Source organism: Algoriphagus sp. 4150 (assembly GCF_031457395.1).
In the GTDB taxonomy this organism is placed as follows: Bacteria; Bacteroidota; Bacteroidia; order Cytophagales; family Cyclobacteriaceae; genus Algoriphagus.
Window position 1 is genome coordinate 1 of sequence record NZ_JAVDWS010000025.1, and the last position, 57017, is coordinate 57017.

Below are 57017 nucleotides of genomic sequence, written 5' to 3' on the forward strand. Positions count from 1 at the left end.
ACAGAGAAGTTAAGCCCTGCAGCGCCGATGGTACTGGGGTTACACCCGGGAGAGTAGGTCGCCGCCTCATTTATTCAGACCCGTTGGTTAATTCCACCGGGTCTTTTTGCGTTTTGTGGGATAGAACAATTTTGAACAAGTAGTCGCTTGGAAGTTTTGATTTCAGGAACACTTACTTTTGACATAGTATTTTTGATTCTATTTTTCATTTTTGGAATATTATTGCAGCTTTGCATCAAATTAAATTTGAATGTCCGTTCTATTTAAAAGTCTCTGTATTATCCATCCTAATGGGGTAGAGGAATTACAGGATTATGTTTTTGAAAAAGGAGAGCTTACACCTATAACTTCTAGCAGCACTCTACAGTATGATAGGGAAATCGATGCTACAGGCTGGCGTATCTCGCCTGGGTGGGTTGATCTCCGATGCGGGATGGGAGAGCCTGGACTTGAGTACAAGGAATCTATAGAAAGCCTTGCTGAATCTTTAGTTGTGAGTGGTTTTTCGACTGCTGTCATACTTCCAAATACCGATCCTGTCATTCAGTCCAAAGGAGACGTTGATTTTGTGCTGAACCGGGCAAAAAAATATTCTCCGGAATTTTTGATCCAAGGAGCTGTGACCAAGGATATCGGAGGAGAAAACTTTACTGAAATTCTTGACATGCATCATCAATCAGGAGTTTCTGTCTTTGGAGAAGGAACGAAAACTTTAGCAAATGGTGATCGATACTTGAAGGTACTTCAGTATCTCCAGAAGTTTGATGGAGTGCTTTTCGATCATGCTTATGATCCATTGTTAGCGATCTTCGGACATATGCATGAAGGGGAGAATTCTACAATGCTCGGGGTGAAAGGCATGCCAAACCTTGCTGAGGATATTGCTATCCAGAGAAACCTTGAAATTATTCGCTATACAGGAGGACGGGTTCATTTTCAAACTATTAACACGGCTAAGGGGGTTAGGCTTATAAGGGATGCGAAAGCAGAAGGGCTAAAGGTAACTGCTGATGTTTCCATCTATCAATTATTGTTTACTGATTCGGATTTGATGGATTTTGATGCAAACCTTAAGGTATTGCCACCATTCAGGGGAAATACTGACAGGATGGCTCTGATCGAAGGAATCAAAGATGGTACAATAGACGCACTGGTCAGTAACCATCAGCCTGAAGATAGAGATTCGAAATTTATGGAATTTGACCTTGCTAATTTTGGAATGGTAGGTTTACAAACATTCCTTCCTGCACTTGTACTATTGGAGAAAGAATTGGGATGGGATCTTTTATTGGATAAAATAACTACAGGTCCCAAAGCAGTACTGCCTCATAAACTTACTGACTCATGGACCATTTTTGACCCTGAAGCCGAATGGACTTATGATGAGAAATCAAACAAATCACTTTCATCCAATTCACCTTGGTTTGGGAAAAGTCTAAAAGGAAAGGTGAAATACGTGATTCAAAAAGGTCAGCTAATAGAAGTGGATGTATAAGTACTTTAGTTCATCATACAGGTTTGGAGGTTTTGCGGGTGCTTTGAGTATCCTTGCTTTTATCACATTGTCATTCCTGTATCCGGATCCTACCAACTTAACACTGATTTTTGGCTATATTATTACTCCTATTGCCATATTTTTGGCTATTAAGTTCTTCAAAGAGTATAGTAATGACGGCTATTTGTCTTTTGCGGAGGGCATGTCTGTGGGTTTTGTGGCGTATATGTTGGAAGCAACTATTTCCTTGGGAGGGATATGGATAGTACTGTTAATACACCCGAATCTATTTGATCAGGTGAAAGACTCAAAGCTTGCAGTATTGGAAAGTAGCAAGGAATCCATAATCACTCAGGTAGGTGAAAGTTCATTTGATTTGACCTTGGAAAGCATTAGAAATATGGTGCCGTTTGATATAGCTTTAAATGATGCGCTGTGGAAAATCATTCCCGGACTGTTTTTTACTATTATTATATCTATTATTTTAAGGAAAAATCCTAACTAACGAACTTATGGAAGTACAACAATCTCCTTTTCAAGCAGCAATTAAACCAGGATTGACAATTGGTTTGGTGTCATTGGCTATTATCTTTTTGGCTTATTTTGTAAATTCTTCTTTACTGGCATCGGGCTGGTTTGGCTTCGTGTCTTTGGTTATTTCAGCGGCATTAGTCATCTATTTTGGTTCCCAATATCGAAATGAACAGGGGGGCTTTATGACATTTGGTACAGCCTTTAATTTTAGTTTTATTTCTTTGGTTATCTCCGCCTTGATTGGGACTATCGGTATGATCCTTCTTTTGCTAGTAGTGGATCCTTCACTTCCACAAGTACTTGCGGATATAACTTTCCAAACTGCTTTGGATACAATGGAGAAATTTGGAGCTTCTGCAGATTCCTTACCTCCTGAGCAGTTAGAAGAAATGCGAAAAGCGACCTTGGATAGTTATACTATTATAGGACAATTGAAAGGTTTAGGCTTTATATTGATTTTTTATGCAATAGTTGCCTTAATTTTGGGAGCAATCCTAAAGAAAAGAGACAAGTCTCTCGATTATTAAATTATGCCTCAGATTTCAGTTGTAGTTCCTGTATATAACGAGGAAGAGTCACTGCCTGAATTAACTCTATGGATTAGCCGTGTCATGCATGATCACGGCTTTTCTTATGAATTGATTTTTATAAATGACGGCAGTACAGATGATTCTTGGGGGATCATTTATTCACTTTCCCATAGATATAATGAAGTGAAGGGAATTAACTTCACCAGAAACTACGGCAAATCAGCTGCGCTGGATGCGGGGTTTAAGAAAGCATGTGGCGATGTAGTGATTACCATGGATGCTGATCTGCAAGATAGCCCGAACGAGATCCCGGGTCTTTATGTGTTGATTATGGAGGGGAAGTTTGATGTGGTGTCTGGCTGGAAGAAGGAGCGCCATGACCCACTGGGAAAAACTATTCCTTCCCGGTTTTTTAATGGAGTGACCAGATGGATCTCCGGAATCAAACTCCATGATTTCAATTGTGGATTGAAGGCATACCGTCTTAAGGTTGTCAAGAATATTCAGATCTATGGAGAAATGCATAGATACATTCCATTACTTGCCAAGTGGAATGGATTTAGCAAAATTGGAGAAAAAGTGGTGCAACATCAGTCCAGAAAATACGGATATTCCAAGTTTGGGATAGAACGTTTTTTAAATGGTTTTCTGGATTTGATTTCTGTCTCTTTTGTGCATCGATATAAAAAGAAGCCCATGCATTTTTTTGGTTTCCTGGGTAGTTTTTCTTTTCTGGCAGGATTTATAATTACCTGTTGGTTGATCTTTGAAAAAGTCTATGGATTAAGCAAAGGGTATAAAGTCAGGGAAATAACCGACCAACCCCTATTCTTTTTAGCATTAGTTGCTTTGATTATAGGAGTCCAGCTCTTTGTGACAGGATTCATTGCGGAGTTGATGACTTCCAATCAATCCAAGGAAACGGAATATAAAATTGACGAGGAGATAAACTTCGACTTTTGATGAAGTTCTCGGTAATCATACCGGTCTACAATCGTCCCGAAGAGTTACGCGAATTAGTACTTAGTCTTACAGAGCAGACTTTCGCGGATTTTGAGGTAATCGTGATTGAGGATGGCTCCACGCAGGATTCGAAAAATGTTGTCAATGATTTTGATACAAAGCTGAGTATCCATTATCTGGCTCAGTCCAATACAGGGCAAGGATTTGCCAGAAACAATGGGATGAAAATTGCCTCCGGTGATTTTTTTGTTATTCTTGACTCTGATGTGATTTTGCCCTCCGATTATTTAGAAAAGCTTTCGAATGCCATTCAGGATAGAGGTCTTGATGCTTTTGGAGGGCCGGATGCTGCGAAGGATGATTTTTCAGCTTTGCAAAAAGCAATGGATTTTGCAATGACATCGGGCTGGACCACGGGGGGGATACGTGGTAAAATGAAAAACCCTTCCAAGTATCAAGCCCGTGGATTCAATATGGGAGTTTCCCGAAAAGTCTTTGAAGAGATCGGAGGATTTGCAGATCCAAATCGGGGAGAAGATATAGAGTGGAGTATAAGGATAAAGAAGTCCGGATTCAAACTGGAGCTGGTACAGGAAGCTTATGTATATCATAAGCGCAAAAACACGCTCATATCATTTGCCAATCAGGCTTTTTCATTTGGTCGAAATCGGGTGAATGTTTCTAGATTTCAACCCGGAGCTATTGCCCTTGTTCACTGGTTACCGACGGCATTTTTGCTGTTTAGTCTTTCTATTCCCCTTTTCTATTTTGTATATAAACCGTTCTTCTATCTCAATTTATACATATTCCTAATTTGGAGCGTCGGCGTGATCCTTTCATCCACCTTTCATAATCGCTCTGTAAAAGTAGGTCTATTGAGTTATGTGACTTCAATTTTGCAACTCTGGTCTTATGGGCTTGGGCTGCCTTATGAGCTCTGGAATAAGTTAGTAAAAGGTTAGTTCCCTTTTCTACATACAAAAATAACTTCTTCCGGGGGAAGAGCATTTTGCGTTATCAGTTCGGGAGAGATCTCTTTTACAAACAAATTTTCCTCAATTTGAAGTCCTGATTTCCTAAGGCGTTCTGCATAGTCTTTTCCAAACTTCCGCACATGATCTCTCTGTCCAAATATACGCTCCCGCTCTGCAGGATCAGTTATGCTTTTATCTTCTAAGGTGCTATCGATAGGATAGACCGGTGATTGTAATATGCCCCATCCACTGGGCTTCAAAACACGGTTGAACTCAGCACAAGCTTTTAAATCATCTTCTACATGTTCTAGCACATGATTGCAAAAGACTACATCGAAGCTGTTGTCGGGAAATGGAATATCGTGAACATCCATTTTGACTTTAGCCAGTGGGGATTCTATATCGGCGGTGATATAATCTAAGTTTCCCAGACCTGCAAACCTCCCGATAAAACAATGCTCCGGAGCTACATGGAGCACCCGGAGTGGAGCTGAGAAAAAGTTCGTTTTTTCTTTAAGGTAAAGCCACATCAGCCGATGACGCTCAAGAGATAAGCAGTTTGGACAAAGTGCATTCGCTCTTGCAATCCGTCCATAGGGCAGGAATTTTTTATAACTGTGCTCACAGACCGGACAGGTGACAGCATTACCTGAATTCATCTTCGCAAAAACTTGCATGACTAAAGGACTTACCCGCTGCAATAATGGTCTAGGGACGTATCGTATAACGAAACTGATAATGGACTTCATGATGGACTTTGATCAGGCCGCAAGTTACGCAAAGGGTCAAAAGGAGCGTAACATAAATGAAGGTTTTGCCTTTTTAGATTTTTTAGGATTTCAAATGCAATAAGTCCCTTGTTTGTGGAGAATCAATCAGTATTTTAGTTGATGTGAATAGATAGCTTTTTTTCAATTTAAGAAAATGCCCGTATGAAAATTGACAGATTACTTTTTATCAAGTGCTTATTTATATTATTTGCTCTTGGTGCAGATTTCAATTTAGCCAAAGCCCAGGATACCCAGACGTTCACCCTAAAGGACCTGGTACAGCATGCAAAGGATAATTCTCCCGAGGCCCTTCGGGCGAAAAACAGAAGAGAAAACAACTATTGGCAGTACAGACTATTCAAATCAAATTATAATCCACAATTAAGACTGACAGGAACAATTCCACAGTATTCTCAGGAATTTAACAATGTAACGCAGCCCGATGGTTCTATAGTGCCTATTCAGGTGAATCAAAACGTGATGGATTTGGGATTGGGATTGGAACAGGTAATTGGTGTTACTGGTGGAACTGTTTCTGTCAACACATCTACCAATCGATTTGATAATTTTCTTTCGAATCCGGGTGAACCTCAGACCAGATATTCGGGAGTACCTGTAAATGTGGCCTTGCAACAGCCTATTTTTGCATATAACCGATTTAAATGGGATAAAAGAATAGAGCCGCTGTTGTATGAAGAAAGTAAGCGTGAATATGTTGAAGAGATGGAGAAGGTGTCTATATATGTTACCGGGTTGTATTTTGAGTATTTAATCGCTCAGGTGAATTCTGAAATTGCAGCTACCAATCTCAAGAATACAAATGATATTTTCGCCATCGAAAAACGAAGAAACGCGATGGGAGTGACGCCGGAGGATGAACTTTTGCAAATAGAACTGCAGGTATTAAATGCACAGCAGGCTATGGCAGAGGCGCAACTATCTCTAGAAAGCGCAGCATTTACGATGAATTCATTCATTGGATTGAATCAATCTTCCAAGTTGAACCTTATCTCCCCTGAGAATATCCCGATTTTTGAGGTGGATGTTGATCGGGCAATTGAGCTTGCTTTCCAAAACAGAGCTGAAGCGATTGGTTATGATAGGCAAAGAACACAGGCTGCCTCAGAGGTTGCGATGGCTAGAGGACAGCGTTTTCAGGTATTGCTTAATGCTAGGTATGGATACAATAATGCCGCTTTTAATTTCCCTGATATCTATCAGAACCCAAATACTCAGGCTTTGGTGAGTGTAGGGCTTTCGGTTCCTATTTTGGATTGGGGAAGGAACAAGGCAAGAATGTCTATGGCAATGGCCAACCAGGAGTTGGTGGAAAATACTGTTGCACAAGAGTTGATTAATTTCGAACAACAGATATTTACCAAAGTGAAAAACTTCATGATGATAAAGGAACGGTTGAACGTAACCAGAGTGTCAGATGATGTAGCCCAACGACGTTATGAAATTGCCCTAAAAAGATATCAAACAGGTAATGTGTCTATTACAAACCTAAATATTGCCCAAAATGAAAAAGACTCCAATAAAAGAGACTTTTACACTTCCTTGCGGGATTTTTGGGTGGCCTATTATGAGTTGAGAGCACTCACTTTATATGATTTTGAGAATGAAGAGCTACTCTATGTGCCTGAGAAAGATTGAATTCGGGATAGTGTCAATTCGGACACTTTCTCAAAAAAAGATCAGGAATTTGCGTTGATGTAATCTTCTAATTTTTTCATTTTTTTCTCCAGTTTTCCTATTGACTTTGACTGCTTCTCCATAGACTTGGTGATTTTCTGTACGTCATTGGGGGAGAGTTTGCCTGCGGAATTCTTCTTTTCAAAATTAGTTCTAAGATCTTGACGTTTTTTAATCGCTTTTTCGTGTTGTACTTTGTGTTTTTCAAGGCTTGCAATTGACTTTTCTACCTTTTCTTTGGTTTTAGCATCCACTGCGGTAGTGCTTATTTCCTGCGCTATAGCGTTAGCTGAAGACAGGTAGGTTAACCCGCCTAGTAGAAAGAGTATACAGATCAGTTTTTTCATGATTTCGATAATTTGGTCAACTATTATATAATATACGTTTGCCAATAAATATACACAAGATTTGTCTAGTTCTATGTTTCTTCTTAATCAGAATCATGGGTGCCTCCTTTTGGTAATCTTCCCGCTTTTTTAAGCGATTCTCTGATGATCCATTCTAGTTGGCCATTGGTACTACGGAACTCGTCTGCGGCCCATTTTTCGAGCGCTTTCATCATATTCTCGTCCAACCGTAGTGCAAATGCTTTCTTCTTTGGCATTATTACTGATTTAATGTTCCTACATTGAGTACAGGGCTCGCGCTTTTGTCAGAGCAGAGTACTACCATTAGATTAGAAACCATTACTGCTTTTTTCTCATTGTCAAAATCTACAATTTCCTTGAGTTTAAGATCTGCCAATGCCATTTCTACCATTCCCACAGCCCCTTCCACTATTTTTTGTCTGGCAGCTACTATTGCGGTGGCCTGTTGCCTTTGGAGCATGGCAGAGGCGATTTCTGAGGAATAGGCGAGATGGGATATTCTGGCTTCAATCACCTTGATTCCGGCATGATGGAGTCGCTCACTGATTTCTTTTTCCAAGGAATGATTAACTTCTTCGACTCCGGATCTCAGGGTGATTTCCGCTTCTTCTGCCTCAAAATTATCATAGGGATAGAGTCCGGCCATCTTTCTAATAGCTGCATCAGATTGTAAATGGACAAAGTTTTCATAGTCGTTTACATCAAACGTAGCTTTGAAAGTGTCCTCTACTTGCCACACAACTATGGTTCCAATCATTACAGGATTGCCGATCTTGTCATTAACTTTTACCGGTTTGTTTTCGAAATTTCGTACCCGCAGTGATATTTTCTTTTTTGTCATGAACGGAATCACCCAATAGAAGCCATTGGCTTTTACACTCCCTTTATATTCACCAAAAAGGAGAAGAACCATAGATTTGTTTGGTTCCACTATGAAAAATCCCGGGAAAGTTGCCGCGGCCAAAATACTAATGAAAATCAGCCCTTGATGACTGCTAAGTAGGAGGGCAAAAATAAATAGGACAATAATGAGTAAGATCATTGCGTATCCTGAAACGGGTTTAGTTATTTTTTCCATGTTAATATGATGTTAAAATGATATCATATTGAATTACGGTAAAAGTAAAATAGAGTTCAGTTTTATGAAAAAAAAATGCTCCGAGGGTGGTCGGAGCATCAGATTAAGATTGGTCAGGTTATCCACTTGTTTACCGCCAAAGAGACTAAAGCATTATAGGATTTAGAAAACACTAGCGCCGAGGCTACTTCGGCCAGTCCGCTGTGGCGGATCTTCTGTCATCGGTCTTCCTGCCGTTATACCTAAGGAAATGAGGCTACTGGCATCATTGCGGATAATTATATTATTTTTTCTTAAAGAGTGAATCGACAAATTCTTTTCGATTGAAAATTTGCAGGTCGGTCATCTTTTCTCCGACTCCGATGTACTTCACCGGGATTTTGAATTGATCAGAGATTCCTATTACTACACCGCCTTTGGCAGTTCCATCAAGTTTGGTGATGGCAAGAGAAGTGATTTCTGTGACTTTTGTAAATTCCTTAGCTTGAATAAAGGCATTTTGTCCTGTAGAACCGTCCAATACAAGTAGAATCTCGTGAGGTGCGTCAGGGATAAATTTTTGCATCACCCGTTTGATTTTCCCCAGCTCGTTCATCAGATTGACTTTAGTATGAAGTCGTCCTGCAGTATCGATGATTACCACATCGGCATTAGAATCTACTCCTTGCTTTACTGCATCAAATGCCACAGAAGCAGGATCTGTATTCATTCCATGAGAAACCACGGGCACACCTACGCGCTCACCCCATAGAATCAACTGGTCTACGGCTGCGGCTCTAAATGTATCGGCGGCGCCTAAAATCACAGATTTGCCTGCTGAATGGAATAGATTGGCAAGTTTTCCGATAGTGGTAGTTTTGCCCACACCGTTCACGCCTACTACCATGATTACATAAGGTTTTTTGCCTTCCGGAAGATCAAAATCCAGTAGATCTTGAGAATTGTTCTCCTTGAGAAGATTTTCGATTTCTTCTTTAAGAATAATGTCAAGCTCGGTGGTGTTGACGTATTTATCTCTAGCGACCCGCTCTTCAATCCTTCTGATGACTTTGATGGTGGTATCTACACCCACATCCGAAGTGATTAGAATTTCTTCCAATTCATCCAAAACCTCGTCGTCCACTTTGGACTTGCCTACTACAGCTTTACTGAGTTTTGTGAAAATGTTTTCGCTTGATTTCTGAAGGCCTTGATCGAGACTTTCTTTCTTGTCTTTTGAAAAGAAACCAAAGATTCCCATACTTGTGCGTTTTAAAAGTGGAATATAACGAAAAAGTCCCTGCTGACCGATGGACAGAGGGACTAAAATGCCTTATGTTGCGATTTGCAACTTATTTTTTCAAGGTATCCTGTACCAACGGGGAAGGAACCATTTCTTCTCTGAAGGTATAAGCGCCGGTCTTCTCAGATCTTACCGCTTTGATTACTTTGGCGTAAGACACGCCACCTTCTTTTTTAAGGGTTGCTACTACTTTCTTAGCCATGGTCTTGTCGTTTTAACGGAATTGCTTCCGAGCTAGATTACTTAATTTCTTTATGAACAGTTACTTTCTTCATGATTGGGTTGAATTTCTTCAATTCCAATCTTTCAGTAGTGTTTTTTCTATTCTTGGTAGTGATATATCTTGAAGTACCTGGCAGACCGGAAGCTTTGTGCTCCGTGCATTCCATAATCACTTGTACTCTATTGCCTTTCTTAGCCATCTTTGTATTGATTTAAGGGTAGTGACCTTGATTATCTGATTACAATCATCCCGTTATCCTGAGCTTCTTTCAAAACCGCAGTGATACCTTTCTTATTGATAGTCTTCAATGCCTTAGTACAAACTTTCAAAGTGATCCATGCATCTTCTTCTGGAACGTAGAACGTCTTCTTGTGAAGATTTGGGGAGAATCTACGCTTAGTTTTGTTGTTTGCATGGGAGACGTTGTTACCTACTCGAGGTCTTTTTCCGGTAATGTCACAAACTTTTGCCATGGTAATGTATAGTAAATTGTATCCGTTTCTGTAATGAGTCTGCAAATATCGGAACTTTTCGGGGATTTGCAACAATGCGTTTCAAAAATATTTCCTTTTACCTCAGGCTTTTGGATAGGGGCAGTGTTTGCAGCCACTTCCACAGCAATAGCCCCGTTTTAGGTGGTATTTTTTGGTGAAAACCATCAGTCCCTGAGCATTGAAATAAAAGTCTTCCGCACTTAATGCTGGGGTTGGGAGGGGCTTCTTGGGATCTTTCATGGTTAGGGTAAAGGCAATTGCTATATTTGGCCTTGGATGACTCCTTATTAGTATAGTACACAAAATTACGAAAAACATGCAGACTATTAGTTCAAGCAAACAAGCAATAGCCTTAGAAGATAAGTACGGTGCCCATAATTATCATCCATTGCCGGTCGTGCTGGCTAAGGGGGAGGGTGTTTTTCTGTGGGATGTGGAAGGAAAGCGTTATTATGACTTTTTGTCTGCCTACTCAGCGGTTAATCAGGGGCATTGTCATCCCCGAATCAAGGATGTGCTTATTGAGCAAGCCGGCACCCTTACTCTTACATCCCGCGCATTTTACAATGATGTGCTGGGTCCATTCGAGAAGTACATCTCCGATTATTTTGGTTTTGATAAAGTGCTTCCCATGAATACCGGAGCCGAGGCAGTGGAGACAGCTATTAAAATAGCAAGAAAATGGGGATATGAAAAAAAAGGTATAAATGAGAATAAGGCTAAGATTGTCGTGGCAGAAAATAACTTCCATGGTAGAACGACGACAATCATCTCTTTTTCCAACGATGAAAATGCACGAAAGAATTTCGGACCTTATACTGCTGGGTTTGTAAAGATACCTTACGATGATATTTATGCGCTTAAAGCAGTTTTGGATGATCCGGATGTGGTTGCATTTTTGGTGGAGCCTATTCAGGGCGAGGCGGGCGTGTATGTGCCGGGAGAAAATTATCTAAAGGAGGCAAAAGCTGCGTGTGAAGCCAAAAATGTTCTTTTTATCGCTGATGAGATTCAGACGGGAATAGCCCGCACGGGAAAATTGCTTGCAGTAGACCATGAAAACGTTAGACCTGATATCCTGATTTTGGGGAAAGCTGTTTCAGGTGGGTTTTATCCTGTTTCTCTTGTGTTGGCTGACGACGCCGTGATGAATGTCATCAAGCCGGGACAGCATGGGTCTACTTTTGGAGGGAACCCACTGGGTGCACGGATCGCAATGACGGCTCTGGAAGTGGTGAAAGATGAAAAACTGGCCGAAAATGCCGAGAAGCTAGGCAATGTATTTCGGTTGAGAATGCAGAAACTGGTTGAGAAATCAGATCTAGTGAAGTTAGTCAGAGGCAAAGGTCTTCTCAATGCCGTAGTGATCAATGACTCGGAAGAAAGTAGCACTGCCTGGGATATTTGTATTGCTTTGAAAGACAATGGCTTGTTGGCCAAGCCCACCCACGGTAATATTATCCGATTTGCTCCGCCATTGGTGATGACTGAAGAACAGATTCATGAGTGCTGTGATATAATCGAATCTACTATATTGAACTTTAAAGGGTAAGATATTCTTGGTTTAAAGATTGATTGACTTAATGACTTTCGATTTGCCCCTCCTGTGTTTTTGAGATAGGGAAGGGGTTTTTTAGTGTCATATGCTTAGTTTTGCAACTTTAAATTAAACTGAACCAACACATGTTAAAAGCCGTCATTTTTGATATGGATGGGGTGATTTGCCATACCAATCCATTTCATTCCATTGCTTTCCAGCGATTTTTCGCAAAGCGGAATCTTAATCCCACCGAGGCTGAGTATGCCGAGCACATGTATGGGAAAAATAATGGATATATCCTGAGCCATTTTCTGGGGAGGAAAATTGAAGGGGAGGAGCTTCTTGAGTTGGAATTTGAAAAGGAAAGCCTTTTTCGTGAAATCTACCAAGAGCAAGTGGTCCCAATTTCCGGATTCTTGGACTTTTTTTATGCACTGAAGCAAGCAGGTTTAAAAACCGGCGTAGCAACTTCTGCTCCTTTCGCCAATTTGGAACTCATTGCGGGCAAACTGAATCTATTTCCCCATCTAGAATCGGCTTTAGCCAGTGAGCAAGTAGCCAAACATAAGCCTGATCCTGAAGTATATTTGAAAACTGCTGCCAATCTTTCTCTGGATCCAAGCCAATGTGTGGTTTTTGAGGATTCCTTTTCAGGGGTATCCGCAGCGAAGAATGCAAAGATGAAAGTCGTTGGGGTGCTTTCTTCCCATACTGTCGAAGAACTTCCTCCTTGTGATTTATATATAGAGAATTATGAAAATTTAGAAGTAGAGAACCTACTGTCTCTGCTAGAATAGGCTAAATCTGCTTAATACTAATTTCAAGATTTTTTAACATTCAAAAATCGCGTAACATTAGCTTAATGTACTAATGTGCCTCAACGGCTATTGTTACGCACTTTTAGATGGATTTATTGCTAATTTTTTAATTGGAAAATTAGTTTAAATAACTGATAAATAACTTTGGAGTCACTTTGAGTAAATGTTGATGTTCGACCTTTGTCGTGCTGTACAATTACTAATTTAAAAAATCTTCCTGTATGCGAATCCACTTCGCTGCAGCAGTTGTCGTTTTGACAATGATCTCACTAAGTGCTTTTGCAAGGGGCGCTGAAGGGGATTCGCTGCTGACTAAAACATCTGAGCCATCAACTCGGGCTGAATGGTATGACCGTATCCAATTGAGAGGTTATGCCCAAATGAGATACAATGGTCTTTTTGAGTCCAATCCAAATTTGGGATGCTCTCAATGCGACAAGTCTTGGGGTACCGGAGGTTTTTTCCTTCGGCGGATCCGAATGATATTCTCCGGTCAAATCCATGAGCGTGTGTATATGTACATACAGCCTGATTTTGCTTCCGGAGGTCAAAATTTTGCACAAATCCGTGACGCTTATTTCGATCTGGGGATAGATGCGAAGCAAGAATTTAGGTTGAGGATTGGGCAGTCAAAAGTTCCTTTTGGATTTGAAAACCTGCAATCAAGTCAAAACCGTATTCCTTTGGATAGAAATGACGGATTGAACTCGGCTGTATTGAATGAGCGGGATCTTGGAGTGTTCTTGTATTATGCGCCCACAGAGATTCGGGAGAGATTTAGCTATCTGGTTTCTTCAGGACTGAAGGGTTCGGGGGATTATGGGGTGTTTGGTGTGGGGATTTACAACGGACAAACAGCGAATCTGCCAGAGCAGAATAGAAATTTCCATGCGGTCACACGAGTTAGTTATCCCATGAAATTGACTTCAGACCAGTTTGTCGAAGCATCCTTGCAGGGATATGCGGGAAAGTTTGTGATCAATCGAAATCCACTGACAGATTTTGATCAAATTGAGTTTCCTGAGTTTAGATTCGGGCCGACTTTGGTCATTTATCCTCAGCCATTCGGGCTACAGGCAGAGTTTAATTGGGGGAGAGGTCCGCAATATAACCCTGAGACAAATGATGTAGAAGAAGCTCCGCTAAAAGGAGGATATGTGCTGGCGTCCTATATGAAAAAAACGGGCATGGGGGCAATTATTCCATTTACGAGATACCATTTTTATTCAGGGGGAAAAAAGTTTGAGCTGGATGCCACCCGACATAGGGTAAATGAACTTGAGATTGGGATTGAATGGCAATTTCACAAAGCACTGGAACTGGTGACTATGTATACGATTTCGGATCGGTCTGCTCGGAATTCACTTGATCCATTAAATAGAGAGCGGGGTAGTTTACTTAGGATTCAAGCTCAGGTGAATTTCTGATCTTACTAAATCAGTGAGGAGACGATTGGCTATGGAGGTGTTTTTTGTTTTTTAACTTAAAGGATAAAATCCCTATGGTTAACTTTGGGGACGCTGAACACATTAAAAATCATGCAAAGAAGACCACGAAGAAACCGCAAATCTGAATCAGTTAGAAACTTGGTAGAAGAAACCAGTCTGTCTGTGAAGGACCTGATTTTTCCGCTTTTCTTGATCGATGGATCAAACCGGAAAATTGAAGTCAAGTCTATGCCGGGGATTTTCAGATTTTCCCAAGACCTTCTTCTTAAAGAAATAGAAGAATGCCTTAAGCTCGGTATTACCGCGTTTGATGTTTTTCCCGCTTACCCGGAGTCCCTCAAAGATCCGATAGCTTCCGAAAGCTATAATCCGGAAACTTTTTACCTGAAGGCTCTCCGTGAAATCAAAAAACAATTTCCGGAAGTTTGTCTTATGTCTGATGTTGCCATGGATCCTTACAGCAGCGATGGTCATGATGGATTGGTGAAGGATGGGAAAGTCCTGAATGATGAGACTCTGGAGATTTTGGCCCGAATGTCTCTTGCGCAAGCGGACGCCGGTGTCGATATCATTGGTCCTTCGGATATGATGGATGGAAGAGTGGGGTATATCCGGGATCTATTGGATGAAAATGGGTTTACAGACACTTCTATTATGTCATACACTGCCAAATACGCCAGTGCGTTCTATGGTCCTTTTCGGGATGCGCTGGATTCTGCTCCTAAATTCGGTGATAAAAAGACCTATCAGATGAATCCTGCAAATTCGCAAGAGGCATTAATCGAAGGCGACTTAGATACAGAAGAAGGGGCGGATTTTCTAATGGTGAAGCCTGCGCTCTCGTATTTGGATATTATTAGGCTTCTCAAAGAAAACTTCCCGTTGCCGATAGCGGCTTACAATGTGTCCGGCGAGTACAGTATGGTGAAGGCTTCAGCGGAAAGAGGCTGGATTGACAACGACCGGGCCATGCTTGAGATCTTGCTGAGTATTAAACGTGCCGGAGCGAAGGTGATACTTACATATTTCGCCAAAGAATATGCAAGTTTGGCTAGATAGTACAATGTGCTTTTGTATATGAGTTAAAAACCAGCTTAGGCTGGTTTTTTTTATGTTTGTAGGTTATATAATAGACCGTTTTGATATTATTTGATGGTAATTTTTAAGGTAATGGTGAAAAAAATATCCATTTATTGAAAATTTATATTTTTCGTAAATACTGTATGTTTGAATAAAAACCTGTTTTTTCTACTTTTTACAAATAATATTCTAATTTCATGGTATTTTTTTTAGCAATGTTCTGAATAGCACCTTTGGTAATCGGTTTCGTAAAATTTTATAGACATTAACCAAATAATATTTTTTTGTTTATGTGGTTTACAAAAGAGCCACTTTTTCAATAATTTTTGAAAAAAATGCAAAAAAAGGATTTAAAATGATCTCAAAAATGACTTTTATATGCATTAATTGTAAAAATGGATTTGTTTTTTTGGAAATAATATAATTACATTCGGCTGTAGATTAATCTTCTAAACCTATTGTAAATTCTGAAAATTGTTCTTTTAACTATATCTAACCTATGAAGTATTTCGCAACACTGTTGGCCCAAGATGTGGCCGCAACAATGGACTTGTCTGCTGAGATTTCACAAAATCTTCTCACGACAAACAACGTCTGGATGATGCTTTCGACAGCTTTAGTGTTTATCATGCACTTAGGCTTTGCGGGAGTAGAGGCAGGATTTGGCCAGGCCAAAAACACTGTAAACATCCTATTCAAAAATACGATCACCCCTATCATCGGCATTTTGTCCTATGCCTTTGTAGGATTCTATCTGATGTATCCGGGATTTGAAACTCCGGGATGGTTTGGGTTTGATGCATCTGGCTGGAGTATGTTTTGGTTCTCCCCCGCAGATGCGGACGTGACTGTCGACTATGCTGAAGGAGGCTATACCTACTGGACAGATTTCTTGTTCCAGGCTATGTTTGCCGCTACAGCTGCCACAATTGTTTCGGGTGCGATTGCGGAACGTGTGAAGCTGTGGGCTTACCTTGTTTTTACCCTAATCTATGTAGGGGTAGTGTATCCGTTAATCGGAAGCTGGAAGTGGGGAGGAGGAGCATTGGATGCGATGGGCTTCTATGACTTTGCAGGAAGCACGTTGGTCCACTCCGTAGGTGGCTGGGGAGCACTTGCAGGAGTGATATTAGTCGGTCCCAGAATCGGTAAATATGTTGACGGAAAGACTGTAGACAAGCCTGGCGCAAGTGTCCCTCTGGCAGTAATCGGTGTCTTCTTACTTTGGTTGGGCTGGTTCGGATTTAATGGCGGTTCGGTGCTGTCTGCAGATCCTGCATTGGTTTCATTCGTGCTGGTTACTACCTGTCTGGCTGCCTGTGCCGGTGGGATAGGAGGATTCCTTGCGGGTAACTTGGTGTTCAAGCGTTTGGATCTTGGGATGGTACTTAACGGCATACTTGCAGGTCTTGTCGGTATTACCGCCGGTGCTGATGTGATCAATCCTTTGGCTGCAGTATTTGTCGGTTTTGTAGCCGGGATATTGGTAGTGTATTCAGCGGTGTTGTTGGATAGGTTTAAGCTTGATGATGTGGTCGGCGCAGTTTCCGTCCATCTGACATGTGGTATTTGGGGTACATTGGCAGTGGGTATTTTTTCGACCAACCCTGAGCATTCTTTCCTCATTCAGTTGACTGGTGTGGCTATCTGTGGGGTTGTTGCTTTCTCTGCTGCTTTCCTAATATTCTTTGTCCTGAAAAAGACTGTTGGCATTCGTGTATCTGAAGAGCATGAGCGTAGCGGCTTGGATTCACATGAGCATGGAATCCGAGGCTATACCATTGTGTACGACGAATAGTCTAAAAATAACATTTCCTGCCCAGGGAAAGCGCTTTTTCTTGGGCGGGCTTTATTTGATCAATCCTATTTTAAACCATTACCAATTTGTAACATGAAAAAAATTCAACTATCCATAGTTGCGCTGCTGCTTTCAGTGTCTTCCATCAGCTTTGCGCAGGAGGTTATCATTGTCGAAGAAGAGAGTGAATCTTCTAAATTAACTTTCTCAGGTTCTGTAGATGCTTATTTCAGAACGAACTTTAATGGCCCTAACAAGGGCGAAGATTTTCAGGCTCCTGCAACATCCTTTGCTAATCTGCCTGGTTTTTCTTTAGGCATGGCCAATATTATTGCGACTTACCAAGGAGAGAAAGTAGGGGCGGTAGCTGATTTGGTTTTTGGACCTAGAGGTGAGCAGGCTGTTTTTGGTTCTCCGATGTTTGCCGGTGGAATGGCCGGGAGTTCTCAGATTGTCAATCAGCTTTACGTGTACTGGAATGTGTCCGACGTAGTGACCTTGACAATGGGTAATTTCAATACTTTCCTTGGTTATGAGGTGATTTCTCCTACAGCTAATTTCAACTACTCTACTTCATATATGTTCTCCAATGGACCATTCTCCCATACCGGTTTGAAAGCAGATTTTGCGCTTTCTGACAAATGGTCACTAATGGCTGCCGTGATGAACCCTACGGATATGACGGAATTTAATCTTCTTGGAACTTATACATATGGAGCTCAATTGGGATATTCTACCGATGCGGGAAGTGCTTATTTGAACGTTGTGTATGGAGATCAGGACGGCAAACTCGATGACAATGGAACTTTGGTGCCGAATCAGGCTTCCATGGGAAGCACATTCCAAGTTGATTTGACTGCTGGGTTCAATCTTAGTGAGAAATTTTACTTGGGATTAAACACTACCTATAATACTACTTCTGCCGGTGAGTTCTATACAGGTTCGGCGGTGCAGGATGCCGATGGGGATGGTGCCGGGTTTTATGGTGTAGCGGCGTATTTGCAAGCTGCTACTTCTGATAAATTTTCTATCGGTCTTCGTGGAGAATACTTCAGCGTGTTTAACGGAGGTTTGGAAGATGTTGTCGGTCTCAATACTAGTGGAGACGGCAGTGTTTTTGCTACCACACTATCAGGAAATCTAAGGGTAAGCAAGAATCTGACACTTATTCCTGAGTTGAGATTGGACTCCATGAGTAATGACTTCTTTAAGAATAATGATTTGAACGATTCAAAGAGCTTAGCGTCATTTATGTTGGCGGCTGTATTTGCTTTCTAAGGATATAATCAGGGTCTATTGTTAATATTAAAAGCCGGGATGGATTTCGTCCCGGTTTTTTTGTTTTTATTAGTTTATGGTTTAAAGTAGGTTGATTCTCAATCTAGCTATTCCGAAAATGCTGTTGTAAATTGTATTATAAGTTTATTTTAAAACGGTATAAAATAAGTTTATAATTAATTTGGAAAATATAATTTTATCATTTGTCAAAAAACATTGAATTAATACTGATTTAGCGTAACCTTTTCCTATTTCCTAAGTATAGATAAGTAAGTGTAACTTAAACTATATGTGTTATGAAGAGATCGGTATTATTACTTGCAATTATGATGGTATCGGCAGTGGGATTTTCACAATCTACCTTGAAAGGTCCAAAAGCTAAGAATGCAACTGTCGAAGAAAGGACAGCAAATGCATCACCATTGAAGTTTTATTCTGAACCTATTGATTCCAAAGGGCCTGAAGCAAAGAACCTTAAAGTTTGGGAGAAAACAGATTCCGGTAAAACCATCATCTATGTTCGAAAAGAACAGGATCGGCCAAAAGGACCAAAGGCTAAAAACAAAAAAGTTTGGAAAAATTAAATTGTCCTTCCATTAAAATAATTCAATAAGTTGTTAAAGATAAAGCCCAGAATCATTTCTGGGCTTTTTTTTTAGAGATCCTGCTCTCTTTCAAGCATTAAAACTGCCGCTTGAGAAACTATATAGTACTTTTCTCCTTCATAGATCACTTCATGTGCGCCGGAAAGTAGGAATATAGCCAAATCTCCTTCTTTGGCTTGAAGAGGAACATATTTTACCTTTTCTTCGCTATCCATCCATGGCTCATGATCATCTGTAGCTACCGGGATAGGGTATCCAGGACCAGCTTTGATGATGTAGCCTTGCTGTACTTTTTCTTTCTCCTGTACCCCGGGTGGGAGATACAGGCCTGAACCCGTCTTTTCATTGGGTTTCTTCAATCGGATCAATACCCGATCTCCCACTACAATCAATTTCTTAAGTTTATTCTCTGCTGTCAATTGCATGGCTTATGGTTTCTAAGGATCAAATTATAAGAGCCAAGATTCTTTATCATGGGCTCTGTAACTAAAAAGGCACCTGCTTTTACACAGATGCCATCTTAGTTGGTCTAGCTTAAGGAGCTATTATTTTTTCTCTTCTTCGCTTACTTCTTCGTAATCTACATCAGAGACTCCGTCTCCGGCATCAGCAGAACCTGCGCCGGCATTCGGATCAGTGCCCGCAGCACCTGCACCTTCAGCACCTGCCGCATTGTACATTTCTGTAGAAGCAGCTTCCCAAGCTTTGTTCAATCCTTCCATTGCAGATTCAATTCCTTCAATGTTTTGAGATTGATGAGCAGTTTTAAGAGTATCAAGTGCTCCTGAGATTGCAGTTTTGTTGCCTTCGGAAAGCTTGTCTCCATATTCTTTCAACTGCTTCTCAGTTTGGAATACTAAACTGTCAGCCTGGTTCAATTTGTCAATTTTCTCTTTTTCAGCTTTATCAGTTGCCGCATTTGCTTCAGCCTCGGATTTCATTCTGTCGATCTCTTCCTGAGAAAGCCCTGAAGAAGCTTCGATTTTGATTTTCTGCTCTTTGCCTGTTCCTTTATCTTTTGCAGACACATTTAGGATACCGTTGGCATCGATGTCGAAAGTCACTTCGATCTGAGGAACACCTCTCTGTGCAGGTGGGATATCAGAAAGCTGGAATCTGCCAATTGTTCTGTTATCCTTGGCCATAGCACGCTCTCCCTGAAGTACATGAATATCCACAGCAGGCTGATTATCGGCAGCGGTTGAGAATGTTTCCGACTTTTTGGTAGGGATAGTGGTGTTAGATTCGATCAGTTTGGTGAATACACCGCCCATAGTTTCGATACCCAGAGAAAGTGGAGTCACATCCAAAAGAAGAACGTCTTTCACTTCACCTGTCAACACACCGCCTTGAATGGCAGCTCCGATAGCTACTACCTCATCAGGATTTACTCCTTTAGAAGGCTTTTTACCGAAGAATTTCTCAACTTCTTCCTGAATTTTAGGGATTCTGGTAGAACCGCCTACCAAGATTACTTCGTCAATATCGGAAGGGCTCATTCCGGCATCTGCCAATGCTTTTTTGCAAGGCTCCATAGAGCGTCTTACCAAATCTTCGGAAAGTTGCTCAAACTTCGCACGGCTCAAAGTTCTCACCAAGTGCTTAGGGCCTGTTTGAGTTGCTGTGATATAAGGCAGGTTGATTTCAGTAGATGCAGAGCTGGAAAGCTCAATTTTAGCTTTTTCGGCAGCCTCTTTCAATCTCTGAAGTGCCATTGGATCTTGTCTAAGATCGATTTGCTCTTCGGATTTGAACTCTTCTGCCAGCCAGTTCATGATCACTTGATCAAAGTCATCACCACCTAAGTGAACATCACCGTTGGTAGATTTCACTTCAAATACGCCATCACCAAGTTCCAAAACCGAGATGTCAAATGTACCACCGCCAAGGTCATACACAGCAATCTTCATGTCCTGATGCTTTTTGTCCATACCATACGCCAAAGCCGCTGCAGTTGGTTCGTTGATGATACGCTTCACTTCAAGACCTGCGATCTGACCGGCTTCTTTGGTGGCCTGGCGCTCGGAATCGTTGAAATAAGCAGGGACTGTGATAACTGCTTCGGTCACTGTTTGACCTAAGAAGTCTTCCGCAGTACTCTTCATTTTCTGAAGAATCATGGCAGATAGCTCTTGAGGAGTATAAGAACGGTCACCGATCTTTACAGTAACGGTGTCGTTAGATCCTTTCTCTACTTTATATGAGGCGTGTTTTTTCTCTTCAGAAATTTCAGAGAACTTTTTGCCCATGAATCTTTTAACCGAAGAGATGGTGTTGGCAGGGTTGGTGATAGCCTGACGTTTGGCAGGGTCTCCCACTTTACGCTCACCGTTCCCGTTGTCAAGGAAAGCCACAATTGAAGGTGTGGTTCTTCTTCCCTCACTGTTTTGAATGACTACAGGTTCATTACCTTCCATCACTGCTACGCAGGAGTTGGTGGTTCCTAAGTCAATGCCTATGATTTTTCCCATGAGTATATGTTTTTAAGTTATTTCAAATTGATATATCTCCCGTTCTTCAATGGATGTGCCATCTGGGAATTCACAGCGTTTTGTGTCACATTGGCAGAAAAGTTGACACGTGCAGGTGAAGAAAAATACTGAATTGTCATTTATCTGTTCATTCTGAATATCCAAGCTGACAGTTTTTTAGAAAAAACAGTTCGTGTTTGCAACCAATTTGCCTGCGCTTGCATCTACTAGTTATAATGAAATCATTTTTTAGGGGAAATATGAACGAACGATGCCGCTGGTGCCTTGTGATTTTGCTGGGGATGGGGATACTTACTGCCAATAGAGAATTGGAAATAGTATCTTCGATATGGACTTATTTGAAGGAATTTGCATCTTCTTTTTAATTTTTCCTCGTCTGAAGGAAGCATTTTCTAGTATAGAGACTTATTTTTAGAGCATGTCAAGACCATTAGTAATCCAAGACCTATATGTGTATCCGATTAAATCTCTTGCCGGAATACGGCTCTCCGAAGCTAAGGTTGAGGAAAGGGGATTTCAACTGGACCGCCGGTGGATGCTGGTAGATGAGTCCGGTAAATTTATCTCACAGCGTACTTTTCCGTTGATGGTGTTGCTGCAAGTAAAAATAGGAGAGGATTCACTCACCGTATATCACCAATCCAATCCGGATGAATTGATTCGTATTCCCTATGACTACGAAGGGGAGGAGAACTTATCAGTGAAAGTTTGGGATGATGAGATGAGGGCTAGCTTGGTCGATAAGGAATTTGACAATTGGTTTAGCAGCATGCTTGGCATGAAGGTTCGTCTGGTAAAAATGCCCGATACCACAGAGCGAAAAGTAGACCCGAAATATGCTGTAAATGGTGAATCGGTAAGTTTTGCGGATGGCATGCCCTACTTGCTAATCGGTCAAGAATCACTGGCAGATCTTAATTCCCGATTGGACTCACCCGTATCAATGAATCGCTTTCGACCAAATATTGTCTTTTCGGGTGGGGACTCCTTCGTGGAGGATTCTCTGAAGAAAATACAAATAGGCGAAGTGGACTTTCAGGTAATAAAACCATGCTCTCGCTGTGTGATGGTAACAGTGGAACAGGAGACAGGTGCCAAAGGTGCGGAACCGTTGAAGACTCTGGCTACCTATAGAAAAGTTGGCAACAAAATTCTTTTCGGGCAAAATATGGTTGCCTTGTCAACAGGAGTAATCAGGGTTGGAGACGAGCTTAGGCCTCAATAAGATTAATAGTATTCATGAATTATTTTTATTTGGCCTATTTAAACTCTTTCACGGTTTCAATAAAGACTTTGACCATCTCAGGATTAATATCCGGGTAAACACCATGCCCGAGATTGGCAATGTGTCTCGTGCCCCGGAATTGCTCCATCATTTTTATAGTCGCTTCACGTACTTGGTCGGCAGTACCATAAAGTGCGGCAGGATCTAGATTTCCCTGCAATGTTTTATCTGACCCGATCAATTTTCTTGATTCGGCAATTCCCATATTCCAGTCCAAACCTATCGTTTCGCAATTCAATTTGCCCATCTCTTCTCTGGCAAAAAATGCACCTTTGGCAAAAACAGTTTTGGGAACTGAGGTAATGGCGTCACAGATCTGGGCGATATACGGCAAAGAAAATTCCGAATATTGCTTAGGCCCCAAGATTCCCGCCCAACTGTCAAAGAGCTGCACCAATTGTGCTCCTGCTTCGATCTGGGCTTTCAGGTAATTGATCGTGCTATCAGTGATCATCCGGAGCAATTTGTGAGAAAATGCCGGTTGAGTATAAAGCATCTCTCTGGCCGTAGAGAATGTTTTGCTGCCATGTCCTTCCACCATGTAGGAGAAGATAGTCCACGGCGCACCCGCAAAACCGATTAATGGTACACGGCCATTCAAAGCTGTTTTGGTGATGGAAATGGCGTCCGTCACGTATCGAAGCTCTGAGCCATCGGAGATATGTAGTTTTTTAAGATCAGCCTCAGATCGTACCGTATTTGGGAATAGCGGACCTCTTTTTTCTACCATTTCATAAGGCAAACCCATCGCTTCCGGTATCACCAAAATGTCTGAAAAAATAATAGCAGCATCTACTCCCAATAAATCCACTGGCTGTATGGTCACTTCGGCAGCAAGTTCGGGAGTTTGGGCAAGCTCAATGAATCCGCTGACGCTTTCTCTTACTTTTCTGTATTCAGGCAAAATTCTTCCTGCCTGGCGCATCAGCCAAACCGGTGTTCGTTCTGTAGATTCGCCTTTGGCGGCTCGAAGTAAAAGGTCGTTTTTCAAATGCATAGGACAAAGATAAGCGCCAATTTATTTTTGGCAGGAAAAATAAGTACATAAAAAAGCCGAACCCATGTAAGACATCGATCCGGCTTGTGGTAATCAGTTGGTTTAGGGTAATGTTTTAAAGGACTATTTCTATTTTATCCGTTTGAAATCTTCATCGGTTAATCCAAGAAGTTGAGTTACCGCATTATAGTCAGTTAAATCAATTCTGGCATTTGCGGAAGCGAAATCACCGGGCACAACAACTATACGGAATAGTTGATTTTCTGTAAAGGAGGCGTCAAGTGAATCAAAGTCTACGTCACCATCTAAGAACAGTCTGAAATCACTGCTGGTGAAATCGTAATTATATACTAAAATAGCTCCTCCTTGAAAATATGTTGTCTGAGGCATTGCTCTCCAGATAGGAGTTGCCCCATCCGCTTCCCACATTATAAAAGCAAGTACTACATCACTTCCTATGATCGGGGGCTCAAAAAAACTAGTATTGCTATAATCATCATCAGCAGTAAAATCCACTTCTATTTCAAAAACTTCTGATACGATATTGGTTCCCGGTTCACCTGCAGGCCCCTGCGGTCCTTCGCATCCTTGGAACATTACAAGCCCAAATAGAGCCAGAATTAATAAGTTTATATTTTTCATACAGGTAGTTTATTAAGGTTAGTAAAATGCTTTCACGAATTGTGCCATTAAATGGTTGGTTAAAAAACCTTAACTTCTACTTGACTGGCGCGATGACCTGAACATGGTTTTCAGAAATGATTTTGTCTATATAAACGCCACTAAGTTCCAACTTATTCTCTTTGGCATAGTCATTCAGCTTTTCCTTAACCGACTCCGGGTTCGGCATTACCCATTTATTGCTTTTTATTGTGGCGAGTAAGTACTCCTTGTTGTCAAAGGAACGGAACTCCAAATCAGAGATTGGAAGGGTTTGATTAATGGCTACAAAAACAACCATGGTGTCATGTTTTCCGGCAGGTTCCACTTCGTATATGGTGTGAAGGTGGCTTCCGGGATGCAACCCTTTTTGAGTCTCAACCTTTTGAAAAATCTCACCCAACTCCTTGTTTCCGGGAGTTCCTCTATAGGTTATTCCTGAAAGATTTTCGGGCTTGCTTTTGATCAGTTGTACTTCAATAGGAGTGTTTCCGCCTAATTTACCAAAGCCCCAATATCCTACGATTGTAAGAATGCTCAGCACGGCAATGGCTAAAACCAAAATCTTTTTCATTCTTAGAAAAGGTAACGTACTCCAATTCCCCCCTGGCCTTTGATATGCCCTATGCGGTCAATCAATTCCAGAAAAAAACCAAATTCACCAAAAACAGAGAGGGGGACATCATCAAAATAGTACTCTGCCCCAACAAATGCTTCCGGTCCAAAATCAACATTTGTGCGACTGTCTTTTTTTATCAGAGAAGAATTCAGCCCGTCTGCGTAAGAATAAGTGACCTTGGTGGTTCTTAATTGAATACCGGCACCCCCGTACGCAAGAAGATATCCTTCAGTGATTCCAAAAACATCCGTAATGTCCTCATGATACGCAGAACGTACATTGAAAGAGATCCCTTTATTGGCACTGTGGGAAATGTAGAATGCGTTTGGCTCAGGAAGTTTTTTCTCAAAATTTCTCTGGTAGTAGCTGGCCCCGTTTATCCCGGCACTTCCTATCATTCCCTCAATAGAAATATATTCGGTAAGGAAATCTTTGTAAGTAATGGATAGCGGTTCTCCTAGGCGGAGTCCAACTCCCCTTTCTTGTGCAAAACTGAGGAATGGTAATAATACTAACAGGGTAATTAATCTGTACTTCACTTGATCTATGTTTTTGAATTTTAATGCAATAATCAGGCTAAATCGCCATGGTCTTGAGTTGCATCTGGTGCAATTGTGTGTAGTAGCCGCCCAACTCCAATAGGGAGTCATGGGTGCCTGTTTCTACGATTTCCCCTTTATGCAGAACAATGATTTTATCCGCTTTTTGGATAGTGGAGAGTCTATGTGCGATCACGATGGATGTCCTTCCCGTCATCATCGTTTCTATGGATTCCTGAATCAATTCCTCTGTTTCTGTATCCACAGATGATGTGGCTTCATCCAGAATGATTATTTCAGGATTGTAAACCATAGCTCTTACAAAAGATATCAATTGGCGCTGCCCAACAGAAAGTGTCGATCCACGCTCCATCACATTGTAATCAAGCCCGCCCGGAAGCCTTTCTATAAACCGTTTTGCACCGGCAAGCTCCGCTGCATACATCACTTGCTCACGGGTGATGTCAGGATTACCTAACGTGATGTTGTAGAAAATTGTATTGGAAAATAGGAAAACATCCTGGAGAACTACCCCGATGTGCTTACGTAAGCTGTCCAGTTCAAATTCACGGATATCATGTCCATCGATGGAAATATCTCCCTTATTGATCTCATAGAATCTGGAAATCAAATTAATAATGGATGATTTGCCTGCTCCTGTGGCTCCCACGAGTGCGACGGTCTGACCTGATTCTACTTCGAAACTGATGTCTTTCAGCACATAGTCTTCATCCACATAGGCAAACCAGACATTTTCCAATTTGATGTTTCCTCTGACTTTGGCAGGGCTATAATTCCCTTCATTGGCTATGTGCTCATCGCTTTCAAGCAGTTTGAAAATGCGGGAAGAACTTACCACACCCATCTGAAGTGTGTTGAATCTGTCAGCAATCATCCGGATAGGCCGGAAGAAAAGCTGCAGATACATGATGAAGGATATCAAAACCCCAATTTCGATTTGCATTCCCAATACTCCCACCGCACCGTACCAGACCACGAGACCTATTCCAATTGCCTGGATAATTTCAGCCACCGGGAAATAAATAGAGTAATAAAGTACCGAGCGTATATGCGCTCTTCTGTGCTCCTTGTTTATTTCTTTGAATTTTTCGAACTCCCTGTCTTCACGGTTGAAAATCTGTACAATATTCATCCCGGTGATATGTTCTTGCAGGAAAGAATTCAAATTGGAAACGGCGTTTCTTACATCATTGAAGGTTACTTTGATTTTCTCCTTGAATACATAAGTAGAAATAATCATCAGAGGCAAGGTGGACAAACTTACCAGCGTAAGCTTCCAGTCAATGTAAAACATGACACCGAGGATAGTCACGAGCTGTAAAAGGTCGCCTATAATTGCCGCCAATCCCTCGGAGAATACATCCGCAAGAGTCTCTATGTCAGAAATGTTTCTAGTGACTAGTCTTCCGATTGGTGTGTTGTCGAAGAATTTCAGACGGAGTTTGAGAAGGTGTTTGTATAGCTTTACCCGAATGTCTCGGATGATCACTTGGCCGATCCACCCGGAGTAATAGGTGTGCGCCCACTGTACAAAGGCCTGCACGATCATCAACCCTATAAGTAAGTAGATAATACGCAAAAGTCCGGCACTGTCGCCTACGGCCACATAATCATCTATCGCTACCTGAATATAATAGGGGCGGGTAGGTGCCAAAATAGCCAGAGCGACGGTAAGAAAGATCAGAAAGTAGAACTGAGCTTTGTAAGGTTTCACAAAACCGTATAGCTGCTTGAGTACTTTTGAATCGACGATTTCGCCGGAGGAGGATTTTTCTTGTTCTAAGCTCAAGGTAAACTAGTCTAAATAAATGTCTTCTGAATATTCAATGTGACTTAAAAATAGCCCACATGCAGGTGCTGATTTTCCTGCTTTCTTTCGATTTCGCGATTCAATAATTTGATGCATTTCCTCAGGTTCCATTTTGCCAAGTCCAATATCCACCAGAGTTCCTACGATTGCTCTTACCATTCCACGCAAAAATCGGTTCGCAGTTATATGAAATTGCAATTCACCCTCTTTTTGTTCCCAATAAGCTGATTTTATTTCACAGCGAAAATGTTTGACGGCTGTATGCACCTTACTGAAGCACTCGAAATCCGGATGTTCCAAAAGAATTTTGGCAGCCTCATTCATTCGGTGTATGTCCGGATTGAAGTAATGCCTCCAGACATAGTCCTCCAGAAAGGGACTTTTTTGCAAAATCATCCGATAAATGTATGATCTGCTTTTTGCACTGAATCTTGCATGAGCATCCACTTTGACCTCTCGGATAGCATTGATCGAAATGTCCTTAGGCAATATGCCGTTTATAGCCCGGAGAAATTTGCTCCTGTCTATTTCCTGTCCGGTATCAAAATGACAAACCTGCATGCTTGCATGCACTCCTGTATCTGTGCGTCCGCTCCCCATCACAGAGATAGGATTTCGAAAGTAAGTAGAAAGTCCGGCTTCCAAAGCCTCTTGAACTGTATATGCGTTTTCTTGGATTTGCCAACCATGATAACCCGTGCCTTTATAGCTTAGGTCCAAGAAATATCTTTTGCGCTCACTCATACGGCTGCAAAGATACTATTCCCAATCAAATCATAGTGAGAAACCTGCTTTCCTTGGTAATGAAGGCGTAAGGCCTTTTCTTTGTTAAAAAAATCACAAAGAAATGATCCAGCGCTTACAATCAGTTTTTCTTTTACTCGTGGCTGCAGCCATGGGATTTACTTTGGGCTTAGACCTTTGGGTACAAGAAGCAGCAGATTCCGGAGAAGTATGGAGTCTTAATGCGCTGTTTTTGGAGCAAAGAAGTGCTACCGGGGAGGTGCTTCAGACATCATCTAATTGGTATATCGCTGCGATGGCTGCATTTGTTGGGCTTTTGGCTATTATTTCTATCTTCCAATACAGAAACAGGGGGAGGCAAATGATGATCAATATGATGAACTCTCTAGTGATGGTGGGACTGGTCGCAATTGTTTTTTTGATCACGAACAGTATGAATACAGAGCTGGCTGCTGCCGATAATGGTGAGTACCAAATTGGCTTCTGGGCGATTTTGATAGCTATGGTGTGTAATATGCTGGCCAATCGCTTTATCAGAAAAGATGAGGCACTTATCAAATCGGTGGATAGAATTAGATAAGTTGGGCTAGAAGCAGGGGGACGGAAGACCGAAGTCTCCGTCTTTGCGAGGAACGAAGCAATCCCGACTAAAAATGAGAGACTGCTTCGTCGTGCCTTCTCGCAGTGACGCTCAGGGAACCTCATAATTCCGAGGAGGCACCATGAAGCCTGCCTGCCATCTATTGGCAAGGAACCTCTAAAATGAATAAAGCCAGCAGATCGCTGGCTTTATTTATTAGTTATGAGTTGTGCGGCTTCTCCAGAAGCCGTACTTCTCGGTCAGTTTTTACCAGAACCTTATTCCCACTGTAGGATAGAAGGTTTTGAAATTCTCGGTGCTGATCACACCTACTTGGATAGAAATATTTTTGCTCAATTTTCTATTGTAATACGCCTGCATCGTGGTGCCGCTGAATAGTTGGCTTTTGTTTTCATTGATCAAATAACCCACTCCAAAGATATTTCTTCTCGATCTTTCCAAGTTTCCGAATTCCCATGCAAATTCTGCATTTGCAAACCAGTTACTGTTCACTTTGACATTGTTTTCTATCCGCTCAGGAAAATAAACAGTATTGGTGATGGATCCGCCAAGTGAGAAATTGCGCCAATTCACAAGCGCTCTGAATCCAACTACCGGCGTAAAATCTCCTCCTGTATAGTCCAGACCAACGGGAAAAGTCATTTCCAGACTGTCTATGTAAGGGATGTATTTTTTCTCAAGTTGGTATTTCACATGCTTTAAACCGGTGGAAGGGAAATTTTCACCAAGCCGGTAAGCAATGGTGGTGAATTCTGGGAAATTGGTTGCTTTTCGAAGTAGCGGTTCAAATTCTTCAGTCAGTTCCTCTACATTGAATTCTGTGTTATTAAAGTACAAGACCAATTTGCTTTCATTTGGGAAATCAAATACAAGCGTGTCGGTTACCGGCCAATCTCTGTCCAGCCATTCCTGATTGGAAGTGGAAAGTTTGTTTTCTACTGCCTGGGCTGAGGCTTGAAAAGCACATAGCATAGCCAGACAAGAAACGAATAGGATTCTTTTCATGATAATTTTAGTTTGAAAATTTTAGCTGTTTACTGTTTTTGGAAATTTATCTTAATGGAATTTTTGGGTTGTTCAGATCTCCCGATTTGTTGGTTATCAATGTTCTCCGGATTGCGAGAGCCGAAGGTGGTCTGGAGTTTTTTATTGTCCTGAAACCCCCATGATATTTTGACTTTATGCAGTGTCTGTAGCTCCTCCGGTTCGGGGATGGATGGAGTTTTCAACTCAGAAACCACCGTGTTTTCAATGACTAGATCTTCTAAATCAAGCTTTGGGAGTTCGATGACAGCAATTGTTTCCCTCTTGACCGGTTGCTTTGGGGATGCATTTGTTCTAGTTTTTCCCAGTTGAGATTCTATGGTTGCATTTAAAGTCGATTCTGCTTCTGTGACAGGTTTTTTATCAGGGATTATAAATTCATGAGAAGGTGCATTCACCTCAGTGATCAATTGAGGTTTCACATCCTTGTATCCAAATTCCAGATACGCTATACCGGAAAGAGCCAAAATCAATGCGATGGAAGCAGCTGCCAGTCTGTATTTCCACAGGGCAACTACTGGGGTTTTGTGGTCAAGTTCGCTTTCTATGGTGTTCCAGAGATCGGCTTTAGGCATTCTCTCAGGAAGATTCGCTACATGCTCCTTTACCTGAAGATCGAAATCCTTCCGCTGCTGAATCTTGCTCCATAAATCTTGTTTTGGACTATACTTATTCATGCTTGCAGTAGTTTAGTAATTCGCTTTTTCAAGAGCGTCTTAGCATAATGCAACTGGGACTTGGAAGTGCTCTCGGAAATCCCCAACATTTCTGCGGACTCTTTGTGGGAATATCCTTCTACCGATAGAAGAAGAAACACCGCCCGTGCACCGGCGGGTAAGCTTTCGATCGCTTGATCAAGAATTTCTGCGTCAAACCAAGAATCGAACTCTTCGCCGGATTCCGGGTCCACTTTTTCGATTTCCTCGAAATGGATTTTCTTTTTGTTTTGCAGAATCGCCTTGCGAATCGTGATCGTTTTCATCCATCCTATCAATGCCTCCGGATGCTTCAGTGTGTGGATCTTCTGGAAAATCTCCACATAGGCGTCTTGGAGTGCGTCGTTTGCTTCATCCTCATCGTTGACTATCCTGTAACAGGCAGAGTAAAGCATACCCTTGGTCAATTCAAAAAGCTGAAACTGAGCTGATCTTTCGCCCTTGAGGACGTTTGATATCAGGTTTGTGTCTAGCTTTTGAGGATTCATAGAATTGTTTTGTACTTAAGAGAGTTACTAAGTAGCCAAAAGGTTGGAATTGGAATCAAAAGTTTTACGCTGACTTGATGGCATTTTACAAATTCTTTTCCCACACACGGAAATATTGGTAATTTCAGGCTCTGCCTTTTGCAAGTATTAACAACCAATTTATGAAATCGAGCATGACTCAAGCGTCACACACTGGTATGATTATCCTGCTTGCGAGATTCCATAATCTGCCCCGACTAATCGGGGTGACAAATAGAAAACAATTATAAACTCATGAAACTCGAAACATTCGCCATACACGGAGGAAATATTGTCTCAGATTCCGAAAAGCCTGTTGTCCAGCCGATCACCCTCAGCACGACGTTTGTCCATCAACCTGAATCGATGATCTATGCGAGGGCAAATAATCCAAACCGCCATGCGTTGGAGAAATTATTGGCAGGATTGGAGAAAGGTGCAGATGCTGCGGCGTTTTCGTCAGGCAACGCAGCAGGAGTTGCTGTGTTTCAGGCGCTGGAATCAGGATCTCATTTGATTGCTCCTGAAGATATGTATCATGGTTTGAAAAATGCGATTCTTTCCATGTTCAAAGGCGTCCTGGAAGTCACCTTCGTGGATATGGCGGATTTGGAAAAGGTAGCAGCTGCATTCCAATCCAATACAAAATTGGTTTGGGTGGAGACACCTTCCAATCCCTTGTTGAAGATTACGGATATTTCGGCAATCTCCCGCTTGGCTAAGGAAAAAGGAGCCATTTTAGCCTGTGACAATACATTTGCCACACCTGTTTTCCAGAATCCAATTGATTTTGGGGCGGATATTGTGATGCATTCCAGTACCAAATATTTTGGAGGTCATTCGGATATTTTGGGAGGGGCTTTGATTACGAAAGAAACAGATGAATTCTGGGAGAGAGTGAAAAATGTGCAGATTAGTGGAGGAGCAGTGCCTTCACCGATGGATTGCTATTATTTGTGCAGAAGTATCAAGACCTTGCCATACCGTATGAAAGGTCACACGGAGCATGCGATGGCTCTGGCTAATTTTCTTTCAACTCACAATGCGGTGGAGAAAGTTTATTACCCTGGCTTGAAATCCCACCCCGGACATCCGGTTGCCGCTAATCAGATGACGGGATTTGGAGGTATTTTGTCTTTTCAGGTAAAAGGTGACGCTGATGATGCAGATCGTGTGATTTCCAAACTCAACTATTTCACCAATGCGACCAGTATCGGAGGTGTGGAAAGTTTAATAGAACGGAGAGCAGCGTCAGAAGGGCCTAATACCTTGACACCCCAGAATTTAATCCGCGTGTCGGTGGGGTTGGAACACTTGTATGATTTATTGGAGGACATGGAAAATGCTCTGAAATAAGATGTGTAGTTAGCCCTTCCGATATTTCTTCAAAAGCTCCCTATCCCTCTTGCCATCAATCCTGCCAATAGAGGAATGATAAACAATAGCAAGAGTTCCATTCTTAGCAGCATCACAATAGCTTTTGGGATAGATACGGCTTCCTCCGGATCACCTTTTCCGTTTTTGATGAAAAATACGGTAGGATAAATAGACAGAATTCCTATCGTCGCAAAAAGTGTGATTTTGATATGAAAGATAAAATTATGCGTATAAAATCCCGATGGCTTTCCATATTCTCCCAACCAAAGTGTAAGACCAACGGCCAAAAGCGTCAGGGCAGCCATTCCATAAACCCCGTCAATTGTAGCTATTCTCTTGATTTCTTTTCGCATCATGGTGGGTTTAAGTAATAGATGCTCAGAAACCAGCGATCCAACAATCGCAAATATGCTGATAAAATGAAGGTAGCGGAGGAGAATTTCGGTGGTCATGTGGTGTTTTGTATGTTTTAGGGCCGTACCTAAAGGCACGGCTGGGGTTACGATAAATTAATGTGCTACCCGTAGTATGTCCCTACGGGACGGTTTTGGGTATGTAAGATTCAGGTTGTTGGCAGTGTGAAAATGCTTCAGACAATGTTAAGGAGTTGATGTTTTTGATGGTAAATTGGTTCTGGACGCTTTGATGCAGCGTGTTTTTATTGCCCTTATTCTACTACTCGTCGCCCCTTTAGGAGCAAACTATGGGTAAAGAATTGCGGTCACATGTTTAGCTGTGCCCTTAGGTACAGCGCTATTCTTCGATTGGTTTAAAAATATAGCGTTTATCATATTCTATTTCGTGGGTTTTCAAAAGATCTTCATATTCATCCAAGAAGCACTGTTTTTTGTGATGATTTTCCTGATTTTGGATGTAGTGGATTACCCTGGGAACTTGATCTTTACTGTATGAGAATGCACCATACCCACCTTGCCAGGAAAATTTTCCTTTTACAAATCCTTTTGAATTTATCCATTTTGAAGAATCTTGCTTCACTTCCTGCATAAGATCTGACAGTGATTGAGTCGGTCGAAAACCCAATAGCAAGTGGATGTGGTCTGGCATTCCGTTTATTTGCAGGAGCTTGTGCTCATATTTTGAAACTATGGCTGTGATGTATTTGTATAATTCATCTTTCCACGTGGGAAGGATCAATGATACTCTGTTTTGTACTGCGAAAACAGCTTGAATGTGGATTTGTGTGTAGGTGTTTGCCATGATTTGAAAAATTTAGAGCCATACCTAAAGGCACGGCTGGGGTTACGATAAATTAATGTGCTACCCGTAGTATGTCCCTACGGGACGGTTTTGGGTATGTAAGATTCAGGTTGTTGGCAGTGTGAAAATGCTCCGGACAATGTTAAGGAGTTGATGTTTTTGATGGTAAATTGGTTCTGGACGCTTTGATGCAGCGTGTTTTTATTGCCCTTATTCTCCTACTCGTCGCCCCTTTAGGGGCAAACTATGGGTAAAAGAATTGCGGTCACATGTTTAGCTGTGCCTTTAGGTACAGCGCTATTCTTCGATTGGTTTAAAAATATAACGTTTATCATATTTTATTTCGTGGGTTTTCAAAAGATCTTCATATTCATCCAAGAAGCACTGTTTTTTGTGCAGGTCTTCTTTGTGTTTAGCCTGCGTATTCCTTTTAGCCATAATTCCTAATTTCAAACTTCATTCTCACCCCGCCCAGCCTTCACGATCCAAACTTCTGTATTGAATCGCTTCGGCAAGATGTTCCACTTTGATCTCTTCACTGCCTGAAATGTCGGCGATGGTTCTCGCCACTTTCAATATTCTGTCATAAGCCCTGGCAGATAATCCCAATCGTTCCATTGCTGTTTTCAGAAGTGTTTTTCCGGCTTCATTGATCTGACAGATCTGCTTGACCATATGGGATGGCATCATGGCATTGCAGAAAACCTCAGGATTGTCTTTGAATCGTTCTTTTTGACGCTCTCTGCCTTCAATCACCCGCTCGCGGATTTCCTTGCTGGATTCGGTTTTGCGGGTGGAGGTCATTTCGTCAAATTTCACCGGAGTCACTTCCACATGCAGATCTATACGATCCAGTAGTGGTCCTGATACTTTGTTCAAATACCGCTGTACAATTCCCGGCCCGCAGACACATTCTTTCTCGGGATGGTTGTAATAACCGCACGGACAAGGATTCATACTCGCGATCAGCATAAAATTGGCAGGGAAATCCACGGATACTTTCGCTCTGGAGATCGTTACCCTTCGCTCTTCCAGTGGCTGACGCATCACCTCAAGCACCGTTCGTTTGAATTCGGGCAATTCATCTAAAAACAATACTCCGTTGTGAGCTAGGGAGATTTCTCCCGGTTGAGGATTTCCGCCTCCTCCCACGAGTGCCACATCGCTTATCGTGTGATGGGGAGATCGAAATGGGCGATTTGCAAGCAAAGATCCGTTTTTGCCAAGCTTGCCGGCGACGGAGTGGATCTTGGTCGTTTCCAGTGCTTCTACCAACGTTAGTGGTGGAAGAATAGAAGGAAGGCGCTTGGCAAGCATGGTTTTACCCGCTCCGGGAGGACCTATCATGATTACATTGTGCCCACCGGCTGCTGCGATTTCCATCGCACGCTTGATGTTTTCCTGCCCCTGTACATCAGCAAAGTCAAATTCAATATCATCCAGCGAATGGTAGAAAATCTCACGTGTATCCGTCACTAGGGGGGGTATCTGCAATTCTCCCATCAAAAAATCAGTGGCTTGCTGCATCGTTTCCACTCCTATTATATCCAGATTATTGACGATAGAGGCTTCTTTTGCATTTTCCAAAGGAAGGATAAAGCCCTTGAAGCCTTTCTTTCTTGCTTCTATTGCTATTGGAAGTACGCCTTTGATGGGTCTGAGATTACCATCCAGCGAGAGTTCGCCCATGAGTACATAATCCCCAAGTTCAGGAAATCCCACCTGCTCAGAAGCCTGTAAAATCCCCATTGCAATAGGCAGATCATAAGCAGAACCTTCTTTGCGGACATCTGCCGGAGCCAGATTTATCACGACTTTTTGTCGTGGCATTCTGTATCCATAATATTTCAGGGCACTTTCCACCCGCTGCTGTGATTCTTTTACAGCCGAATCGGGAAGTCCCACCATAAAGAAACTGGTGCCTTGTCCCACATTCACTTCTATCGTGATAATATTGGCATCTACGCCCGATACTGCGCTTCCAAAAGTTTTAGCTACCATAATTTACAAAAAAAGGAAACCTAATTGGTTTCATTAATATAAGGCATTAGGAAAATAAAATTCTTATGAATTTACATAAATTTCCCTCGAAAGCAGTTTTGGGGACAGTTTATGGCTTTGGAATGACATTGTTTTTCTCAGCCCAATGGTGCCAAAGGCTATCTAATTCTTCAACCACTTCAGGATGTTGATCGGCAACATTCTTTGTTTCAGTCCGATCAGATTCAATGCTGAAGAGCGCCCAAGGGGCTCCGGCATCAAGTGTCACAAGTTTCCATAAAAAGTTTCTGAAAATAGACATTAAGGCACTTTTAGCAGGTACATAAAAAAAGGAAACCGGTAAGGTTTCCTTGAGGAATGAATTTTGGATAAATGCTATTCGTCTGTGAAATTCTGGCGTGGAGCAATATTACTCTGATCCGAATCTTGTGTCGGTTTGGTGGCTGGCCGGGCAATCGGTTTTGCAGGAGCAGCCGGATGTTCGAAATCATAAATCTTGGCTTTAAGCGCATGTGTTTCGCTTTCCATCTTTTTGATTTGGGAAGAAAGACTGCTGTATGCCGCATAGCTACTGCCCCAAGCAGCAAGAAATAGGATTAAACCAATCATTATTACGGTCACCATGGAATCTGATGTGATTTCCTCCATTCCGAAGATCCCTCCCAGGGTGTCAAAGGCAATGAAGAAAATAAGAAAAGCACCAAAATAGACTAAAAGGGCTATTTGAAGGATTTGGTGAAGTTTTTTCATATGATTATAATTTGATTTTTAGTGGCTATATCCTGAAAGAGATGATAATCTTGGTTTGCGTCTCATCTTCGACATGCGTGATTTCACGGGATTTAGAATTAGTTTTAACGAATATACTAAACCGACTGAATACTAGAAAGCTTCTGATACAAGCCTTCTGTTTGACTTAGCTCCGAATGTGTTCCTCTCTGAACAATTTTTCCCTGCTCAATGACCAAAATCTCATCCGCATGCTGAATCGTGCTAAGTCTATGTGCGATCACAAGGGTCGTTCTATTGCTCATTAGCTTGGTGAGTGCTTCTTGCACCAAATGCTCAGATTCGGAATCTAAGGCAGATGTTGCTTCATCAAGTATTAAAATTGGAGGGTTTTTCAATACGGCTCTGGCTATGCTAAGCCGCTGTCTTTGACCGCCGGAAAGTTTGGAACCGCGTTCTCCAATTGAAGTTTTATATCCACCTTCCATTTTTTCAATAAATTCATGTGCATTGCCAATTTTCGCAGCTTCCACTACCTGTTCCTCTGTGGCGCCATCCACTCCAAATGCGATGTTATTGAAGACTGTATCATTGAATAAGATGGATTCTTGTGTCACTATTCCCATCAGGCTACGCAAATCTTTGATATCAAAGGCCTTTAGATTTTTCCCGTCCAGAAGAATTTCTCCTTCAGTAGGATCGTAGAATCTTGGGATCAAATCTGCCAGCGTAGATTTCCCTCCTCCGGAAGGCCCGACAAGCGCTATTGTTTTACCTCTGCCCAAGGTGAAATTAATGTCTTTCAGTACCCATTGATCTTGATAGGCGAAACTCACATTTTTGACTTCTACTGATTGTTCAAAAGAACCCAATGTGGCCGGACTGGCAGGCGAGCTGATTTGAGTTGGAGTATCGACTACGGTGAAAATACGCTCTGCCGAGGCAATTCCCCGCTGAATACTACTTACAGCACGGGATATTTCTTTTGCTGGATTTAAGACTTGGGTGAATATGATAATGTAAGTAATGAAGTCTGAAGCACCGAGATCAGAATTGCCGCTGAGGACCAGTCCTCCTCCGTAGACCAATATCCCTGCTACCACAAATACACCTAGAAACTGGGAAATAGGAGAGGCGAGCTCATTCTTTCGGGCCATATTGACATTTACGCCGGCATAGTAATCAGTTTCTTGATCGAATTTGCCATTCATAAATCGCTCTGCATTGAAGGCTTTGATTACCCGCATTCCGCCTAGGGTTTCATCGAGGATATTCACAATTCTTCCCAGAGATTCCTGGCTTTGTACAGCCTTTTTCTTGAGCCTTCTGGTAATGCCTCCGATGATCGCACCGGTAATCGGAATGATCAATATGGTGAAAAGTGTCAGCTTGGCAGACATGAAGAAGAGTACCGAGAAATATAGAATAATGGTAACGGGCTCACGGAATACTACACGAAGCGACTGTACTATGGTGTTTTCGACTTCTTGCACATCATTGGTCATCTTGGACATCAGATCACCTTTCCGCTCGTTGCTGAAGTAGCCGATGTGAAGCTTGGTGACCTGCCCGAAAATGTCCATGCGCATGCGTTTGATGACAATCGCACGGACTTTTGCCAAAACTACTCCGGACAAGTAGGTGAATAGGTTAGAAAGGAAAACCGAAATGACGATGATGGCACAGACATAATATAGTGTGCCCATTTTTCCGTACTCCTCCGCGATCTGTAGGAAATTGTAGTTGAAGAGATGGGAGAAGTAGGCCAGAGAAAAGCTGAATTCAGGCTTTTCGGCATATTGGGTAAGTGATATGGGATCCACTTGCTCGAAGATTACATCAAAAAGTGGCTTGAGCAACGTGAAATTCAGCAGTCCGAAAACAATGGCAAGAAATGCGTAAATGATATAAATAGGCACGAATTTCCCGTAAGGCTTGGCATAGGAAAGTATCCGCAGGTAAGTTTTCATAAACTGTTATTCATAGAATAATCCCGAAAGGTACGTAAAATAGCCCGCCGAGGCTTACGTTCAATAGTTGTAATCCGGTCTGATGAAATTCCAACGGAAAGCCAGTTGCAAGTATTGGGAGGTCTCCGGACTGTCCAAGTCTTGAGCCGTTCTCCTTCTGAGCGTATGTGATGCATCAATGAAGAAATTATGGCGAAGCATAAAGCTGGCATTCAGATTTGTCTGTATCACTTTGTTTTCGATTCCCTGTCCGATCTCATTTCCAAATAAACCAGTCGGGCTCCCCACAAGTCTGTTTTTCAGGATATCACCGCCCCAGTTTGTTTCCTCGTCTGGATCGCTACCATAGAGTTGGTACATGCCCAGTAAAGTCAAGTTTAGTTTTGGGATAGGCTGGTATCGGAGGATCCCCAACATTTCCCGAAAGTTGGCCCCTCTGGGATGAGTCAGCGGTGTCCGCCAATTGCTATAGGATTGAAAATCGAATTTCTCCTGAAAAGTATAGGGTCTTGCCGAATTATACTCCAACTGTAAGTCAAGGTTTGATATTTTAAACAGGTCAATGTACTTGTAGCCTGCTTGCAGCCCGTATTTGTTCCGCTTGGATCCTTTGCCGTCTTGACCGAAAAACTCAGAGAAAACAAATTCATCCAGCGAAAATTGTCCATAAAGCTGCATGGAAGGGTAGAAATTCCATTTGTAATCCATACCCAGCATCACTTTGTCCGGTGTGCCGAGTGATTGCTCCACCCAACGGTAAAAGACAATAGGATTGTAGTAATTGAAATCGGCCTTATCAGTCATCACGGACTCAAAGAATCCCAGATTAAGATTTTTGCCTACATTGAAACCCAGTCGATGAAAGGAAAACCATTTCTGCGGATATCTTCCGTCAGTTGGCCTGCCTCTATCATAGTCCACATCAGCAGTCATCTGCGACCAGATATTGGTCAGTTGGAATTTCCAAACCTGCGTATTTAACTTCACAAACATGTAGGGATTGGAAAAGTCCGACAGCAAAAAAGATCGATAGCCTTCCCCGATAAAGTTTCTGTCATGACCTACTTCCACTTGGATATGTTTGGTGATATTGAAACTCACATGACCCAACGCTGAGAAATAACTGTAGCCACCCTCATTATATTCTTTCCAAAAACCTTCTCCCGGAACAGCACCATTGTGCGTTGCGTAGCCTTTTACCCAGCTTGGAAAAAACGCTTCAGAGGAAGTGAAATAAGTGTAAAAACCCACTTTCTTATCAATAGATCCACGAAGAACTACTCCGCGGGAAAGTCGATTTGGGTTTTGATTGTTGTCCTGTTCAATACCGCCGTTTAGGTAGATGACAGGACTCACATGGATATCAAACTCATCACTATAATAATGTGCAAAGTCTCCGGGTCTGCGATATAGCCCTTTTAAGAAAGGTTTTTTTGATTCCGGCGTTTCTTGGCTGATAAATTCCCAATTGTCTTGGCTCAGATAGGCAAGATTGAACCGGTCAGATCTAGAACGGATCACGGCATCTCTGGAGAGGCTATCCAAGTATGCGGCTACATGATCTCTTCTGTAAGGTTTTGCTCCGGTATGGAAAATTTGGTTATTCCTGCCCTGAAGAATTTCATAGCGTTCGATCTTTTGGTAATAATCCCTGTCGAATGGAATATAGCTTCCCTGCGAAAAGGCAAAAAACGAAAGCAAAAATGTGCCTATAAATATAAGTAGGCAGAAGCTCGGGCGGGAACAGAATATCTTTAGCATTGACTAAATCTAAAAAACATTCATGATAATGGGGCTGAAGTATTGAAAATCTAAAAACTATCTCATCAAAAAAGCCTTCTTTTGTGTTCTGGAATCGACTTTTCAAGTCCTTTTGATCAATTGACTTAGAAATACTTGGCAAAGATTTGGTGGATTTTCTGAAAAAGGGTAGCTTTGTGCCTCATTTGAAAGAGGTACTATATAACTAGCAATAATATGAAAGCTGATATCCATCCAAACTACAGAGACGTCGTTTTCTACGACACTTCTAGCGAGTTTAAATTTCTTACTAAATCAACTATCGAAACAAGCGAGACAATCACTTGGGAAGATGGCAACGAATATCCTCTGTTCAAGGTGGAAGTGAGCTCTCAGTCTCACCCGTTCTACACAGGTAAGAAAATGATGCTTGATACTGCGGGTCGTGTTGAGAAATTCAACAGAAGATACGCTCAGAAGAAGTAATTCTTTCTTATCTCAGGCTAATAAGTCTCCTGGAGCATGGATTCCGGGAGACTTTTTTATTTTTGCCTCATGGACTCTATTTTATTGTTTGACGATCCCACGATCCGCGGATCATTGCTTCCTTTTACTTTTACCAGGCCGGTTGCGGATATCCGTGTGGGGATTCTGAAAATCTCTGAGAAATGGGAAAGGATCACTGATGTGGAGGTGTCATTTCTTACCCAAGGTTATCTGCAAACCAAATTTCCGCGCAAAGCAGGAAATACACTGGCTATAAACGGTGCTTGGCTTCCCGACGGCAATAGTTTGGGGTTGTTGAAGTCTCTTTCTTCTAATCAGGCACTTTATTTCGGGAAAACATTAATGGCTGCTTACCTAGGCGAAACAGAAAAGAATCTTGCCGCTGTGAAGGGGAGGGAAAATGTCCAGATGGATTCTGAGCCGATACTGGTGTTGAAGACTTGGAATATCTTCCAATTCAATGGTACTGAAATCAAAAAGGATTTTGACTTAATCACCCGAGGTAGAAAATCAGCAGATTTAACTGATTCTCATACTAAGCTGTATTCGCCTGAGAATATCTTCGTCGAAGAGGGTGCCGTGATTCGTGCAGCAGTATTGAATGCGGACAATGGGCCTATTTATATTGGTAAAAACGCGGAGATTCAAGAAGGTGCATTGATCCGTGGGCCATTTGCACTTTGTGAGAGTTCTACAGTCAACATGGGAGCTAAAATAAAAGGAGATACTACCGTGGGTCCTCATTCCAAAGTTGGAGGTGAAGTATCCAACTCAGTGATATTTGGCTACAGCAACAAAGGTCATGATGGTTTCTTGGGGAATTCTGTGATAGGTGAATGGTGTAATATGGGAGCTGATACAAATACCAGCAATCTGAAAAACAACTATTCACCGGTGAAGCTTTGGGATTATACGGTAGGAAATTATGCCAACACGGGTTTGCAGTTTTGTGGCCTGATGATGGGAGACCACTCCAAATGCGGCATCAATACCATGTTCAATACAGGAACTGTGGTTGGTATCGGATCCAATGTTTTTGGCCCGGGATTTCCCCGTAAATTTATTCCTTCCTTTGCTTGGGGTGGAGCAGAGGGATTCTCTACCTTTTTGTTTCCGAAATTTATAGAAGTAGCACAGGCCGTAATGGCAAGGAGAGGAATAGGAATGAACAGGGACGAACAAGAAATATTGCGTTTGATTTTCGAAATGACCAAAAACTATAGAATTTGGGAAACCTCATCCTGATTTATTAATCCATGCAATTCGCAGATATACCGGGACTTCCCGAAACCAAAGAAAACCTAATCAATGCTGTCAAAAACAATCATTTGGCGCATGCATTGCTGTTTCATGGACCTGAAGGTTCAGCTAATCTGACTATGGCTCTGGCACTGTGCACCTATTTGTACTGTGAGAATCCCGGTGCTACAGATTCCTGTGGGATTTGTGCCTCTTGCCAGCGGATGAGCCGTTTGGTGCTGCCCGATCTGAATTTCGCCTTTCCGACTATTGCCACCGCAAAGGAAGATGATAAAGAAGATGATGAAAAGGTCGATCTTCTGACAAATTGGAGAAAGTTTGCGACAGAACATCCTTATGGAAACGTGCATGATTTTATCTATTTCAATAATTTTGAGAAGAAGCAATTAAATATTTCCAAAGGTGCTGCGCGCAAAATCATTCAAGCCCTTTCTTTGATGTCTTTCGAGGGAGGGTATAAAATCATGATGATCTGGGCACCTGAATTTTTGCACTCTTCGGCAGCAAATGCGCTGCTGAAAATTCTCGAAGAGCCGCAACCCAAGACACTTTTTATATTGGTGACAGGCCATGCAGATCAGCTCCTGACCACTATACTTTCCCGGACACAGAAAGTGACCATCCGTGGGTTTTCAGATGAAGAAGTGAAAAACCATCTTATCGAAAAGGGACTCTGCGATGAATCTTCCGCTGATCAGATTGCAATGCTGGCAGATGGTAATTTACGTGAAGCATATAGGTTAGTGGAGCAGGTAGAAGATCTACAGGTGAAAAAAATCAGAGAGTGGTTTTTGTCCTGTTACAAAGCCGATTTCAAAAGCATTTTTGGGCTGGCAGATGATTTTCACAAATCAGATAAAGAAGCACAAAAATCCCTTGTCTTGACGGGGCTGAATGTCCTTCGCGAGATTCTTCTGAAAAATGCCGGCCTGGACGAACTCCTGCGTACCCATGACGAGGATCGGGATTTTGTCAATAAAATCAGCGGAAAAGTTCTCAAGGAAGAGCACGTAGGTAAACTCTATGGAGATTTCAATACGGCTCATTACCATCTGGAGAGAAATGGCAACGCTAAGTTTATCTTCACGGATCTTTCTATGAATGTGACGAGATTGATGGCTAAAATCAGCTGATATGGATCAAAAAATAATTGGCAGAAAAGAAAAGGTCTCTCTCCCTGATCTGGGGCTAAAGTTAGTCTGGGCAAAAGTGGATACAGGAGCTTATACAAGTAGCATTCATGCGGAGAATCTGGAAGTAATCGAAGTGAACGGGAAGCGCGTGTTGCGATTCCAACCCTTACTGCCAGGACACAAATCATATACAGGGAATCTGGTTACTTTTGAGCATTTCAGGGAGAAAAAGGTGAAAAATTCATTCGGTCATGCAGAGGTTCGCTATTTGATAGAAACTACCTTTGAACTTGCCGGTGAAATCTATCCGGCAGAGTTTACACTGTCGGATAGATCAAGTATGAGAAATGCGATTCTCCTTGGCCGGAAAATCCTTAGAAATCGTTTTCTTGTAGATGTATGCAAAGTCAATCTGGCTAGACAATACAGAAAAAAATAAGCTGATTACCGATTTACCTTACGAGTCATGAACATGCCTCATACCCTCTAAAAATTTTCACATGAAAATTGCAATCCTATCCAGGAACCCAAATTTGTATTCTACCAAAAGGCTTTTTGAAGCGATTCAGAAAGCAGGGCATGAAGCGACAATTGTAAATCATAGTATTTGTGACTTGATCATCGAGCAGGAGGGGCCTTCTATCATCTACAAAGGAGAAAAACTCACTGATATAGATGCTGTAATTCCCAGAGTGGGTGCTTCGGTCACTTTTTACGGCACAGCTGTGGTTCGCCAGTTTGAACTCATGGGGGCTTTCTCGGCAGTGAATTCTCAGGCGATAGTAAGAAGCCGGGACAAGCTGAGAAGCTTACAGATCTTGTCCAGTGCAGGTTTGGGGATGCCGAAGACGGCCTTCACGAATTTTTCCAAAGGAGGAGAAAAGCAAATCATTGAGCATGTCGGTGGAGCTCCCTTGATTATCAAGTTGCTCGAAGGTACTCAGGGGCTTGGAGTGGTTTTGGCAGAGACAAAAAAAGCCAGTCAATCTGTGATCGAGGCTTTCCATGGTTTGAAAGCCAGGATTATTGTTCAGGAATTTATCAAAGAGGCCAAGGGTGCCGATATACGTGCTTTCATAGTGAATGGGAAAGTAGTCGGTGCTATGAAACGTCAAGGCGCGGAGGGTGAATTCCGTTCCAATCTTCACAGAGGTGGAAAAGCTACCATTATCAAGTTAAGCCGGGCAGAAAAGCAAGCAGCATTGGGAGCTGCGAAAGCACTTGGCCTGGATGTGGCCGGTGTAGATATGCTTCAATCTGCAAGAGGGCCGTTGATTTTGGAGGTAAACAGCTCTCCGGGGCTGGAGGGTATAGAGAAAGCCACGGGGATAGATATAGCCGCTGCAATCGTGAAATTTATAGAAGAAGGGGTGAACAAACGCCCTATGAAAATATCAAGCCAATGAGTCAATTAGTGAAAATAGGTACACGTGGAAGCAAGTTGGCACTCTGGCAGGCGTATCATGTGGAGGAACTTTTGCAAAAAGCAGGACTGCGTACTGAAATTGTAATCATTGATACCAAAGGTGATCAAATTCTCGATGTTTCCATTGCCAAAATTGGCAGCAAGGGGGTCTTTACTCAGGAACTTGAAGATCAGTTGCTGGATGGAAGAATCGATATTGCCGTACATAGTGCAAAGGATATGCAATCCAATTTGCCGGAAGGTTTTGAAATTATAGCCTTTACCGAGCGTGAAAAAGAAAATGACGTGCTTGTCTCCCATAACAAAGAAGTTTCGTTGAAGCAAGATATTGTGTTGGGGACTTCATCTACACGCAGGATTTCTACCTTGAAGCATTTTTATCCGCATGTGAAAACGGTGGAGGTTCGGGGAAATCTACAAACCCGTATCCGCAAAATGGAAGAAGGACTTTGTGATGCCTTATTGCTCGCATACGCAGGAGTGCACCGTATGGAATATGACCATATGATCGTGGAGGAACTGGATCTCAATGAATTTACACCGGCAGTGGGACAGGGATCCGTGGCCATCGAGGCAGCGCAGAAATTAGATCCGGATGTGAAGGCTATGATCACATCCGCATGTGATCACCCTGAAACATCTATGAGGCTACGTGCCGAGCGGGCTTATCTCAGAGTGCTGGAAGGAGGGTGTAGCATCCCTGTGTTTGCCTTGGCAGACCTTGATGGAAAGCGGCTTAGCCTAACAGGGGGAATTGTGAGTTTAGATGGTAAAGAGCGCATTTCGATTGTAATAGAAGGAAATGCCGAAGAGCCCGAAAGGCTGGGGAGAGACTTGGCTGATCAGGTTTTTGCTGCAGGAGGGAAAATCATATTGGATCAAATCAAAACAACACTGAATAAATGAGATTTCTAAGAACATTACTTTTTCTCTTCCTTTGTGCCAGCTCATTCGCCTGTGCAGCTAATAAAGATTATGTAATCACTATAGAGACCAGTCACGGCAACATAGTGGCAGTACTCTTTGACGACACGCCTGAGCACAAATCCAATTTCATCAAACTGGCTGAAGCCGGCAGATTTGATTCCACGGAATTTCAGCGTGTGATCAAAAATTTCATGGTTCAGGGAGGAGATGTGTTCACTAAGGAGAATTTGCCAGCTCAGGAATGGCCGACGTTGCCGGCGGAGATTCGCCCAAACCATTACCACAAAAAAGGAATGATTGCCGCGGCCCGTCAGGGAGACGGCATCAATCCGCAAAGAAGATCAAGCGGCTCACAGTTCTACATAGTGATAGGAAAAGTATACGAGGAACTGGAATTGACCACGGATATGGCAGCACTTCAGAAGGCTTTTATGAAATATATGGAGCTGGGAAGTCAGGCAGAATTGAAAAAGCAGTACACCCGACTCTACAATGAGCAGAAATACGATAGTCTGACCACAATACTTCTCTCCAAAAGAGAGGAATTGGAAAAATCATTGAATGTTAAGTTGACTAAGGATTTTACGGCTGAGCAGATAGAAGCCTATACCACTGTAGGCGGGACACCGCATTTGGATAAGGAGTACACTGTTTTCGGAGAAGTAATCCAGGGACTTGAAGTAGCCGATGCGATTTCAAATCTACCTACCCAGCGGGATCGACCGGTAGAGCCTGTGTTCATGAAGGTCACTGTTGATAAAATGTCCCGAAAGAAAATTGAAAAAGAATATGGCTATACCTATGCAGATGAGAAGTAAGAAGAAAGTTTTTATCACCGGCGCAAATGGGCTGCTTGGTCAAAAGCTTGTAGCTCAATTAGTGGAAAAAGGAGCATTTCAGGTAATAGCCAGTGGCAAAGGCGAATGTAGGTTGCCGGGAACTGGATTCGAATACGTTTCTCTTGATATTACGAATGGAGAAGAGGTGGGGATAGCATTGGCCCAAATCAATCCTGATATCATTATCCATGGCGCGGCGATGACCCATGTAGATCAATGCGAATTGAATCAAGCTGCTTGCTACGATGCCAATGTCAATGCCACGGCTTATTTGGTCAAAGCTGCCGAAGCAGCACAAGCGCATTTTATATTCCTGTCTACAGATTTTATTTTCTCGGGAGAAGAAGGTCCTCTGGACGAAAATGCAGAGCCAGCCCCCGTCAATTACTATGGGGAGACTAAACTGGAAGGAGAACAGATGGTCATGGCCTGTAAGACTAAATGGGCAATTGCCCGCACAGTATTGGTGTTTGGGATAGCCCATGATATGAGCCGGACGAATATCGTGCTTTGGGTGAAATCATCATTGGAGGCAGGCAAAGAAATCCCGTTGGTAGATGATCAATTCCGTACTCCTACGCTTGCTGAGGATCTGGCTGCAGGTTGTATTTTGATTGCCGAAAAAGAAGCAACAGGGATTTTTAATATTTCGGGACCTGATTTTCTGACCCCCTATGAGATGGCAAATATCACGGCTGAGTTCTTTGGGCTTAACAAAGAATTAATAAAGCGGGCTGATTCGAGCACGTTTACACAGCTGGCAAAAAGACCTTTAAAAACAGGTTTTATTATCACAAAAGCTCGGGAACAGCTTGGTTTTGAGCCTAAAACTTTCCGGGCGGCAATTGGTATTTTAGCAAAACAAATTATCTTAGCCCGATCTTAAAAAGCAGTTTATATACCCTTTATTTAACTTTAGAATAATTTATGGCAGTTAGCAACGATACCGAAGAAAGAGGTCAATGGGGATCCAGTCTAGGTTTTATCATGGCCGCGGCGGGTTCCGCAGTAGGCCTGGGTAACATTTGGAGGTTTCCATATCTAGTCGGTGAAAACGGAGGAGGTGCCTTCGTTTTTGTATATATTTTATGTGTACTGTTGATAGCTTTGCCATTATTGTTTAATGAAATAGCATTAGGTAGAAAATCAGGTAAAAATCCCATTGGGGCTATTCGGGAGACCGGAGGAAATCGCTTTTGGCAAAGCGCAGGAGTTCTTTGCGTAATTATGTGTTTTTTTGTGTTCAGTTATTATTCAGTAATAGCAGGCTGGACTGTGGGATATATTTTTACGGAGATTATCAATATCCCCATTGATTTTGCTGAGTTTGTAAAAACACCCCTATATGTAATTCCATTGACATTTGTATTTATACTGATGACGGTTGTTATTGTACTCGGCGGTGTGTCTGGAGGTATAGAAAAAGCATCCAAATTCCTGATGCCGGTTTTATTTATTATTATCATATTCATTGCAGGTAGATCAGTGACATTGGAAGGGGCTTCTGCGGGTATTGAGTATTATTTAAAGCCTGATTTCTCTAAAATAAATGGAACAGTAGTACTTCAGGCCTTGGGACAGGCCTTCTTTTCTATGTCCGTGGGATGGGGTTTGATGATCACCTTTGGATCTTATTTGCCCAAGAAATCCAATATTATTCAATCTGCCGGCTGGATCGCCGGTATGGATACTTCAGTCGCACTTTTGGGAGGATTGATGATTTTCCCGGCTTTATTTGCTCTTCTTCCGGGCAAAGATCCTGCAGCAGGACCGGCTTTGGTGTTTGATGTACTTCCCAAAGTCTTTGATGCTATGCCTGGCGGGAATATCGTGGGAGGTTTATTCTTTATCCTTCTTATGGTTGCTGCATTGACTTCTACTATTTCCATGTTGGAAGTACCGGTGGCATACTTGATTGATGATAGAAAATGGAATAGGAAACGTGCTACCTGGACTGTCGGTATAGCAGCGATGGCTCTTTCCGTACCCTCTGCCCTTTCGCAAATCCCGGGTACTTTCTTTGCTGATTTGCATATCAACTTCTTTGGTTCCAGACTAACAGGATTCTTTGGGATAATGGATTTTGTGTTTGGCACATTTGCCGTAATAGTGATATGTTTGATGTTGTCTTTATATACAGGTTGGGGATCCAAGCTGTCCGATTACGCCGATGAATTAGCATCAGGTGCGCCCGGCTTCAAAGGGCCGTTTAGAGCAGCTTGGATGTTTTTTATAAAGTATATATGTCCGATCGTAATTATCCTGTTGTTACTGAATATGTTAGGTGTGATGGGAGTTCAGCAGGAGGCATAGGCTCTTGGTAGTAAGTTAGTTGAAAAAGAAAATCTTCGGATTTCCTTTTTTCGTGCAATATGTTATTCTCTTGGCAAGAGAATTGCTAATTTTTCTTAAATTCTGTCGTTAGTAAGCATACTAAACCAATTACATATAACCATGAAAAAAATCATTCTTTCCTTAGCACTGCTGGTAATTGCGCTCACGGGCTATTCCCAGGGGATCTCTATAGGTCCGAAGGTGGGTCTTAGTCAGACCAAATTGAATCTTAAAAGTGATCAATTTAAAAATGGAGATTCCAAATTCGGATACCACATTGGAGCTTTTGCCAGAATCGACTTGGGGGGATTATATCTTCAGCCGGAAGCATTGTTCACCCAGACTCAGGGACAGTTTTCATTTGGTCCGGATGATAAGCAATATGATGCGAATTTTAACCGGGTAGATATCCCGGTGATGGTGGGCATTAAGGTGTTGAAGTTGCTGAGAGTGCAGGCAGGTCCTATAGCAAGTATCAATGTGAATTCGAAGCTGAAAGAAGCAGGACAAACTGTACAGGATACAGATTTTAGAAATGCCACTCTTGGCTATCAAGCCGGCGTTGGTATAGATATAGGTAACTTGATAATCGATGCGAAATACGAAAGTGCTTTGGATAAGTTTACCGGAAACGTGGCGGGGTTCAATACCGATCAGCGAACAAACCAATGGATATTATCCGTAGGTTTTAGATTATTCTAATCGAAAGATTTAAACTTTATAAAAGCCCGGTTGATCGCCGGGCTTTTATTTTGAGCAGTTCTTCTAGTTGTGCTGCTTCTCCGGAAGCAGAACGGAATTGGTAGGACTGAGATCAATAATTTCCGTTTATTTGGCTACCAGCCGTGTTTTATAGATTACAGAATAGTCGTTTTCGGCTTCGGAGAAGTTAAGGGAAAACCAGATTTCATCCTTAGAAATGTATTTGTCCAGATTGCCGAGAATTTCCGGTTTGTAATTGGAGAACTGATTTCTTTTCCGTTAAAGATAACCAGTCCTCCCTTGTTGATTTTTCCTAATTCTTCCCATTGTTTGTTCATGTCTTCACCTGCTTTGCCTACTGTCTCCTCATATTCTTCACTTGTCAATCCTGCAAGATAATCCACTAAAAACTGTTGATTTCCCATCGCTATAAGGCTGTTAATCGTACCTGCATACAATTCACTAATATTGATGTTGTCATCTACTTGGGCACTTTTGGGCTCGTTTTCAAAAAAAGATTCAAAGGGAATAACTTTCGTCGAAGCTAAAGTGGATAAATCTGCTAATGGATAGGCGAAAATCTTCGGTTCGTGTCTGTAGGCAATGTAAAGGCTATCACTGTCTATAGAAATGGCGGGATAGGAGGAGAAGAATTTATAGGCTTTTTCTTTGCTGCTGAATTTGGATGTGATCGGGAAGGGGATAGCTGGAGCATAGGTCTCAGTTTGTAGGTCTAGAACTTCGATGTGAGTGGATTTTTTCTGATAGTCAATGCCTTGGCTGCCAAAATCATCCGAACCCCGTCCTGGGAGGTTAAGGAAAAGCCGGTCTCCCTTTATGAATAAATTATCTGCACCGCCAATGATGATTTGAGCCCTTGGAGTAAAGTCCGGAGTGTATTTTTTCTGCAATTGGCCTTGAATGTTATACCTGTAAACTCCGGCAGTAGTAGGGATCAGAAACTCATTGCTAGTTAAGAACTTGCTTTTTCCATAGAGATTGGATTGATATTGGTTTGGCCCCTCACCACTTAACTTGTACTGGTAAAGAATCTCACCCTCAATATCTGACACCAATATAGAATCTGTAGTTTGATCCCTTAGCAGAAAGGATTTTCCATCAGGACTGATGTCCATCAGAGAGAGATTGCCAAGGTAATCCACCACCAGTGAATCGTAGATTTCAAATCCCAAAGATTGTTCTGTAAGTGGAGTGGAGGTTTTTGTTTCCTCCTTTTCACCAGAGCAGGCGATTAAGCTAAAAGCAAATGGGAAGAGATATAGGTAGGTTAGGTTTTTCATTTCTGTACTAATAGAAGTTTATAAAAAGTCAAATAATCCTCCTCTTCACCTAGATATTCATCGTTACGGAGAGCGAAAAAGGGTTGGGTGGGCGATTCCATTGCAAAGATTTTATCAACTTTTTTAGGAATGGGAATCTCGTTTGACCAACCATTATTCTTACTGTAAACTCTGAAATTAAAGTGGTTTAATTCGATCAATTTTGGAAAGTCCTCAGGGAAGTTGAATTCGTTATCTCCAAAAACATCTTCTGAAATCCCTTCAGAATAATGCACGACAAATAGACTCTCATCTGCAAAAACTCCGTAAATATTACCTTCGACCAGTCTTTCGTAGCCATAGTTTTCTGTTTTGTCTTTCAATTCTGGAGCTTCGATAAATTTCGTGGGGTTAAGATCTATGGTTTCTATGTGCCGCCCAGAATCAAGCAGACTGAATCTGTGGATTTTAGGCTCATTGTTGAAGTAAAGCAATAAGTCATTTTCATTTACCGTAAATGATATGGCCGGTCTTTCATAGAGCAAACCAGTACTGAATTTTGAAGTGTCAGGTGTTCTGATTAAGGGGCTACTTTCTCCGGTAGCAGGATTTAACTTTTCGAGCAAAAAATTGTCACTTAGATAGGTGTCAGTGTAAGGGCTTACTTCATCTCTTCCAGGATAATGAAGAATTATATCATTTTCCCAAAATCCCAAGGATTTGTCATCCATCAGACCCCCGAAAGATTGGGATGGAAAAGGCATTTCAATGTTTCTTTTAACTGAAAGGTCATCATTTAATTCATAAAAAGGCCCCCGGTAGTGTCCGATATAGGGATTGCCATCTGGATCAATTTTGACAGTGGAAATAAAAGGAATAGACTTTGGGCCTTCTTTTGGAAATGTTAGTGTAGTTAACACCTTACCATCATAATCGATTTTGATTAAAGAGTTGGCAGTGTAGTCATAGAGCAAACCTAGTCCATCTTTGAAATCACCAGTTGAGATATTTCCCAGATAATCCACCTGTATAGAATCCACAATCTGCAGTTCCCATTCATTGGAGGATTCGGAATTCGTGTCCTCAGTGTTTTCTGATGATGAGCAGGCGAAAAAACAGGCGGTTGCGAAAGTGAGTAAAAAGTGTCTGTATTTCATTTTTCGACCAGTTTCATTTTGTAAATCCTTAAAAAATCTTCCTCTATATCCTCAGGGGGAATCCTCTGGAAATATATATACTCACCGTCGGTAAGGAATCCTCCCGTATTTGTGTTTTGCGGATACTTCAATTGCCCCAGATATTCTAAACTGGATTCATCATAAACCAAAATACCGGGAGGTGATTTTTTCTGTAATTTTTCATAAAAAGCGCTGCTTTCTTCCTCTTTTCCTTCACTCCATAATTTTTGTGCCTCTTCCATTTCCCTAGGATCCAGACCGGGGAAATAGAAGATCAGTATCTTTCCTTTTTGCACAAAAATATTTTTTATAGCAGCATTACCGCCGTGTATCGAATAACTGCCTTTTGAGAGTTCCTTGCGGTCCACTCCTTCAATCGGGAATAGATTTGGGATGTCGAGGGCTAGCGTAGTGTCAAGTGTCGATTTTTCGGGAGTAAAGTCATAAATCCAAACTTTTGGCTCGCCACCATGTGAGAGGTATAATTTTCCTTTGCTCTCTGCAAAAGCAGGAAGGTAATCGCTTTGGATAAATCCTTTGCCGTTATGGAATAAACTTCCCTTTTCAAATGAGCCGAAGTCTTTGGATTCTCCGGTTTCCAAATTGACTAGCTCTAGCGCTTTATATGTGTCGTAAAATTTCTGCTCTCCGGCATATGTATCTTTAGTTCTGATAGAATTCATTAGTAGATAGGGGACATTGTCGAACAGGGCAATTTTGGAAGTTTTACCGGGTATAGACATAAATGCTGCGCCTCCCATATCCTCGGGATGCTTTATCTTCTTCAGCATATTGCCGTCTTGATTGTATATAAAGATCCCGTTCATACCGACTTGAATAAGCTGATCATTTCCCCAGATCACCGGAAGATCAATCAAAAAACCATAGGAGTCAGGTGTATCCCCGTTTTTCGACAGTGTATCAAGGATTTTCCCGGATTTGTCCGAAATGATGATTTTTTTTGAAGGGTAATCAAAGAATGCAAATCTGCTTCCCTCCGGATTGGTAGAAGCCAGAATGGGAGAACCTAAAAAATCAAGATCCAATGAGTCCCGTAATTCTAATTCAAGTGTAACGGTTGAATCCATTGCCGTTTTATTTCTTTCCGGGCTGCCACACGCTGATAGTAGTCCTATTAGGAGCGCTAGCGTAAAAAAAGAATCGCGCATTTCATTTAACTATTAGTTAATTATGAAATTAAAAACATTCTTGGTAAAACAATAAAAAAACTCAGCTCAAATGGCTGAGTTTTAGGTTTTTTTTGTGCCGTGGGCTGCGTCTCAAAGAATACTTTCGGTATATCCACTAAGGTCTGCGCGCCGCATTTCATGGAAGTTTTATCGGTGTATTTTCACCAATCAAATCATGGCTCTTACTCAATAGTATTTTTTATATATGGCCAGATGGTTTCAAATACAATTTTATGCCCCTCTTCGGTAGGGTGAATTCCATCTGGGAGATTTAGTTCAGGAATTCCTCCCACATTTTCCAAAAGAAACGGAATAAGTGTCACGTTCTTTTCTTTTGCCACGGCAGGATACATCGCTGAAAACTCTTTGGCGTATTCCTGACCCATATTCGGGGGGATCTGCATGCCGGCCAGGATGATTTTTGTCTCAGGAAACTTTGACCTGACTTTATCTATGATCTTAATCAGATTGTTTTTGCTCTCAGTGACTTTGATTCCCCGAAGCCCGTCATTTCCTCCAAGTTCGAGGATGAATACAGCAGGTTCTTCTTCCAGAAACCAGTCTAGCCGACTAAGTCCGCCGGCCGTAGTTTCACCCGAAAGCCCTCCATTGATCACTTTGTAGTCCAGTTCTAAGCTGTCGATGCGGGATTGGGTAAGCCCGGCAAAGCCATCTTCAGGATTGATCCCGTAGGCAGCTGTCAAGCTGTTGCCAAAGAAAAGGATGGTTTTTTGATCGGATTTTGATTTTTGGGTTTTTTCTGATAAGACTTCGGATTGGACTGTTTCGGCTTTTTTTTCAGCGCATGAGCTGGCAGCTAATCCAACAAAAAGTAGAAGCGCTGAAGAAAATAAACGATTAAGATTGAATTGCATATGATGGGAATTGTGAAATGTAAAACTATATGATTATCCGCTTTTCTACCAGTAACGGAAGAAAGATGTCATGATATTCGGAAAACACTAGCGCAGCGGCCACTTCTGTCACCCGTCACTTGTACTGAGCGAAGTCGAAGTATCTGTCTTCCGTCCAGTAAAACATGGGAAATATGGCTACTGGCATCATTGCGGATAATCACATTAAGTTATATACCCAAAAGGATTTTAGGCTAAAAGGTTCAGGAAAAAGTAGAGTTTTATGTTTCTCAGAATAATATTATCAAAGCAACTAGAGAAAGTAAGACACAGAACCCTTGGAAATAAGGGTTTCGAAATTTGATAGAACCCGCCAAAAAGACTGTTGCCAGTCCGCAGGTCACAAGAGGGATAAAAGAAGCTGATTGCAGAGCATCAAGCATAAGCCACCTGTCCAATTCATAAAACATAAAAACCCCAAAGAAAGAGAGGAAACAGAGGTTCAGTGGCAATAAATAATGTTCTGTTAGCTGTTTATCCTTTTTCATGAATCGGTTCTTTTGATAAGCTTTCCTTCTTCCAATAGCTAAAAAGCCGGTAGGAAATGAAGCAGAACAAGAAAATATATACTGCCGGAGTCATCAGTAGAGTGGCATATGCATATCCAATAAATACAGTGATCAGCCCCAGCAAAATAATAAGGGTGATGGTGGAAATCGAGTAAATAAAGATGGTTTTTTTGACAAGATCTTTCTCCTCTGCGGTCTTTTTCTTACGGATCAAATAAATGAAAAAACCGGTGATGGAAAGGACTCCGGAAGTAATGGCTAGTAGGGCATAGGCGATTTTAAGGAAAATCCCTCCAAACCTTCCGAAGTGCAAACCTTCCTGCATGTAATAGAATTTGTCGGAGAATGCCCGCTCTCTGATGTCATAAACATCCAGAATTTCCAGTGAGGTCTTATCCAGCACTACTTGGGAGATATGAGGTTCAAATGGCAAATGACCTGCATCTCCCTTTACCTCGATTGTATTTGTGCCGTTTTTTGAGGGAATGACCTGCGTTGGGATAAATCCCGGGATTTGGGCTTTTGCAGCTTCTACCGCTTTCCAAAAATCATATTCTTGGTCAAGGTCAACTTCCGGGCTTGAGATCTTCTCTGTCCTCACAAAAGTATTCGGAGCTTTGATGTCAAAGGCTTTGATCAAAATTGGCTGAAGTCCCAGCCAAGCGCCCGTACCGGCAATCATCAGATTGAAAAGCAGTGCGGCCATTCCTACCATCTTGTGCCAATCAGCCATTAAAAGGCGAAGGTTCTTTTTTCTGATTGCGCCGAAGAGTTGATTCTTCATGAATTGCCCATAGATAAGCAATCCCGTGACGCAAAGAACAAATAATCCTATTCCGGCCAGACCTACCAGTTGTCTTCCCCACCAGGCATCCATAAGGCGGACATGGATTTGCCGTAAGTAATTGGAGAGACTGTCGGTGTGGTTTTTTTGACCTAAAATCGCTCCTGTGTATGGATTGATGAAAACTTGGAACCGTTTGGAGTCTTTTACTCCAGCCTCGAGAAAAATATTCAGTATCAGCGGATCAGTGGCTTTTGCTGGCGGCATTGCTCCTAAAACTCTAAACCCGGGGTTTTCCAATTGAACCTGTGATATGATTCCATTCATCGGCGCGTATGAATCTCCGATTTCTTTAAGTTCATACCCACGCTCTAGAAATGCATCGATCTCAGGGATGAAAACGGCAACAGCGCCAGTTAAACTGAGCGCTGCAATGACGATTCCCACATAGAGACCGATCCATTGATGGATTTTCCAAAGGAGATTTTTAGATTTTTTAGCCGCCACTTTTCCGGATTAGAATGAGAAGGTGATTGTTCCCAATACATTTCTTGGTGCACCCGGGAAAAGTCTCAGGTAATCGTAACCGCCTACCCAGTGAGTTTTGTCGGATAGGTTGTTGACGTTTAGCTGTAGACGTACATTTCCGGTGGTATAAAACAGGGCTGCATTCAAGAGCGTATAGCTAGGGATGGTTTGGGTAGCACTGAGTGAAAGGTTTCTTTCTGTGACGAAATTCGCACCAAAACCCACACCCAACCCTGTCAAAGCACCTTGGTCAAACTCATATTTAGTCCATAGATTTCCCTGATGTTTCGGTGCGTTTGGCTTTTGCCTGTTTAGGTCTTCTTCATTCGGACTTTCTGTGATTTCCGCCACATTATAAGCATAAGAAGCCATAATACTCCAGTTCATCAGAATCCTGCCGGTTACGTCAAGTTCCACTCCTTTGGCAGATTCCTTGCCGATTTGCTCAAGTAGATCAATTTCTCCCGGTACCGGGTATAAGGTGTTCCGTTGATCGATTTGATAGACTCCTGTGGTTAACTCAAGTCTTTTGTTAAACCAGTCTGATTTGATCCCGAATTCAACCATAGAGCTGATCAAAGGATCAAATGGACCACCTGCGTTTGGATTGGAGATGGTAGATGCCGTTTGTGGGTTGTAGCCTTCGACGTAAGTGCCGTAGAAATTCATGTGCTCGTTGGCTTTGAACACCAACCCAAATCGTGGAAGTAAAACATTCTGATTTACTTTTTCTTCATCCGCTTTTTGATAGTTTTCGAAGTCTGTATATACTTCATATCTAAGCCCGATCATCGCTTCCAATTTTCCAAAGCTGATTTGATCCTGAACATAAAAACCGTTCAATTGGTAACGTGTCGGGTCGTAGCTATTTTGTGCATAGAAATATTTAGACATATCCTGCATGGTCTGGGAAGCAATAGGATTCTCTAAGTCAAAATGGGGAACGTTGGGCACGGGATTTCCATTGGCATCAAGCAGGTAATTTTCCCTGTTCGCCGGGTTGTATCTCAAAATAAAGCCTGTATTTGTCGCATTTCTATATCCATTTGCAGTCAGTTGAGAGCCACCTGCAGGTAGAGTCTCCTGAGCATAATCGTAACCGACTACAAGTTTGTGGAACAGGTCGCCTGTTTTTTTCTGAATGTTGAAATAAGCAGACAGATTATCAACATACCTGGCTCTCTTTCTGATAAAAACCTGACGGGCTACCGAAGTTCCGATGGTGTTTCCATCACCGTCTACAGCATAGCTGTTGGAAGATCTGTGCTCAACAAGGTCTTCATTGTAGCCGGTTTTCATGTAAGAGGCGTTGAAACTGATGTCTTTGCTGATTTGATGGTTCAGGGATGTGGTGATCGTGTACGTTTGCTCTTTCAAGAAGTCATTTGCAGTATTGAGAGATCTTGAAATAGGAGTGGAATATAAATTGTCCTCAAAGGTGGATTGTCCTCTGTCCAGCCGGCT

The 57017-nt window shown here is 42.0% G+C and carries 59 protein-coding genes (1 of these 59 running past the window's edge); 26 read left to right on the top strand and 33 right to left on the bottom strand.

Going from position 1 to position 57017, the window contains the following annotated elements:
• The first annotated feature begins 250 nt into the window (after positions 1 to 250).
• The 5 genes from J2X69_RS21580 to J2X69_RS21600 are packed head-to-tail and all read left to right on the top strand — an operon-like array spanning position 251 to position 4484.
• The gene (locus tag J2X69_RS21580) at positions 251 to 1495 is read left to right on the top strand and encodes a dihydroorotase (RefSeq protein WP_310108013.1); all 1245 of its coding nucleotides are present in this window, start codon (positions 251 to 253) and stop codon (positions 1493 to 1495) included.
• Positions 1488 to 2000, top strand: a complete 513-nt coding sequence (locus J2X69_RS21585) for a DUF4199 domain-containing protein (RefSeq protein WP_310108015.1) — start codon at positions 1488 to 1490, stop codon at positions 1998 to 2000. Before J2X69_RS21580 ends, J2X69_RS21585 begins: the two co-directional genes overlap by 8 nt.
• A 7-nt stretch (positions 2001 to 2007) precedes the next feature.
• Complete coding sequence (locus J2X69_RS21590; protein ID WP_310108017.1) at positions 2008 to 2556, top strand: DUF4199 domain-containing protein; 549 nt, start codon at positions 2008 to 2010, stop codon at positions 2554 to 2556.
• A 3-nt stretch (positions 2557 to 2559) separates the two neighbouring features.
• The gene (locus J2X69_RS21595; RefSeq protein ID WP_310108019.1) at positions 2560 to 3522 is read left to right on the top strand and encodes a glycosyltransferase family 2 protein; all 963 of its coding nucleotides are present in this window, start codon (positions 2560 to 2562) and stop codon (positions 3520 to 3522) included.
• Complete coding sequence (locus tag J2X69_RS21600; protein ID WP_310108022.1) at positions 3522 to 4484, top strand: glycosyltransferase; 963 nt, start codon at positions 3522 to 3524, stop codon at positions 4482 to 4484. Before J2X69_RS21595 ends, J2X69_RS21600 begins: the two co-directional genes overlap by 1 nt.
• Here the strand turns inward: J2X69_RS21600 and J2X69_RS21605 are convergent.
• Positions 4481 to 5245: a class I SAM-dependent methyltransferase gene (locus J2X69_RS21605; RefSeq protein WP_310108024.1), complete on the bottom strand. Its 765-nt coding sequence runs from the start codon at positions 5243 to 5245 to the stop codon at positions 4481 to 4483. The genes J2X69_RS21600 and J2X69_RS21605 overlap by 4 nt on opposite strands.
• A 183-nt stretch (positions 5246 to 5428) precedes the next feature.
• Between J2X69_RS21605 and J2X69_RS21610 the strand changes: the two genes are divergently transcribed.
• Positions 5429 to 6922 carry a TolC family protein gene (locus tag J2X69_RS21610; RefSeq protein ID WP_310108025.1) on the top strand — a complete coding sequence of 498 codons (1494 nt, stop codon included), beginning with the start codon at positions 5429 to 5431 and terminating at the stop codon, positions 6920 to 6922.
• A gap of 41 nt (positions 6923 to 6963) precedes the next feature.
• Here the strand turns inward: J2X69_RS21610 and J2X69_RS21615 are convergent, their stop codons facing one another.
• The 8 genes from J2X69_RS21615 to J2X69_RS21650 form a co-directional block, all read right to left on the bottom strand.
• Positions 6964 to 7308 carry a hypothetical protein gene (locus J2X69_RS21615; protein WP_310108027.1) on the bottom strand — a complete coding sequence of 115 codons (345 nt, stop codon included), beginning with the start codon at positions 7306 to 7308 and terminating at the stop codon, positions 6964 to 6966.
• Between the two features lie 83 nt (positions 7309 to 7391).
• Positions 7392 to 7565, bottom strand: a complete 174-nt coding sequence (locus tag J2X69_RS21620) for an Arc family DNA-binding protein (RefSeq protein WP_310108029.1) — start codon at positions 7563 to 7565, stop codon at positions 7392 to 7394.
• A gap of 2 nt (positions 7566 to 7567) precedes the next feature.
• Positions 7568 to 8407, bottom strand: coding sequence for an SPFH domain-containing protein (locus J2X69_RS21625; RefSeq protein ID WP_310108031.1), 840 nt, complete (start codon positions 8405 to 8407; stop codon positions 7568 to 7570).
• A gap of 283 nt (positions 8408 to 8690) precedes the next feature.
• Entirely contained in the window at positions 8691 to 9647 is a 957-nt protein-coding gene (ftsY, locus tag J2X69_RS21630) for a signal recognition particle-docking protein FtsY (RefSeq protein WP_310108033.1), read from the bottom strand.
• Between the two features lie 91 nt (positions 9648 to 9738).
• Positions 9739 to 9891, bottom strand: a complete 153-nt coding sequence (locus tag J2X69_RS21635) for a DUF4295 domain-containing protein (protein ID WP_310108035.1) — start codon at positions 9889 to 9891, stop codon at positions 9739 to 9741.
• Positions 9892 to 9928: 37 nt separating this feature from the next.
• Positions 9929 to 10111, bottom strand: coding sequence for a 50S ribosomal protein L33 (rpmG, locus tag J2X69_RS21640; RefSeq protein ID WP_057939355.1), 183 nt, complete (start codon positions 10109 to 10111; stop codon positions 9929 to 9931).
• Positions 10112 to 10142: 31 nt separating this feature from the next.
• Positions 10143 to 10385, bottom strand: a complete 243-nt coding sequence (rpmB, locus tag J2X69_RS21645; RefSeq protein WP_192351650.1) for a 50S ribosomal protein L28 — start codon at positions 10383 to 10385, stop codon at positions 10143 to 10145.
• 102 nt (positions 10386 to 10487) lie between these two features.
• Positions 10488 to 10724 carry a DUF5522 domain-containing protein gene (locus J2X69_RS21650; protein WP_310108043.1) on the bottom strand — a complete coding sequence of 79 codons (237 nt, stop codon included), beginning with the start codon at positions 10722 to 10724 and terminating at the stop codon, positions 10488 to 10490.
• Here J2X69_RS21650 and rocD point away from each other — a divergent pair.
• The 7 genes from rocD to J2X69_RS21685 all read left to right on the top strand — a co-directional run bounded on the left by rocD (position 10723) and on the right by J2X69_RS21685 (position 18952).
• Positions 10723 to 11958 carry an ornithine--oxo-acid transaminase gene (gene rocD, locus J2X69_RS21655; RefSeq protein WP_310108045.1) on the top strand — a complete coding sequence of 412 codons (1236 nt, stop codon included), beginning with the start codon at positions 10723 to 10725 and terminating at the stop codon, positions 11956 to 11958. The two genes, J2X69_RS21650 and rocD, sit on opposite strands and share 2 nt — an antisense overlap.
• A 131-nt stretch (positions 11959 to 12089) precedes the next feature.
• Complete coding sequence (locus J2X69_RS21660; protein ID WP_310108047.1) at positions 12090 to 12743, top strand: HAD family phosphatase; 654 nt, start codon at positions 12090 to 12092, stop codon at positions 12741 to 12743.
• Between the two features lie 242 nt (positions 12744 to 12985).
• The gene (locus tag J2X69_RS21665; RefSeq protein ID WP_310108049.1) at positions 12986 to 14191 is read left to right on the top strand and encodes a porin; all 1206 of its coding nucleotides are present in this window, start codon (positions 12986 to 12988) and stop codon (positions 14189 to 14191) included.
• 111 nt (positions 14192 to 14302) lie between these two features.
• Positions 14303 to 15271, top strand: coding sequence for a porphobilinogen synthase (hemB, locus tag J2X69_RS21670; RefSeq protein WP_310108051.1), 969 nt, complete (start codon positions 14303 to 14305; stop codon positions 15269 to 15271).
• 520 nt (positions 15272 to 15791) lie between these two features.
• Positions 15792 to 17090, top strand: coding sequence for an ammonium transporter (locus J2X69_RS21675; protein WP_310108053.1), 1299 nt, complete (start codon positions 15792 to 15794; stop codon positions 17088 to 17090).
• Positions 17091 to 17183: 93 nt separating this feature from the next.
• Positions 17184 to 18368, top strand: a complete 1185-nt coding sequence (locus tag J2X69_RS21680) for a porin (protein WP_310108054.1) — start codon at positions 17184 to 17186, stop codon at positions 18366 to 18368.
• 296 nt (positions 18369 to 18664) lie between these two features.
• The gene (locus J2X69_RS21685; protein ID WP_310108056.1) at positions 18665 to 18952 is read left to right on the top strand and encodes a hypothetical protein; all 288 of its coding nucleotides are present in this window, start codon (positions 18665 to 18667) and stop codon (positions 18950 to 18952) included.
• A 71-nt stretch (positions 18953 to 19023) separates the two neighbouring features.
• Here J2X69_RS21685 and J2X69_RS21690 read toward each other — a convergent pair whose 3' ends face one another.
• Positions 19024 to 19398 (bottom strand): co-chaperone GroES family protein, encoded by a 375-nt coding sequence (locus tag J2X69_RS21690; protein WP_310108058.1) that lies wholly within the window; start codon positions 19396 to 19398, stop codon positions 19024 to 19026.
• A 120-nt stretch (positions 19399 to 19518) separates the two neighbouring features.
• Positions 19519 to 21444: a molecular chaperone DnaK gene (gene dnaK / locus J2X69_RS21695; RefSeq protein ID WP_310108061.1), complete on the bottom strand. Its 1926-nt coding sequence runs from the start codon at positions 21442 to 21444 to the stop codon at positions 19519 to 19521.
• Between the two features lie 439 nt (positions 21445 to 21883).
• Between dnaK and J2X69_RS21700 the strand changes: the two genes are divergently transcribed.
• Positions 21884 to 22690, top strand: a complete 807-nt coding sequence (locus tag J2X69_RS21700) for an MOSC N-terminal beta barrel domain-containing protein (RefSeq protein WP_310108063.1) — start codon at positions 21884 to 21886, stop codon at positions 22688 to 22690.
• 34 nt (positions 22691 to 22724) lie between these two features.
• On the opposite strand, the gene hemE is transcribed toward J2X69_RS21700, so the two are convergent.
• From hemE to truA, 6 genes are all read right to left on the bottom strand, one after another.
• On the bottom strand, positions 22725 to 23747 hold the full coding sequence (gene hemE, locus J2X69_RS21705) for a uroporphyrinogen decarboxylase (RefSeq protein WP_310108065.1): 1023 nt from the start codon (positions 23745 to 23747) through the stop codon (positions 22725 to 22727).
• A 129-nt stretch (positions 23748 to 23876) separates the two neighbouring features.
• Positions 23877 to 24389 (bottom strand): hypothetical protein, encoded by a 513-nt coding sequence (locus tag J2X69_RS21710; RefSeq protein WP_310108066.1) that lies wholly within the window; start codon positions 24387 to 24389, stop codon positions 23877 to 23879.
• A 76-nt stretch (positions 24390 to 24465) separates the two neighbouring features.
• Positions 24466 to 24981: a hypothetical protein gene (locus J2X69_RS21715; RefSeq protein WP_310108068.1), complete on the bottom strand. Its 516-nt coding sequence runs from the start codon at positions 24979 to 24981 to the stop codon at positions 24466 to 24468.
• A gap of 2 nt (positions 24982 to 24983) precedes the next feature.
• The gene (locus J2X69_RS21720; RefSeq protein WP_310108070.1) at positions 24984 to 25565 is read right to left on the bottom strand and encodes a hypothetical protein; all 582 of its coding nucleotides are present in this window, start codon (positions 25563 to 25565) and stop codon (positions 24984 to 24986) included.
• A gap of 37 nt (positions 25566 to 25602) precedes the next feature.
• Entirely contained in the window at positions 25603 to 27375 is a 1773-nt protein-coding gene (locus J2X69_RS21725; protein ID WP_310108072.1) for an ABC transporter ATP-binding protein, read from the bottom strand.
• 6 nt (positions 27376 to 27381) lie between these two features.
• Positions 27382 to 28140, bottom strand: a complete 759-nt coding sequence (gene truA / locus J2X69_RS21730) for a tRNA pseudouridine(38-40) synthase TruA (protein ID WP_310108076.1) — start codon at positions 28138 to 28140, stop codon at positions 27382 to 27384.
• A gap of 103 nt (positions 28141 to 28243) precedes the next feature.
• Here truA and J2X69_RS21735 point away from each other — a divergent pair, with 103 nt between their 5' ends.
• Positions 28244 to 28720 (top strand): DUF4293 domain-containing protein, encoded by a 477-nt coding sequence (locus tag J2X69_RS21735; RefSeq protein ID WP_310108078.1) that lies wholly within the window; start codon positions 28244 to 28246, stop codon positions 28718 to 28720.
• A 267-nt stretch (positions 28721 to 28987) separates the two neighbouring features.
• Here the strand turns inward: J2X69_RS21735 and J2X69_RS21740 are convergent, their stop codons facing one another.
• From J2X69_RS21740 to J2X69_RS21750, 3 genes are read right to left on the bottom strand one after another with little or no spacing between them, the layout of a single operon-like run.
• Complete coding sequence (locus J2X69_RS21740) at positions 28988 to 29746, bottom strand: hypothetical protein (protein ID WP_310108080.1); 759 nt, start codon at positions 29744 to 29746, stop codon at positions 28988 to 28990.
• Between the two features lie 29 nt (positions 29747 to 29775).
• Positions 29776 to 30462 (bottom strand): hypothetical protein, encoded by a 687-nt coding sequence (locus J2X69_RS21745; protein ID WP_310108081.1) that lies wholly within the window; start codon positions 30460 to 30462, stop codon positions 29776 to 29778.
• Positions 30459 to 30989 carry an RNA polymerase sigma factor gene (locus tag J2X69_RS21750; RefSeq protein WP_310108082.1) on the bottom strand — a complete coding sequence of 177 codons (531 nt, stop codon included), beginning with the start codon at positions 30987 to 30989 and terminating at the stop codon, positions 30459 to 30461. The genes J2X69_RS21745 and J2X69_RS21750 overlap by 4 nt, the downstream gene beginning before the upstream one ends.
• Positions 30990 to 31262: 273 nt before the next feature.
• Between J2X69_RS21750 and J2X69_RS21755 the strand changes: the two genes are divergently transcribed.
• Complete coding sequence (locus J2X69_RS21755; protein WP_310108084.1) at positions 31263 to 32363, top strand: aminotransferase class I/II-fold pyridoxal phosphate-dependent enzyme; 1101 nt, start codon at positions 31263 to 31265, stop codon at positions 32361 to 32363.
• A 29-nt stretch (positions 32364 to 32392) separates the two neighbouring features.
• Here the strand turns inward: J2X69_RS21755 and J2X69_RS21760 are convergent, their stop codons facing one another.
• The 7 genes from J2X69_RS21760 to J2X69_RS21790 form a co-directional block, all read right to left on the bottom strand.
• Entirely contained in the window at positions 32393 to 32836 is a 444-nt protein-coding gene (locus tag J2X69_RS21760; protein ID WP_310108086.1) for a DUF2214 family protein, read from the bottom strand.
• Between the two features lie 301 nt (positions 32837 to 33137).
• The gene (tnpA, locus tag J2X69_RS21765) at positions 33138 to 33602 is read right to left on the bottom strand and encodes an IS200/IS605 family transposase (RefSeq protein ID WP_310108088.1); all 465 of its coding nucleotides are present in this window, start codon (positions 33600 to 33602) and stop codon (positions 33138 to 33140) included.
• A gap of 462 nt (positions 33603 to 34064) precedes the next feature.
• Positions 34065 to 35603: a YifB family Mg chelatase-like AAA ATPase gene (locus J2X69_RS21770; RefSeq protein WP_310108089.1), complete on the bottom strand. Its 1539-nt coding sequence runs from the start codon at positions 35601 to 35603 to the stop codon at positions 34065 to 34067.
• A gap of 109 nt (positions 35604 to 35712) precedes the next feature.
• Complete coding sequence (locus J2X69_RS21775) at positions 35713 to 35904, bottom strand: hypothetical protein (protein ID WP_310108091.1); 192 nt, start codon at positions 35902 to 35904, stop codon at positions 35713 to 35715.
• Positions 35905 to 35978: 74 nt separating this feature from the next.
• Positions 35979 to 36353, bottom strand: a complete 375-nt coding sequence (locus J2X69_RS21780) for a hypothetical protein (RefSeq protein ID WP_310108093.1) — start codon at positions 36351 to 36353, stop codon at positions 35979 to 35981.
• Positions 36354 to 36469: 116 nt separating this feature from the next.
• Positions 36470 to 38302 (bottom strand): ABC transporter ATP-binding protein, encoded by a 1833-nt coding sequence (locus J2X69_RS21785; protein ID WP_310108095.1) that lies wholly within the window; start codon positions 38300 to 38302, stop codon positions 36470 to 36472.
• Positions 38303 to 38362: 60 nt separating this feature from the next.
• Complete coding sequence (locus tag J2X69_RS21790) at positions 38363 to 40063, bottom strand: hypothetical protein (RefSeq protein ID WP_310108097.1); 1701 nt, start codon at positions 40061 to 40063, stop codon at positions 38363 to 38365.
• Between the two features lie 216 nt (positions 40064 to 40279).
• Here J2X69_RS21790 and J2X69_RS21795 point away from each other — a divergent pair, with 216 nt between their 5' ends.
• The 10 genes from J2X69_RS21795 (at position 40280) to J2X69_RS21840 (ending at position 49170) form a co-directional block, all read left to right on the top strand.
• On the top strand, positions 40280 to 40528 hold the full coding sequence (locus J2X69_RS21795; RefSeq protein WP_057939325.1) for a type B 50S ribosomal protein L31: 249 nt from the start codon (positions 40280 to 40282) through the stop codon (positions 40526 to 40528).
• Positions 40529 to 40597: 69 nt separating this feature from the next.
• Positions 40598 to 41794 carry a GlmU family protein gene (locus J2X69_RS21800; protein WP_310108100.1) on the top strand — a complete coding sequence of 399 codons (1197 nt, stop codon included), beginning with the start codon at positions 40598 to 40600 and terminating at the stop codon, positions 41792 to 41794.
• Between the two features lie 11 nt (positions 41795 to 41805).
• Positions 41806 to 42942 carry a hypothetical protein gene (locus J2X69_RS21805; protein WP_310108103.1) on the top strand — a complete coding sequence of 379 codons (1137 nt, stop codon included), beginning with the start codon at positions 41806 to 41808 and terminating at the stop codon, positions 42940 to 42942.
• A gap of 1 nt (position 42943) precedes the next feature.
• Complete coding sequence (locus tag J2X69_RS21810) at positions 42944 to 43381, top strand: RimK/LysX family protein (RefSeq protein ID WP_310108105.1); 438 nt, start codon at positions 42944 to 42946, stop codon at positions 43379 to 43381.
• Positions 43382 to 43442: 61 nt separating this feature from the next.
• Positions 43443 to 44348, top strand: a complete 906-nt coding sequence (gene rimK / locus J2X69_RS21815; protein WP_310108107.1) for a 30S ribosomal protein S6--L-glutamate ligase — start codon at positions 43443 to 43445, stop codon at positions 44346 to 44348.
• Positions 44345 to 45274, top strand: a complete 930-nt coding sequence (gene hemC / locus J2X69_RS21820; RefSeq protein WP_310108109.1) for a hydroxymethylbilane synthase — start codon at positions 44345 to 44347, stop codon at positions 45272 to 45274. The genes rimK and hemC overlap by 4 nt, the downstream gene beginning before the upstream one ends.
• Positions 45271 to 46113, top strand: a complete 843-nt coding sequence (locus J2X69_RS21825) for a peptidylprolyl isomerase (protein WP_310108111.1) — start codon at positions 45271 to 45273, stop codon at positions 46111 to 46113. Before hemC ends, J2X69_RS21825 begins: the two co-directional genes overlap by 4 nt.
• Positions 46103 to 47020, top strand: coding sequence for an SDR family oxidoreductase (locus J2X69_RS21830; RefSeq protein ID WP_310108113.1), 918 nt, complete (start codon positions 46103 to 46105; stop codon positions 47018 to 47020). Before J2X69_RS21825 ends, J2X69_RS21830 begins: the two co-directional genes overlap by 11 nt.
• Positions 47021 to 47061: 41 nt before the next feature.
• Positions 47062 to 48447: a sodium-dependent transporter gene (locus J2X69_RS21835; protein WP_310108116.1), complete on the top strand. Its 1386-nt coding sequence runs from the start codon at positions 47062 to 47064 to the stop codon at positions 48445 to 48447.
• Between the two features lie 141 nt (positions 48448 to 48588).
• Entirely contained in the window at positions 48589 to 49170 is a 582-nt protein-coding gene (locus J2X69_RS21840) for a porin family protein (RefSeq protein ID WP_310108118.1), read from the top strand.
• A gap of 155 nt (positions 49171 to 49325) precedes the next feature.
• Here the strand turns inward: J2X69_RS21840 and J2X69_RS21845 are convergent, their stop codons facing one another.
• The 6 genes from J2X69_RS21845 to J2X69_RS21870 all read right to left on the bottom strand — a co-directional run.
• Positions 49326 to 50471, bottom strand: a complete 1146-nt coding sequence (locus J2X69_RS21845) for a hypothetical protein (RefSeq protein WP_310108120.1) — start codon at positions 50469 to 50471, stop codon at positions 49326 to 49328.
• Positions 50468 to 51607, bottom strand: a complete 1140-nt coding sequence (locus J2X69_RS21850) for a hypothetical protein (RefSeq protein ID WP_310108123.1) — start codon at positions 51605 to 51607, stop codon at positions 50468 to 50470. Before J2X69_RS21850 ends, J2X69_RS21845 begins: the two co-directional genes overlap by 4 nt.
• Positions 51604 to 52716, bottom strand: coding sequence for a hypothetical protein (locus tag J2X69_RS21855; RefSeq protein ID WP_310108125.1), 1113 nt, complete (start codon positions 52714 to 52716; stop codon positions 51604 to 51606). Before J2X69_RS21855 ends, J2X69_RS21850 begins: the two co-directional genes overlap by 4 nt.
• A gap of 284 nt (positions 52717 to 53000) precedes the next feature.
• On the bottom strand, positions 53001 to 53693 hold the full coding sequence (locus tag J2X69_RS21860; RefSeq protein WP_310108127.1) for an arylesterase: 693 nt from the start codon (positions 53691 to 53693) through the stop codon (positions 53001 to 53003).
• A gap of 513 nt (positions 53694 to 54206) precedes the next feature.
• Positions 54207 to 55532 (bottom strand): PepSY-associated TM helix domain-containing protein, encoded by a 1326-nt coding sequence (locus J2X69_RS21865; RefSeq protein ID WP_310108129.1) that lies wholly within the window; start codon positions 55530 to 55532, stop codon positions 54207 to 54209.
• A 9-nt stretch (positions 55533 to 55541) separates the two neighbouring features.
• On the bottom strand, positions 55542 to 57017 hold the 3' portion of the coding sequence (locus J2X69_RS21870) for a TonB-dependent receptor (RefSeq protein ID WP_310108131.1). The gene runs 969 nt beyond the window's last position; 1476 of the gene's 2445 nt are visible here — the last part of the coding sequence; its start codon lies beyond the right edge, outside the window; the stop codon is at positions 55542 to 55544.

What these genes read in the sequence shown, in the direction of transcription:
- J2X69_RS21580 (WP_310108013.1), top strand. Translation starts at nt 251, where the DNA reads ATGTCCGTTCTATTTAAAAGTCTCTGTATTATCCATCCTAATGGGGTA.
- J2X69_RS21585 (WP_310108015.1), top strand. Translation starts at nt 1,488, where the DNA reads ATGTATAAGTACTTTAGTTCATCATACAGGTTTGGAGGTTTTGCGGGT.
- J2X69_RS21590 (WP_310108017.1), top strand. Translation starts at nt 2,008, where the DNA reads ATGGAAGTACAACAATCTCCTTTTCAAGCAGCAATTAAACCAGGATTG.
- J2X69_RS21595 (WP_310108019.1), top strand. Translation starts at nt 2,560, where the DNA reads ATGCCTCAGATTTCAGTTGTAGTTCCTGTATATAACGAGGAAGAGTCA.
- J2X69_RS21600 (WP_310108022.1), top strand. Translation starts at nt 3,522, where the DNA reads ATGAAGTTCTCGGTAATCATACCGGTCTACAATCGTCCCGAAGAGTTA.
- J2X69_RS21605 (WP_310108024.1), bottom strand. Translation starts at nt 5,245, where the DNA reads ATGAAGTCCATTATCAGTTTCGTTATACGATACGTCCCTAGACCATTA.
- J2X69_RS21610 (WP_310108025.1), top strand. Translation starts at nt 5,429, where the DNA reads ATGAAAATTGACAGATTACTTTTTATCAAGTGCTTATTTATATTATTT.
- J2X69_RS21615 (WP_310108027.1), bottom strand. Translation starts at nt 7,308, where the DNA reads ATGAAAAAACTGATCTGTATACTCTTTCTACTAGGCGGGTTAACCTAC.
- J2X69_RS21620 (WP_310108029.1), bottom strand. Translation starts at nt 7,565, where the DNA reads ATGCCAAAGAAGAAAGCATTTGCACTACGGTTGGACGAGAATATGATG.
- J2X69_RS21625 (WP_310108031.1), bottom strand. Translation starts at nt 8,407, where the DNA reads ATGGAAAAAATAACTAAACCCGTTTCAGGATACGCAATGATCTTACTC.
- ftsY (WP_310108033.1), bottom strand. Translation starts at nt 9,647, where the DNA reads ATGGGAATCTTTGGTTTCTTTTCAAAAGACAAGAAAGAAAGTCTCGAT.
- J2X69_RS21635 (WP_310108035.1), bottom strand. Translation starts at nt 9,891, where the DNA reads ATGGCTAAGAAAGTAGTAGCAACCCTTAAAAAAGAAGGTGGCGTGTCT.
- rpmG (WP_057939355.1), bottom strand. Translation starts at nt 10,111, where the DNA reads ATGGCTAAGAAAGGCAATAGAGTACAAGTGATTATGGAATGCACGGAG.
- rpmB (WP_192351650.1), bottom strand. Translation starts at nt 10,385, where the DNA reads ATGGCAAAAGTTTGTGACATTACCGGAAAAAGACCTCGAGTAGGTAAC.
- rocD (WP_310108045.1), top strand. Translation starts at nt 10,723, where the DNA reads ATGCAGACTATTAGTTCAAGCAAACAAGCAATAGCCTTAGAAGATAAG.
- J2X69_RS21650 (WP_310108043.1), bottom strand. Translation starts at nt 10,724, where the DNA reads ATGTTTTTCGTAATTTTGTGTACTATACTAATAAGGAGTCATCCAAGG.
- J2X69_RS21660 (WP_310108047.1), top strand. Translation starts at nt 12,090, where the DNA reads ATGTTAAAAGCCGTCATTTTTGATATGGATGGGGTGATTTGCCATACC.
- J2X69_RS21665 (WP_310108049.1), top strand. Translation starts at nt 12,986, where the DNA reads ATGCGAATCCACTTCGCTGCAGCAGTTGTCGTTTTGACAATGATCTCA.
- hemB (WP_310108051.1), top strand. Translation starts at nt 14,303, where the DNA reads ATGCAAAGAAGACCACGAAGAAACCGCAAATCTGAATCAGTTAGAAAC.
- J2X69_RS21675 (WP_310108053.1), top strand. Translation starts at nt 15,792, where the DNA reads ATGAAGTATTTCGCAACACTGTTGGCCCAAGATGTGGCCGCAACAATG.
- J2X69_RS21680 (WP_310108054.1), top strand. Translation starts at nt 17,184, where the DNA reads ATGAAAAAAATTCAACTATCCATAGTTGCGCTGCTGCTTTCAGTGTCT.
- J2X69_RS21685 (WP_310108056.1), top strand. Translation starts at nt 18,665, where the DNA reads ATGAAGAGATCGGTATTATTACTTGCAATTATGATGGTATCGGCAGTG.
- J2X69_RS21690 (WP_310108058.1), bottom strand. Translation starts at nt 19,398, where the DNA reads ATGCAATTGACAGCAGAGAATAAACTTAAGAAATTGATTGTAGTGGGA.
- dnaK (WP_310108061.1), bottom strand. Translation starts at nt 21,444, where the DNA reads ATGGGAAAAATCATAGGCATTGACTTAGGAACCACCAACTCCTGCGTA.
- J2X69_RS21700 (WP_310108063.1), top strand. Translation starts at nt 21,884, where the DNA reads ATGTCAAGACCATTAGTAATCCAAGACCTATATGTGTATCCGATTAAA.
- hemE (WP_310108065.1), bottom strand. Translation starts at nt 23,747, where the DNA reads ATGCATTTGAAAAACGACCTTTTACTTCGAGCCGCCAAAGGCGAATCT.
- J2X69_RS21710 (WP_310108066.1), bottom strand. Translation starts at nt 24,389, where the DNA reads ATGAAAAATATAAACTTATTAATTCTGGCTCTATTTGGGCTTGTAATG.
- J2X69_RS21715 (WP_310108068.1), bottom strand. Translation starts at nt 24,981, where the DNA reads ATGAAAAAGATTTTGGTTTTAGCCATTGCCGTGCTGAGCATTCTTACA.
- truA (WP_310108076.1), bottom strand. Translation starts at nt 28,140, where the DNA reads ATGAGTGAGCGCAAAAGATATTTCTTGGACCTAAGCTATAAAGGCACG.
- J2X69_RS21735 (WP_310108078.1), top strand. Translation starts at nt 28,244, where the DNA reads ATGATCCAGCGCTTACAATCAGTTTTTCTTTTACTCGTGGCTGCAGCC.
- J2X69_RS21740 (WP_310108080.1), bottom strand. Translation starts at nt 29,746, where the DNA reads ATGAAAAGAATCCTATTCGTTTCTTGTCTGGCTATGCTATGTGCTTTT.
- J2X69_RS21745 (WP_310108081.1), bottom strand. Translation starts at nt 30,462, where the DNA reads ATGAATAAGTATAGTCCAAAACAAGATTTATGGAGCAAGATTCAGCAG.
- J2X69_RS21750 (WP_310108082.1), bottom strand. Translation starts at nt 30,989, where the DNA reads ATGAATCCTCAAAAGCTAGACACAAACCTGATATCAAACGTCCTCAAG.
- J2X69_RS21755 (WP_310108084.1), top strand. Translation starts at nt 31,263, where the DNA reads ATGAAACTCGAAACATTCGCCATACACGGAGGAAATATTGTCTCAGAT.
- J2X69_RS21760 (WP_310108086.1), bottom strand. Translation starts at nt 32,836, where the DNA reads ATGACCACCGAAATTCTCCTCCGCTACCTTCATTTTATCAGCATATTT.
- tnpA (WP_310108088.1), bottom strand. Translation starts at nt 33,602, where the DNA reads ATGGCAAACACCTACACACAAATCCACATTCAAGCTGTTTTCGCAGTA.
- J2X69_RS21770 (WP_310108089.1), bottom strand. Translation starts at nt 35,603, where the DNA reads ATGGTAGCTAAAACTTTTGGAAGCGCAGTATCGGGCGTAGATGCCAAT.
- J2X69_RS21775 (WP_310108091.1), bottom strand. Translation starts at nt 35,904, where the DNA reads ATGTCTATTTTCAGAAACTTTTTATGGAAACTTGTGACACTTGATGCC.
- J2X69_RS21780 (WP_310108093.1), bottom strand. Translation starts at nt 36,353, where the DNA reads ATGAAAAAACTTCACCAAATCCTTCAAATAGCCCTTTTAGTCTATTTT.
- J2X69_RS21785 (WP_310108095.1), bottom strand. Translation starts at nt 38,302, where the DNA reads ATGAAAACTTACCTGCGGATACTTTCCTATGCCAAGCCTTACGGGAAA.
- J2X69_RS21790 (WP_310108097.1), bottom strand. Translation starts at nt 40,063, where the DNA reads ATGCTAAAGATATTCTGTTCCCGCCCGAGCTTCTGCCTACTTATATTT.
- J2X69_RS21795 (WP_057939325.1), top strand. Translation starts at nt 40,280, where the DNA reads ATGAAAGCTGATATCCATCCAAACTACAGAGACGTCGTTTTCTACGAC.
- J2X69_RS21800 (WP_310108100.1), top strand. Translation starts at nt 40,598, where the DNA reads ATGGACTCTATTTTATTGTTTGACGATCCCACGATCCGCGGATCATTG.
- J2X69_RS21805 (WP_310108103.1), top strand. Translation starts at nt 41,806, where the DNA reads ATGCAATTCGCAGATATACCGGGACTTCCCGAAACCAAAGAAAACCTA.
- J2X69_RS21810 (WP_310108105.1), top strand. Translation starts at nt 42,944, where the DNA reads ATGGATCAAAAAATAATTGGCAGAAAAGAAAAGGTCTCTCTCCCTGAT.
- rimK (WP_310108107.1), top strand. Translation starts at nt 43,443, where the DNA reads ATGAAAATTGCAATCCTATCCAGGAACCCAAATTTGTATTCTACCAAA.
- hemC (WP_310108109.1), top strand. Translation starts at nt 44,345, where the DNA reads ATGAGTCAATTAGTGAAAATAGGTACACGTGGAAGCAAGTTGGCACTC.
- J2X69_RS21825 (WP_310108111.1), top strand. Translation starts at nt 45,271, where the DNA reads ATGAGATTTCTAAGAACATTACTTTTTCTCTTCCTTTGTGCCAGCTCA.
- J2X69_RS21830 (WP_310108113.1), top strand. Translation starts at nt 46,103, where the DNA reads ATGAGAAGTAAGAAGAAAGTTTTTATCACCGGCGCAAATGGGCTGCTT.
- J2X69_RS21835 (WP_310108116.1), top strand. Translation starts at nt 47,062, where the DNA reads ATGGCAGTTAGCAACGATACCGAAGAAAGAGGTCAATGGGGATCCAGT.
- J2X69_RS21840 (WP_310108118.1), top strand. Translation starts at nt 48,589, where the DNA reads ATGAAAAAAATCATTCTTTCCTTAGCACTGCTGGTAATTGCGCTCACG.
- J2X69_RS21845 (WP_310108120.1), bottom strand. Translation starts at nt 50,471, where the DNA reads ATGAAAAACCTAACCTACCTATATCTCTTCCCATTTGCTTTTAGCTTA.
- J2X69_RS21850 (WP_310108123.1), bottom strand. Translation starts at nt 51,607, where the DNA reads ATGAAATACAGACACTTTTTACTCACTTTCGCAACCGCCTGTTTTTTC.
- J2X69_RS21855 (WP_310108125.1), bottom strand. Translation starts at nt 52,716, where the DNA reads ATGGATTCAACCGTTACACTTGAATTAGAATTACGGGACTCATTGGAT.
- J2X69_RS21860 (WP_310108127.1), bottom strand. Translation starts at nt 53,693, where the DNA reads ATGCAATTCAATCTTAATCGTTTATTTTCTTCAGCGCTTCTACTTTTT.